The organism is Paenibacillus sp. NPDC056579, from assembly GCF_042793215.1.
In the GTDB taxonomy this organism is placed as follows: domain Bacteria; phylum Bacillota; class Bacilli; order Paenibacillales; family NBRC-103111; genus Paenibacillus_S.
On sequence record NZ_JBHTVD010000006.1, the window covers coordinates 115,344 to 173,014 of the forward strand.

At 46.7% G+C, this 57,671-nt stretch carries 34 protein-coding genes and 2 pseudogenes (2 of these 36 cut by a window edge); 30 read left to right on the forward strand and 6 right to left on the reverse strand.

The annotated features are described in order from the left end of the window. The 6 genes and pseudogenes from ACFQ88_RS22835 to ACFQ88_RS22860 form a co-directional block, all read left to right on the forward strand. A protein-coding gene (locus tag ACFQ88_RS22835; protein WP_379457937.1) for a golvesin C-terminal-like domain-containing protein crosses the window boundary here: on the forward strand, positions 1-264 show its 3' end. The gene continues 5,712 nt to the left of window position 1, outside the view; only the last 264 of its 5,976 coding nucleotides appear in the window; its start codon lies off the left edge, out of view; its stop codon occupies positions 262-264. Between the two features lie 94 nt (positions 265-358). Continuing rightward, positions 359-781: pseudogene (locus tag ACFQ88_RS22840) on the forward strand (SGNH/GDSL hydrolase family protein); the annotation flags it as partial. Positions 782-1,027: 246 nt separating this feature from the next. Next, a complete protein-coding gene (locus ACFQ88_RS22845; protein ID WP_379457077.1) occupies positions 1,028-1,984 on the forward strand; it encodes an ABC transporter permease in 957 nt (318 codons plus the stop codon). A 9-nt stretch (positions 1,985-1,993) separates the two neighbouring features. Then, positions 1,994-2,872 (forward strand): carbohydrate ABC transporter permease, encoded by an 879-nt coding sequence (locus ACFQ88_RS22850; protein ID WP_379457079.1) that lies wholly within the window; start codon positions 1,994-1,996, stop codon positions 2,870-2,872. Between the two features lie 57 nt (positions 2,873-2,929). Beyond that, on the forward strand, positions 2,930-4,489 hold the full coding sequence (locus ACFQ88_RS22855; RefSeq protein ID WP_379457081.1) for an extracellular solute-binding protein: 1,560 nt from the start codon (positions 2,930-2,932) through the stop codon (positions 4,487-4,489). Positions 4,490-4,547: 58 nt separating this feature from the next. Then, positions 4,548-6,413, forward strand: a complete 1,866-nt coding sequence (locus ACFQ88_RS22860) for a glycoside hydrolase family 97 protein (RefSeq protein ID WP_379457083.1) — start codon at positions 4,548-4,550, stop codon at positions 6,411-6,413. A gap of 100 nt (positions 6,414-6,513) precedes the next feature. Here the strand turns inward: ACFQ88_RS22860 and ACFQ88_RS22865 are convergent, their stop codons facing one another. Then, entirely contained in the window at positions 6,514-8,097 is a 1,584-nt protein-coding gene (locus ACFQ88_RS22865) for a response regulator transcription factor (RefSeq protein ID WP_379457085.1), read from the reverse strand. A 15-nt stretch (positions 8,098-8,112) separates the two neighbouring features. Then, positions 8,113-9,864, reverse strand: a complete 1,752-nt coding sequence (locus tag ACFQ88_RS22870) for a sensor histidine kinase (RefSeq protein WP_379457087.1) — start codon at positions 9,862-9,864, stop codon at positions 8,113-8,115. 179 nt (positions 9,865-10,043) lie between these two features. On the opposite strand from ACFQ88_RS22870, the gene ACFQ88_RS22875 reads away from it, so the two are divergent. The 11 genes from ACFQ88_RS22875 (at position 10,044) to ACFQ88_RS22925 (ending at position 29,492) form a co-directional block, all read left to right on the forward strand. Then, positions 10,044-11,522 carry a type 2 periplasmic-binding domain-containing protein gene (locus ACFQ88_RS22875; RefSeq protein ID WP_379457090.1) on the forward strand — a complete coding sequence of 493 codons (1,479 nt, stop codon included), beginning with the start codon at positions 10,044-10,046 and terminating at the stop codon, positions 11,520-11,522. A gap of 415 nt (positions 11,523-11,937) precedes the next feature. Next, entirely contained in the window at positions 11,938-13,680 is a 1,743-nt protein-coding gene (locus ACFQ88_RS22880; RefSeq protein WP_379457092.1) for a sensor histidine kinase, read from the forward strand. Between the two features lie 16 nt (positions 13,681-13,696). Continuing rightward, positions 13,697-15,346, forward strand: a complete 1,650-nt coding sequence (locus ACFQ88_RS22885) for a response regulator (protein ID WP_379457094.1) — start codon at positions 13,697-13,699, stop codon at positions 15,344-15,346. 115 nt (positions 15,347-15,461) lie between these two features. Further along, a complete protein-coding gene (locus ACFQ88_RS22890) occupies positions 15,462-17,177 on the forward strand; it encodes an extracellular solute-binding protein (RefSeq protein WP_379457096.1) in 1,716 nt (571 codons plus the stop codon). Positions 17,178-17,248: 71 nt separating this feature from the next. Beyond that, a complete protein-coding gene (locus ACFQ88_RS22895; RefSeq protein ID WP_379457098.1) occupies positions 17,249-18,196 on the forward strand; it encodes an ABC transporter permease in 948 nt (315 codons plus the stop codon). Positions 18,197-18,217: 21 nt separating this feature from the next. Continuing rightward, complete coding sequence (locus ACFQ88_RS22900; RefSeq protein WP_379457939.1) at positions 18,218-19,105, forward strand: carbohydrate ABC transporter permease; 888 nt, start codon at positions 18,218-18,220, stop codon at positions 19,103-19,105. A gap of 139 nt (positions 19,106-19,244) precedes the next feature. Beyond that, positions 19,245-19,604 (forward strand): glycoside hydrolase family 99-like domain-containing protein, encoded by a 360-nt coding sequence (locus ACFQ88_RS22905; protein WP_379457100.1) that lies wholly within the window; start codon positions 19,245-19,247, stop codon positions 19,602-19,604. Positions 19,605-20,076: 472 nt separating this feature from the next. Then, the gene (locus ACFQ88_RS22910) at positions 20,077-20,214 is read left to right on the forward strand and encodes a glycoside hydrolase family 99-like domain-containing protein (RefSeq protein WP_379457941.1); all 138 of its coding nucleotides are present in this window, start codon (positions 20,077-20,079) and stop codon (positions 20,212-20,214) included. Between the two features lie 741 nt (positions 20,215-20,955). Then, entirely contained in the window at positions 20,956-21,438 is a 483-nt protein-coding gene (locus ACFQ88_RS22915) for a hypothetical protein (protein ID WP_379457102.1), read from the forward strand. Continuing rightward, positions 21,435-22,157, forward strand: a complete 723-nt coding sequence (locus ACFQ88_RS22920) for a hypothetical protein (protein ID WP_379457104.1) — start codon at positions 21,435-21,437, stop codon at positions 22,155-22,157. The genes ACFQ88_RS22915 and ACFQ88_RS22920 overlap by 4 nt, the downstream gene beginning before the upstream one ends. Positions 22,158-22,862: 705 nt before the next feature. Continuing rightward, a complete protein-coding gene (locus ACFQ88_RS22925) occupies positions 22,863-29,492 on the forward strand; it encodes an OmpL47-type beta-barrel domain-containing protein (protein ID WP_379457106.1) in 6,630 nt (2,209 codons plus the stop codon). 181 nt (positions 29,493-29,673) lie between these two features. Here the strand turns inward: ACFQ88_RS22925 and ACFQ88_RS22930 are convergent, their stop codons facing one another. Then, the gene (locus ACFQ88_RS22930; protein WP_379457108.1) at positions 29,674-30,585 is read right to left on the reverse strand and encodes an AraC family transcriptional regulator; all 912 of its coding nucleotides are present in this window, start codon (positions 30,583-30,585) and stop codon (positions 29,674-29,676) included. 153 nt (positions 30,586-30,738) lie between these two features. Between ACFQ88_RS22930 and ACFQ88_RS22935 the strand changes: the two genes are divergently transcribed. Next, positions 30,739-33,936, forward strand: a complete 3,198-nt coding sequence (locus tag ACFQ88_RS22935) for a glycosyl hydrolase (protein WP_379457110.1) — start codon at positions 30,739-30,741, stop codon at positions 33,934-33,936. A 16-nt stretch (positions 33,937-33,952) separates the two neighbouring features. Here the strand turns inward: ACFQ88_RS22935 and ACFQ88_RS22940 are convergent, their stop codons facing one another. Beyond that, on the reverse strand, positions 33,953-34,798 hold the full coding sequence (locus tag ACFQ88_RS22940) for a helix-turn-helix domain-containing protein (protein ID WP_379457112.1): 846 nt from the start codon (positions 34,796-34,798) through the stop codon (positions 33,953-33,955). A gap of 168 nt (positions 34,799-34,966) precedes the next feature. On the opposite strand from ACFQ88_RS22940, the gene ACFQ88_RS22945 reads away from it, so the two are divergent. The 8 genes from ACFQ88_RS22945 to ACFQ88_RS22980 all read left to right on the forward strand — a co-directional run bounded on the left by ACFQ88_RS22945 (position 34,967) and on the right by ACFQ88_RS22980 (position 48,192). Then, the gene (locus ACFQ88_RS22945) at positions 34,967-36,112 is read left to right on the forward strand and encodes a glycoside hydrolase family 88 protein (protein ID WP_379457121.1); all 1,146 of its coding nucleotides are present in this window, start codon (positions 34,967-34,969) and stop codon (positions 36,110-36,112) included. Positions 36,113-36,396: 284 nt separating this feature from the next. Further along, positions 36,397-36,729 carry a hypothetical protein gene (locus ACFQ88_RS22950; RefSeq protein WP_379457123.1) on the forward strand — a complete coding sequence of 111 codons (333 nt, stop codon included), beginning with the start codon at positions 36,397-36,399 and terminating at the stop codon, positions 36,727-36,729. Between the two features lie 1,911 nt (positions 36,730-38,640). Further along, the gene (locus tag ACFQ88_RS22955) at positions 38,641-40,377 is read left to right on the forward strand and encodes a sensor histidine kinase (protein ID WP_379457125.1); all 1,737 of its coding nucleotides are present in this window, start codon (positions 38,641-38,643) and stop codon (positions 40,375-40,377) included. A 2-nt stretch (positions 40,378-40,379) separates the two neighbouring features. Beyond that, positions 40,380-41,918 carry a response regulator transcription factor gene (locus ACFQ88_RS22960; RefSeq protein ID WP_379457127.1) on the forward strand — a complete coding sequence of 513 codons (1,539 nt, stop codon included), beginning with the start codon at positions 40,380-40,382 and terminating at the stop codon, positions 41,916-41,918. A 96-nt stretch (positions 41,919-42,014) separates the two neighbouring features. After that, entirely contained in the window at positions 42,015-43,346 is a 1,332-nt protein-coding gene (locus ACFQ88_RS22965) for an ABC transporter substrate-binding protein (protein WP_379457129.1), read from the forward strand. A 71-nt stretch (positions 43,347-43,417) separates the two neighbouring features. Next, positions 43,418-44,296 carry a carbohydrate ABC transporter permease gene (locus tag ACFQ88_RS22970; RefSeq protein WP_379457131.1) on the forward strand — a complete coding sequence of 293 codons (879 nt, stop codon included), beginning with the start codon at positions 43,418-43,420 and terminating at the stop codon, positions 44,294-44,296. Then, a complete protein-coding gene (locus ACFQ88_RS22975) occupies positions 44,296-45,117 on the forward strand; it encodes a carbohydrate ABC transporter permease (RefSeq protein ID WP_379457133.1) in 822 nt (273 codons plus the stop codon). The genes ACFQ88_RS22970 and ACFQ88_RS22975 overlap by 1 nt, the downstream gene beginning before the upstream one ends. Before the next feature lie 384 nt (positions 45,118-45,501). Then, the gene (locus ACFQ88_RS22980) at positions 45,502-48,192 is read left to right on the forward strand and encodes an alpha-L-rhamnosidase (protein ID WP_379457135.1); all 2,691 of its coding nucleotides are present in this window, start codon (positions 45,502-45,504) and stop codon (positions 48,190-48,192) included. A gap of 328 nt (positions 48,193-48,520) precedes the next feature. Here ACFQ88_RS22980 and ACFQ88_RS22985 read toward each other — a convergent pair whose 3' ends face one another. Then, positions 48,521-48,625: a hypothetical protein gene (locus tag ACFQ88_RS22985; RefSeq protein WP_379457943.1), complete on the reverse strand. Its 105-nt coding sequence runs from the start codon at positions 48,623-48,625 to the stop codon at positions 48,521-48,523. A gap of 247 nt (positions 48,626-48,872) precedes the next feature. Next, positions 48,873-49,061: pseudogene (locus tag ACFQ88_RS22990) on the reverse strand (spore germination protein); the annotation flags it as partial. A 1,422-nt stretch (positions 49,062-50,483) separates the two neighbouring features. Here ACFQ88_RS22990 and ACFQ88_RS23000 point away from each other — a divergent pair. The 4 genes from ACFQ88_RS23000 to ACFQ88_RS23015 all read left to right on the forward strand — a co-directional run. After that, positions 50,484-51,590, forward strand: coding sequence for a glycosyltransferase WbsX family protein (locus tag ACFQ88_RS23000; protein ID WP_379457137.1), 1,107 nt, complete (start codon positions 50,484-50,486; stop codon positions 51,588-51,590). 191 nt (positions 51,591-51,781) lie between these two features. Beyond that, positions 51,782-52,960 (forward strand): DUF2264 domain-containing protein, encoded by a 1,179-nt coding sequence (locus ACFQ88_RS23005; RefSeq protein ID WP_379457139.1) that lies wholly within the window; start codon positions 51,782-51,784, stop codon positions 52,958-52,960. 532 nt (positions 52,961-53,492) lie between these two features. After that, positions 53,493-54,692: a glycoside hydrolase family 88 protein gene (locus ACFQ88_RS23010; RefSeq protein WP_379457142.1), complete on the forward strand. Its 1,200-nt coding sequence runs from the start codon at positions 53,493-53,495 to the stop codon at positions 54,690-54,692. A 944-nt stretch (positions 54,693-55,636) separates the two neighbouring features. After that, positions 55,637-57,671, forward strand: the 5' portion of a protein-coding gene (locus ACFQ88_RS23015; protein WP_379457144.1) for an OmpL47-type beta-barrel domain-containing protein. Its footprint extends 1,646 nt past the window's final position; 2,035 of the gene's 3,681 nt are visible here — the first part of the coding sequence; its start codon is at positions 55,637-55,639; its stop codon lies off the right edge, out of view.

Below are 57,671 nucleotides of genomic sequence, written 5' to 3' on the forward strand. Positions count from 1 at the left end.
GCGATCGACGGGGCAGGCAATGAATCCGTGCAGCGTCATGGGTTTATGGTACAGCTGCAGGTTCGGGACATCGGGGAAGCGCTGAACTACGCCTATGCCCAGGGCTGGATTCAAGACCAGGGCTTGTTGCAAAGCCTCCTTGCGAAGCAGGATCGGGTGCAGCCGCTCATGAACGAGCTTCGCGCGCAAAGAGGTAAGGCCATCCAAGCGGCATTCGCCGATCGGATGCTGCTTGATTTGAGCGCGATAGGTCAAGCTGAATGATTCTTAACCTACGACAAGAGTTACCTTATGCGGATGAACGGGTCCGCATGACGGGACACCTCCAGGTGCTGTACCTAGGGGTTCCGTCACAGTCGGTGCCAGCGCCTCCGATCATGAACGCTTCAGCTGGCGCGCGCTCACGGCTGCGGAACTATCGAAGCGCTATCCAGTGGCGAAGTGCACCTTCTATAACGGCGGAATTAGCGGGACCAATTCGACTTATTGCGTGTATCGCTTGGAGGCGCTGCTACAGCCGAACCCGCCGGACCTGGTCTTTATCGAATTCGCTGTGAACGATGCCGGGAAGCGGCAAGAGACCCTTAGAGCTGTGGAGGGGATGGTGCGCAAGCTGAGGCAGTCCGGGCCGGAGACGGGTATTGTCCTAGTGTACGGCGCCACAAGAGAGGGAGCGGTGCTGTACCGGCAGGGGGAGGTGCCGCCCAACATTCGGCATATGGAAGAGGTAGCGGACCATTACGGTTTGCCTTCCGTGAATTACGCATTGTCCGGTTCCTAACCAACCGCAGATAAGCATGGCCAAGGGCCTGAGGAGCTTGAACCTCAGGCCCTTGGTACGTTTTTTATGGATCCCAGAAAAGAGGATCGATACAGGTAGTACGTTGCAGCTCGCCAGTCTTGCAACTCCACGATATAGTGAAACATTTCGCCAGATTATGAACTTTTTTCTCCCCGTGGTCATGGTTTAATAAAGGTACGACAAGAGACCTACTCTAGGCAGCAGATATGAAAGGATGTGATAACGATGGAAATAACGGCCTCCTCAAAGGCTGCGAAGCAGGCTACAGCCGTTCCCCAGCGCAAATCTTTGTTCACCTACATGAGGCAGAATAAATGGCTGTATTTGTTTTTGATCCCGGGATTTACGTACCTCCTGGTCTTCAAATATATCCCTATGTTCGGCATTGTCATTGCTTTCAAAGATTTTAGCCTCGTGCAGGGCATCTGGGGCAGCAAGTGGATTGGCTTTGAGAACTTCGAGTATTTATTCCAATCGGCTGAGTTTTACAAGGTGCTTCGAAACTCGCTTGTGCTCAGCATGTACCAAATTTTATTCGGGTTTCCGGCACCCATTGTATTGGCAGTGATGCTGAATGAGGTTCGGCACATGTTATTCAAGCGAATCTCCCAGACCATTCTGTACCTGCCGCATTTTATTTCATGGGTCGTCCTGGCCGGCATGATCATGAACTTCCTGTCCCCCTCCATCGGGGCGGTGAACCATGTAATTAAGGAATTAGGCGGCGAGCCGATTAACTTCCTGCTTAAGCCGGAGTTTTTCCGAAGCATTATCGTCACCGCAGAGGTATGGAAGGGCGTCGGCTGGGGCACGATCATCTACCTGGCGGCCATGACCAGCATCGATCCTACGCTATACGAGTCCGCCAAAATGGACGGCGCCAACCGCTTTCAACAAATTCGGCATATTACCCTTCCCGGCATCACGGGTACGATTATCGTGCTGTTCATTCTGCAGCTAGGCAACATTCTCGACAATGGCTTCGAGCAAATCTTCCTCCTCTACAGTCCGATGACGTACGATGTGGCAGATGTGTTCGAAACGTATACATACCGAATCGGCTTAATTGACGGACGCATGTCGTTCGCTGCTGCGGTAGGGCTGTTCAAAGCGGCTGTTGGCTTCGTGCTGATCGTTGGGGCTAACCGCCTCTCCCGCCTGTTCGGCAAACAAATCTGGTAGGTGAAGCTCATGAGATGGAAACGAATCGAACTGTTCGACTTGATTAACTACGTGTTAATTGTACTCGCTTGTATTTGCATGCTGTATCCGTTCATTAATGTTGCAGCGGTTTCGCTGAGCTCCTATACGGCTTTTGTTGCGAACCCGATGCTGATCTGGCCGAAGGATTTCACCCTAGGGGCCTACGAGGAAATTTTAAGTCACCCCATTCTTTGGAAAAGCTATCTGAACACCATCATCGTCACGGTATCCGGGGTCATCATTGGCGCTTTCCTGTACTTGATCACGGCCTATCCGTTATCCAAAAGCCATCTGCGCGGCCGCAGGCTGTTCATGCTGCTGATTGTGTTCACGATGCTGTTCAACGGAGGGCTCATTCCGAACTTCTACCTGATGCGCTCCCTTGGACTGCTGGATACGCTGGCGGCATTGATTCTCCCGGCGTTATTTTCCGGTTTCAGCCTGATTCTGATGAAGAACTTCATGGAGAGTCTGCCCGAGGAGCTCGAAGAAGCGGCCCGGATCGACGGAGCTTCGGAGCCGTACATTTTGTTCCGCGTCGTGTTCCCGCTGTCGATGCCGATCGTAGCGACCTTAGGCTTGTTTGCCGCAGTAGGCTACTGGAACAATTTCTTCAACGGTGTGGTGTATATCCGAAGCGTGGAGAAATGGCCGCTGATGCTGTTCCTCCGGGAGATCATCGAAGGCTCGAAAATGATGGAGATTTCCACCGGAGGCAACGCAGCTGAGCTTGGGGCGGGCACCGTACCGACAGAGACGTTGAAATATGCAACACTCATGATCGTCATGCTGCCGATTCTGTGTGTATATCCGTTCCTGCAAAAATACTTCGTTAAGGGCTTGATGCTCGGTTCCGTGAAAGGGTAACCTGTAAGGGGGCCGATGCTTTACCTAAATCATCCTAACATCATTGGAGGAATGAAAATGAAAAACAAGTTCAGAGGGGTCTGGACCGTATCGGTCGCTGCGGCTTTGTTATTCACGTCCGCATGCGGAGGAGAAGGGGGGGAGTTGGGGAAAATGCCGGCATCGGACGGGAATGCGTCCGCGTCCAAGGAGCCGGTCAAGCTGAAGATGATGGCGAATCACGAGCAGGCCAACCTGTCCGAAACGGACAAGAAATTCGTGGAGATGCTGGAGAAGAAGACCAACACCAAGCTGGAATTCGAAATCCCGCCGACAACAGGATATAAGGAACGGCTGCAGCTGATGCTAGCCTCCGGCGAGTATCCGGACATCGTATTTTTCCCGTCAACAAGCGAACAGGCTTTCATCAATGCGGTGAAGGACGGCATCGTGATCCCGGTGAACGATTACTTGAGTTCGGCCAAGAACCTGACCAAATATTCATATCAAGCTTCCTGGGATGCGTTGAAGGTGAACCAGGATGGTAAGATCTACGGGATTCCCCGCACCTCTGTAACACGGAACGACGCCTTCTGGGTGCGTAAGGACTGGCTCAATAATGTGGGCATCACCATCCCAGCCGACAGCCAGGTCACCATCGATCAATTTACGGACATCCTGAGAAAGTTCACCCTGAATGATCCGGACAAGAACGGCAAGAACGATACCTACGGATATGCGGGCTTCGTAGACGGCAATAAGGCACTGCAGCCGATCTTGACCAGCCAATTCGGGCTCTTCCAATGGCAGAAGGCTCCGGCTGGCAGCAAATATGAGTATATGGATGCGACGTACGATCCTTCGGGTACCCCATTTAAGAAGGCGCTTACGTACACGGCGAATCTGCAGAAGGAAAAGCTCATTGACCCGGATTCGGCCATGAATGACGGCGTCAAGGCAAGGGAGCGTTTCTGGCGTGGGATCACGGGTGTATTCCCCGGGTTCGCAGGCCACTACACTTGGCATATGGAAGAAATGCGAAAGCTGAACCCGAACGTGGATCTGACGTACGTGTTTGTGAAGAATGAAGATGGTAAGGTAAGCGGCATCGGCTACGGAACGGGGCTGTGGGGCTTCTGGGGGATTACCAAGGCGAGCAAAAATCCGCAAAAGGCGGTCGAGCTGCTGGATGCGTGGCTCGCGGATGATATTTGGAAGACGGTTATCGAAGGCTTTGAGGGCATAGACTATAACAAGGTTAACGGAGAAATCGTGCCGATCATGGACGCTCCGAAAAGCCCAATCCGCCGCAACTCGATGCGTCGCAACGATGACCCTGAATTTTTCATTACAGTCGGAACCAAGAAAGAAATTCGAGATATGATTAAGCCCTGGATGGATCTGTCCTTCACCTCAGTAATCAATTCGAAGCATCTGGATTATGTCCCTGAAGCGGCCAAGAAGCCGAACTACATGGATTATCAGAAGGTGTGGAGCCAGACCATCATGAAAATCATCATGAACGAGCAGCCGGTATCCAAATTCGACGAGCTGCTTGCAGGTTGGTACAAGGCCGGAGGCGAGGACTTCGTCAAGCAAATGAACGATTACATTAAAAAAATGGAAAGCAGCAAGTAATTAAGCCGTGGGTGAAGAGCTGACCTTCTTCACCCACTTTTCATAGGAGATGAATGTCATGATCAATCCATCCATTCCGTTATCGCGTTACCAGCTGCAAAGTCCGGAAGGTACAGTAAGCGGAGATCTACTTATTAATGCACAGGGGCTGCTTCAATATGAGGTGAAGTTCCGGGGAACCCCCGTCGTGGGCTTGTCAGACCTTGGTGTCCTCGTAGACGGGCAGCATCTCGGCTACGGAGTAAAGGCGGAAGCACCTGTCTACTCAGAGGTAGACGAGACGTATCCGGTCCGGGGAGTCCACGCGGTGGCGGATAATCGCTGTCGTGTGATGCAAGTAGCCGTTACCCATAAAGGCTCGGGCATCAAGTATATGGTGGAAGCGCGTGCGTACGAGGATGGCTTTGCAATCCGTTATGTCCTGCCTGATCGGGGCACGGTAACGATCCAGGGGGAAGCCTCCTCTTGGAAGCTTCCAGCCCAGGCGGACGTGTGGTTCTTCGAGCGAAATAACGGCTGGAAGCTTAAAAGCTATGCTGGAGAATGGATTCGTGCCGGGGCTGGGGAGCTGCATACGGTCTCCTCTCAAGGACCCGTTCAGGGGAGTCCGTTGGTTGTCGAGCTTCCGGAGGAACGGGGATACGCCGTTATCTGTGAAGCGGCGCTGTACAATTACAGTGGTATGCGGCTCGAGGCGGTGGGTGACTGCACCGTGAAGGCCAACTTTACCGAAGGGCAGGAAGGCTTCCGGCTTACCGGGGAGGTAGTTACGCCATGGCGAGTCACCCTGCTCAGCCCAGACCTGAACGGGTTGGTGAACAGCGACCTGCTTACGAACCTCAATCCGCCGCCGGACCCGGCACTGTTCCCCGAGCAGAGCTACATTCGCTCCGGACGGTCCGTTTGGCGCTGGTGGAGCCGGGGAACAGGTAGCTTCGAGGAAGAGAAGGCGATGATCGATCATGCCGAAGCGTTAGGCTATGAATTTACTACGGTAGATGAAGGCTGGGAGCTGTGGGACCACAAGTGGGCCACGTTGAAGTTACTGACCGATTATGCGTCTTCGAAGGGAATCGGCGTGTTTGTCTGGAAGCGATCGAAGGAAATGAACGATCCCACTGATCAGTACCGGGTTATGCGCGACTTCATGGACCGAGTAAAAGCGGTAGGCGCGGCAGGGCTCAAGATCGATTTTATCGACTGCGAGGACTTCGTCTCGATTGCCTTCGAAACGGCGGCTCTCCGGATTGCAGCGGAGCGCAAGCTGATGGTCAACTTCCATGGCATTTCGAAGCCGACGGGAGAGTCCCGAACCTACCCGAACGAGATCAGCAGGGAAGGGATCCGGGGGCTGGAGCTGAACAAGATGAAGGAAGGACCGATTCCTGCATGGCACAATGCTGCGCTGCCGTTTACCCGGTTCTTGACGGGGCATGGGGATTATACACCGATCGGTTTCTCCAACCCGGGTGATACGACCTTCGCTCATCAGCTGGCGACGGGGATTCTTTTCACTTCCCCGCTGCAAGTCATTGCCGAGCATCCCGAGTATTTGCTTCATGAGCTGTCCTGTCGGCAAGCACTCGACCTTATCAAGGAGCTGCCTACGATTTGGGATGAGACGATAGTGCTGGACATGAGCCGGATCGGCGCACTGGCAGCGATGGCAAGAAGAAAGGGCGAGGTCTGGTACGTGGCGGTGCTGAACGGGATCGCCGAACCGGTCGAGATTGCATCGGAGGAGCTTTTGTTCTTGGTGTCGGATAAGAGTTATCGGGCGGTCATCCTATCGGATGCTGATCATGCCTCCCTCACGCGGGAGGAGACAGCGCTGGAGAGCGGTGCGCATCGCCTGAAGATCCGAATGCTGCCTAACGGGGGCTATGTCGCTGTGCTGCGGCCTGCAGGTGAGTTGAGCACATGATGGGGAAGGCCGAAGGAATCGGTTTACCATATAGCCGGGTAAAAACTATCGGCTGAGGAATAAATAACAAGGAGCAGCCTGAGCGCTGCTCCTTCTTGATCTATTTCCCGCCTCTAGCCTCATTTTTGAACTCGTTGGGCGTCATGCCGGTATACTTTTTGAACATCGTACAAAAGTAGGAGTAGCTGTTGAAGCCGATGCGGTCTACCAGCTCGTAGTTCCGGTACTGTCCGTCCAAGAGATACTTTTTGGCCAGCTCGATTCGCCGGGACAGGATGTAGTCGAATACCGTCATGCCGACCTCCTTCTTGAACATATGTCCGAGGTGGGACGGGCTGAACTGAATTTCCCTTGCAATGTCCTCCAAGGAAAGGTCATCCCCCAGATGCTGGTCGATATACTGCTTAGCAAGCGCCACCTCAGGACGCAGCCGTTTCTGCTGGTGCTTCCGATACTGCTCCTCACAGATCCGGCTAAGGCTGGCTACAGTTAGCGGGAAGGAAGGCTCCTCCAAAGCGGCTTCATACGGTTGAGCCATTCGGTCTGGAAGGTGCAGAAGCAGTTCCTTCAGGAACCCTCGTACCTCGGCTGGCTCCGGACGATATTCGCCGAATACCTGCTCCAGCTGCTGCAGCCATAGCTTAAAGGTCTGCGGGTCCTCACCTTGGGACAACGCCTCCTTAGGGAAGGACCCTGACAGCTGCTCCAGATAGTTCGGGGGCACCGGATGGAATGGAATTTCCTTCTCTACGAAGATCGGATTAGGATTCCCCTGATAATACCGGTAGCGCAGGTGATGCTCCGCACGGGAATACACCCTTCTTAGTAAATGTAACGCCTCGAAGGAAGGGCTGAGAGACATGCAGAGCCGCACCGACATCAACTGCTGCAAGGGCTTCTCCAGCTGTAGCAGCCGCTCCCGGAGAAGCTCCTCGCTTAGGGCAGGCTCCGAGGTGTTAATCAGAAGGGTAAATTGTCCGAATCGGTTCGGGAAGAGCTCGAAGCCGGCTGGTAGTTTCTCGACCAGCGTCTCCCTGACGATCTCTAACATGGAGAATTCGAGCAACGGCTTATCCTTCTCCGAATACCGGGCTGCATACCTAGCCAAATCGTCCACACGGCATACGATGAGCCGGTACGGCGGCATTTCGAGATCAATGTCAAGCTCGGCTCCGATCCGGACCATTTCCTGCCGCTCAGCCAGCACGCCCGAGATGATTTTATCAAAGTAATCCTTGCGTAGAGAGTATTGATAGTTCTGCACGATCTTGAGGCGGGCTCGCTTGTTGGTCTCCAGGTCCAGCTCCTTGTCTAGATCGGCTGAAGCTCGGTCCAGTGCGGAGCGGGTGGCCTCCATATCAATCGGCGATTTAAGGATGTATCCCATAGCTCCACTCTGGATGGCCTGCTGCGCAAAATCGAAATCCCGATGCGCCGTAAGCATAATGCACCGTACTGCCGGGTATCGGACTCTTATTTCTTTGAGCGTGCGAAGCCCGTCCATGACTGGCATGGTAATGTCCAACAGGGCGATGTGGGGCTGATGTCTGTCGATCATGCCAAGGCACTCCTCCCCGTTGCCGGCTTCTCCGACGATCTCATACCCCCAATCCTTCCAAGGGTAGGTATGGCGGATGTGTTTCAGCGCCAGGGGTTCATCATCGACCAGAAGTATTTTTTTCATTATCCTTACCTCCTCCTATTGTTGGGCGGGCATTCGAATGAGGATTCGGGTACCGAAGTCCGGGGAGGAATCGAGATTCAAGGAATAGGCAGGACCATACAGCATCCGCAGGCGGTAATGCACGTTCGCGAAGCCGATCCCTTCCTCTTCGTCTGCTTCTTCGACGGAGTCGCGCTTCAGAATGGCCCGCAGCTTCCCTATCACATCCTCCGGGATGCCGATACCGTTGTCCTCGATGAGCAACTCCCAATAATCGCCATCACGTGTGGACCCGATAAACAGCGTCCCAGAGCCCTGCATTGGCGTCAAGCCGTGGAAGATGCAATTTTCCGCGATCGGCTGCAGCGTGAACTTGGGAAGCTTGTAGCTGAGCGTGGCTGGATCGATATCGGTTTCATAGGCGAAACGACCTTCGTAGCGCACTTGCATTAGCTGCACGTAGTGATCCAATGCGTTCAATTCATCTTTTAGGCTAACATCCTCCATCGCATGCGTCAGGCTATAGTCAAGCTGCCGGGTGAGGGAGGAAATAAGCAGATCTACCTTTAACAGATCCCCCTCACGCGATTTCATACTGATCGCATTGAGCGTGTTAAAAAGAAAATGCGGCTTGATCTGCGCCTGCAGCATGCGGATTTCGAAGACCTTTTTCTTCGCCTCTGTCGTCTTCAGGTCCTCGATCAGCAGACCGATCTGCTTCGTCATCCGATTGAAATGGCGGGCCAAATTACCGATCTCATCTCGGCGGTTTACGGGGATCTTGGCGTTCAGATTGCCGGAGCTGATCTCATCGAGCGACAAGGCGAACTGCCGTATCGGCTGACTGATCATCTTGGACATAATCCAAGCAATCACCAGAGCCAAAATCAGAGAGGCGACGGCAAGTGCCACGGTGAAGCGAACCGTGGCCGCAAGCGGTCTCAGCAGTTCCGTCTTGTCCATCATCCACATGACCTGCCAGTTCATCACGTTATTGCTGCTGCGGGTTAGAAAATAATCGGTTTTATTCTCAGCCACCAGCTGCGATAAGGAATACTCATTCCAAGGGGTATCGAGGATCGCTTCAGGGAAGTTCATCCATTCCACTTGGTTGGTGTACACGTTATAGCGGGTATGTGAACCCTTGCCATAGATCGGGTGGTTCGCTGTATCCAGCAGGATCAGCTCTCCATGAAGAAGATCGGGCGCATCGGGGAGAAGAGCTTCATAGAGCTTCTCGAAGCCGATGTCGAGCGCCAACATCATCCGTGAATTTTCCTTGCCCGGAATGAGCATAAAAAAGGTAACTGTATATTGGGACGCCTCCGACCAATACGGCTCGGTCCAGTACAGCTTATTCGCATCCAGCACGCGGACGCGATTCCACTTAAAGGTTTCGTTGTTCATCAGCATCCAGCCGATGTTAGAGGTGCTGGCCGTTACGATGCCATCTTGAATATAATGGATATTATTTACCGTCGGTAGCAGATATAGTAGATTATCGTGAAACCAGCGGTTGATTTCGGTGGGACTGTCCTCGAGCAGCCGACTGTCCCCGACGATTGATGCGGCAAAATTGCGGATCGACCGGAGCTGTATCTCCAAGTTGTTATTGGTTTTGGCGTTCATATCAATCGCATACTTGGTCTGTGCGGAGACAAGGATTTTAGAAGAATAGTTGTAATACGAATAGCCGAGCAGCAGAATGATCACTTCCGTTAGCAGGAAGGCAAGCAAGAAGGTTTTGGTCGAGAGCTTCCAATTCATGTAATAATGCAATCGATGCATACTTCATCCTCCTTACAAGCGGCCCAGGTACCCTTATTGTACCAAAGTTGAATGCAGTCCTGATTAAAAGTAAGGGGAATTTTTATGGAAAAATTCGTGATATTGTTAAACTTCCTATCCATTCGTTGTACACTAATAGAATCCGAACGATATATTGACAGCAGAAGGGGACGAGCCTATTGGAGCCAGCATTGAACCGCAGAGTGTATAGCCCGATTGCATTGCTTTTGGCCGCTGCCTGTTTGACCGTATCCTGCAGCAAGGAAGAGGAACCGAAGCCGGTGCAGGAACGAGTAAAGATTACGGTCCATATGATCGGTACAAGACCTCTTCCCGATCCGAAGGAGGATCCCATCAAGCAAGAGCTTGACAAAAAACTGGGTATAGATTTGATCATCCGCACGTTTCTTCCCGAGGATTATGAGAACCAGCTGAAGATGGGGATGGCGACGGGCTCCAATGCAGATTTGTTCAGTATCGGAAACCGCCAAGATTTCGTTCACTATAGCAACCAACAGTTACTTCTTGACCTGTCGCCGTATTTGGATTTACTTGAACCTTCCTTACAGATGGTCGGAAAGGAGAGGTTGCGACTTGTGGAGGTCGTAGGAGGTGTCTACGGCTTGCCCATAACGGAAACCGCTTATCAATACAGCTATTGGATCCGGCAAGATTGGCTGGAGAAGCTGAAGCTGAATGTTCCCCGAACGACAGAGGAGTTTCTTACCGTGGTCCGGGCGATGGCAGAGAAGGACCCCGACGGTAACGGGAAAAAGGATACGTACGGGTTCAGCGGAAGGCCGAATCAGGCGCTTGGGCCGCTGTTCGGCGCTTTTGGCACGACGTATCCGGGCTCATTCTATAAAAAAGACAACAAGCTGATTAATTCGCTGTATGATCCGGCAACGCCCAAGGCGCTTTCTTACATCCACTCGATATTCGAGACGCAGGGGGTGGATCCCGGCATTGTCTCGAATACGGGCCTGCAGCACAAGGAGAAAGCGTTACAGGGGCAGCTCGGACTGTTCTATTTCAATTGGCCGAACTGGCAGCTGGATGAGTATCGGACAATGAATGCGAACGCCCACTGGATTCCGATTGATCCCCCGCAGGGGCCAGACGGCGACAAGTATGCATATGCAAAGGACGTATCCGAAAGTATCCTTGTTATTCCCAAATCCGTTAGCAATGACAAGGTGAAGCTGAACAAGATTATTCAGCTCCTGAATTATATCTCCACCCCAGAGGGGAACAAACTTGTGATGTACGGTCTGCCGGGCAAGCACTATAATGAGACGAACGGAAAGATTGTCGTGAACGAGAATTTGAAGGAAATGCAGGGGTACGCCTATCAGTTGACTGGACGGGACGAGATGAGCTATCTCAGAACCAAGTTCCCGGATCGTGAAAAGGATTTTACGATGGCGGCGAGGCAGCCGTTCATACCCATCTATGACGGCTTGGTCCAGCCTCCGGACGGATTTCGATTGGACGACGCCAAGCGGTATATCGAGCAAGAGCTGTGGAAATTCGTCTACGGTCAGCGTCCGTTGGAGAGCTATAATCGGTTCTTAATGGAGCTGGAAGAGCAGTTCCACTATGAAAGCATGTATGTCGCTTCGGCCAAGCAGCAGATTAGCTTGGGTGACGGGCAATAGTGATCAAGATTCCAGCGCACTCTCGGGTTTAACTAATATGATGAATGGCTGTAGCTAGTAAAGGGCTGTTGACTAACAGAATATACAAAGGTTTTTGAGGAGCTGCGTAGAATATAATTTTACGCAGTTTTCTTTCGTGGGGATTCAGGTGATAATGGGGATTAACGGAGATAGGCAGTTGTTCGTGGTAGTTATTCGATAGCGGAAAGAGATTGCATACACAGGAAGCTATTTTGCCTCTGTGGGAGCAGCGAACAAACCGGCAGGAGAAGGATGCTCGTCGAACAGGTGTGCCATCCCTCAGGTGGCTCCGACAAACTGATCGTCTTGTCGGTAAGTCGGACGCGGGCGATCCAGAATAGAGGAGAGTATGCTAAATACAAGAATATCTAATCTATTAGAAGGTGTTAAAGCCATGCTCCGACTCGAGCTGAATTTATGGAAAAAGTCAATCTTTACCCGCTTGATCATCATTTTCCTTGTCATGATTATCCCTAATTATTTCATAGGCATCATGGTTTACAACTGGGGTGCTAATACGATTAGAGAAGGGATCCTGAATGCCAAATCAGCACAAATTTCGGACTTCCAAAAAAATTTGGACAAAGAAATTCAAGGAATCAAGCTTCAGCAATCGGATACGTTATTTAGCAGCGATCTTAATGTTCTTGCAAACGGGGCGGAGTATTTAGGCGACTATGAGAAAGGCAGCTATATTTCAAAGCTGCAGCAGCGTATGGCCGCCATTAAAAATAGTAGTCGATATATTGAAAGCGTTGATGCTGTAATTCCCTCTATTAACAAAAAGATTCATCACGGAACTGGTTTTGACGAAGTCACCGAAAAGGACCTCAATCTTATGGCTGTTCACGATAATTCAACCTTTTCGCAGCTTACCCGGTTGGAAGACCATCTTTATTTGAACGCCTTTTTCCCATTAAAATATTCGGAGTCGGATCCGCCTTTATATAATGTGATAGTGAAGCTATCGAATGAAGAACTTCGAAACGCTTTGAATCTATTTAATAACGACGGCGGCGGCTCTTTCATTTATGATTCGGGGGCAATCCCGTTCATCGTTTCTGAAGGTGGGGATCCGAACACTTTAGCACAAATCGTGAGCATGGTTGTTCACGATAAAGCTTTGTCTGGCCAAGGAGAACATGCCATCACAGTTGGTGACCATAAATATCTTTTAATATCCCAGACATCTTCGTATACCGGCTTCACTTTATTTCATTATATTTTTGAGAACTCGATATTCGAATCTTTGAATAAAAATAGAATATGGTTCTGGATATTATCAGCGGCATCGTTATTTATCATCGTTATTTTCACCTATTTCCTCTACCGTTACATTCGCCAGCCGATGAAGAAGCTCATACAAGCATTCAAAAGGCTGGAGATGGGGGATATGAGTTTTACGATTAAACATCAAACGGCAGATGAGTTCGGTTACTTGTATGACAGGTTCAACGCTATGATCGGTGAGCTGAATATTATGATTGATCAATCCTATAAGCAGAAAATACTGATACAGCGCGCCGAATTGAAACAGATGCAGGCTCAAATCAATCCGCATTTTTTATATAACAGCTTTTTTATTTTGTATACGATGACCAAGAGGAGAGATTACGAATATTTGCTGGAATTCCAGATGCTGCTCGGAGAATACTTTCAATTTTTGACCCGGAACGATGCCGATGAAGTGATATTGGAACAGGAAGTGAGGCATGCCCGAACTTACTGCGACATCCAGCGAAAACGGTTCGGGGATCGGATCCGCACCCGGTTCAGAGAATTACCTTCCGCGTTCTCTCAGCTCAAAGTGCCGCGGCTCATCCTTCAACCGATTTTGGAGAACGCTTTCGAACATGGCTTGGAGCGCAAAGAAAAGAATGGAAAGCTGGAAGTCGAATTCCAGATGGGCGACACCGATTTGCGGATTATCGTTGACGACAATGGGGAATACTTGACCGACGAAAAGCTGGAGTATATTAGAAGTAAGCTCGAATCGGAAGTGCAAACGGAAGAAATTACAGGAATCGTGAACATTCATCGCCGGATTCGTCTATATTTTGGCCAACAAAGCGGAATCCGGGTACACCGCAGCGAGTTGGGCGGATTACGGGTTACGATCGAACTTTTCATCCATTAAACAAGGAGGTAAGTGTATGATAAGACTTTTGATTGCAGATGACGAACCGGTCATTGCTGATGGGTTATATGATGAATTTATCGAATTGGGTGATCCGGAGCTTGACGTCATACGTGTTTATTCTGGCAAAGAAGCTGTTCGGTGCCTTGAGAAAACCAAATTTGACATCGTAATTTCCGATATTCGAATGCCGGGGGTGGATGGTCTAGAGTTAGCCCGACTTATTCATAACGACTGGCCCGAATGCAAGATCATTTTTTTGACGGGATATCGCGATTTTGAATATGCCTACGAAGCAATCCAACAAGGCGCCGTGAATTACGTTCTTAAGACGGAGGGCTACGACAAAGTAGTGGAAGCGGTTCGTCTCGCAATCGCCGGCATTGAAGCAAAACGGCAAGACATGCAAATCGTGACACAGGCAAAGAAGCAGCTCAAGACCATGTCTTCCATCCTGCGCAGGAATTTTCTTATCCATCTGCTTGGGGGCGCGAAATACGAGCTGCCGGCGCTGGAGGATGAGTTCGTACAGCTTGAGATGAATATGAGGGCACACGACGATTGTCTTTTGTTCATGGCGAGAGTCGACACCTTGCCATACGGTCTCTCTTATTTGGATCAAAATCAATATTATTACTCGATTGAGCATATTGCAGAGCAATATTTATCTCCGAGACTGCATCTATTGCCATCGGAAGACAGCCATGGCAACATGTTATGGGTGGCCCAACCCAGACATGATTATGAGGGGGAAGCTTCTGAAGAGAAAGCTGCGGTTTTCCTTAAGGGAACTTTGGAATCCATTCAACGAGCATGCAGGGAATCGCTCAATACGACGGTTTCGTTCGTCATGCTCACCTTTCGAATTCGATGGAATCAATTACCTGAAGGTTATAACCAACTTCGGTATTTAATGGATTTCCGAATCGGCTCGGGTATCGAAATGCTCTTAACGGACGAGAGCGTACCTGCTTCCGAAATCGCGAAAACGGCTGTACCGGCCAAATATTTCCCCTTCGGCAAGCATATGTCATTAGAATCGCTGCTTGAAAAAGGGGAAAGGGATTCATTTATGAAGGAAATGGACGATATCGCAAGCCAACTCCATCCCGATGCCAGCATCCTTGATCCCATCGTACAAGAAATATTTTTTTCGGTGTCGACCCTTTTGTTTTCCCATATGAACCGCTGGAATTTGCTTCCTCGCCTCTCTTTGCAAACCGGATATTACCGATTATTCCGCGTGGACGAATTCTCGACCTTCGCCGAAGCGTGGACGTTTGTCAAGCAACTTGCAGGCCATATTATTGATGTACAGGATATCGAAAGGAACAAAAGGGCGTCGGATACCGTTTCATTCGTATGTCAGTACATTCAGGATCATATTGAAGATGAACTTACCTTAGTCAAGCTATCGGAGCGGGTTCATTTCAATCCGGCGTATTTGTCCCGATTGTTCAAGCAAGAAACAGGGAGCACCCTTACCGATTATATCCAAGAGAAAAAAATCGCAAGGGCCAAGCAGTTGCTTGAGAATACCGACATCAATGTCCATGAGATCGGGGAAATGCTCGGATACGGGTACGGCTCCAATTTCGCCCGCACATTCAAGAAATTAACCGGCATGAGTCCCAAAGAACACCGGGAATCGTTCAATAAGTATTAAAATGATTCGAATGTCATCAAATGATCGTATGAAAGCGTTTCAACCCCTTTTATACTAGTAATCAAGAGAGGCGCCTCTTCCATTATACGATAATTCGAAAGGGGGTCAGGTTTCTTTGAACAAACGTATGAAGCTTGTTACTACGGTTGTACTATCTATTCCATTGATCCTGGTATCGGCTTGTTCGAAATCTGCCAATGAGCCCGAAAGCTCAGCTAATGAAGGCATTAAACCCACTAATCCCTCAGCTGTTGAAAGCCCTGCACCTGCCGATCCCATGGCGAAATACGCGACCTCGATCACAGTGACATCCGTCAAGGCCATCGAGGACGATGTCCAAAAGATGATAAACAAGCAAGCCGATGTGCTGACGAACAACATTTGGTCTAGAGCTTACGAAAATGAACTGGGGATCAAAGTGAAATACAACTGGAGTGTACCTGCAGCACAAATGGAGGAAAAGCTGAACGTGGCCATTTCCTCCAACGACCTGCCTGACATCATTCCAGCGAACGCCAGACAATTCAAAATGCTGGTCGATTCGGGGGTCGCCATGGATTTGACCCAACTCTTCGAACAATATGCGACTCCTTTCACCAAACAAATGTGGGAAGAGGATCGCGGGATTGCGCGCAGCCAAGCGACGGTTAACGGTAAGCTCATGGCCTTGCCTAAACTAGGCGGAGCGATTGATGCTGCGCCAATACTGTGGATTCGCTATGATTGGTTGACCAAAGCTGGCTTGCAGCCGCCGAAAACGATGGATGATGTGCTCAAAATCGCCGAAACCTTCACGAAGAGCGACCCTGATGGCAACGGTCAAAACGATACTTACGGACTCGCCTTTACGAAGAAGCTTTATGAACGCGATTTAGCTGACTTGTCAGGTTTTTTTGGGGGATACCATGCTTATCCAAACGGATGGATAAAAGGGGATTCCGGCCAGCTGGTATACGGTGGCATACAGCCGCAGGTGAAAACGGCTTTGTCCAAGCTAGCGGAAATGTACAAAAACGGTTATATCGACAAAGAGTTTTCCGTTAAGGATGGAACGAAGGTAGCGGAGTCGCTTGTATCTGGCAAAATCGGCATGTTTTTTGGTCCGCACTACGTTCCGTTCTATCCGCTGCAGGACGGTAAAAATAAAGACCCGAAAGCGGATTGGAGGGCTTACCCACTCGTCTCGGCAGACGATAAACCGGCTGTGCCGATGATTCACGGTTCTGTCCCAACCACAGGTGTCTACTTCGTTGTCAACAAAAATATGAAAAATCCGGAAGCGGTCATTAAGCTCTACAACTATCATTACGCCAAAGAAATTCCGATGAGCAAGGATTTCGATCCCAAATTTCACGGGATAAACGGCGAGCAAGAAACGCACCCGGATCAGCATTATAAGTGGTCGGTTTTGGGCGGTTCGTACCCGGCCCAGAACATTTTGATTCATGATGGTGTGAAAAAATATTTCGACACGAAAGACGAGTCGTTGCTGAACAATTTCTGGATCAAAGATAACATGACGCAAATCCAGAAGTACATGGACGGAGATAATAAACTGTGGAGTGCTTACGTCTGGTCCGGTCCGAAAGACAGCGCGTTCAGTGTGATCAGCGGATATTACGCCTCTAATAATTTTATCGTAAATGGATATATCAAAGCCGATACGGATTCAATGACGAAAAAAGGTGCAACGTTGAAGCAAATGCAGGATGAAACGTTTACGAAAATCATCATGGGATCTAATCCGGCAGACGAGTTCGACCAGTTCGTCGCAAAGTGGAAAAAACTCGGCGGCGACGATATTACTAAAGAAGTGAATGCAGTGAAATAAATCCGATAGAGATGAAAGGAATAGGAGAGCTCCTCGTCTTATTCCTTTCAATATGGAAGAGGGTGCAGAGCATGCAAAATGAAGTTATGACCATCAGTCAGGCCCAAACAAAGCCGAAAAATACAAAGCTCAAGTTCAGGCAGCAGCTCCCGATGTACGCGATGATTTTACCCAGCATCGCCATCCTGGCGATTTTCAGTTATTATCCGATGATCGGAATTATGATGGCCTTCCAGGATTATAACCCGACCAAAGGTTTTTTCGGTTCGGAGCTTGTAGGATGGGAAAATTTTCAATACGTCTATGAAATGCCGGATACGATACGTGTGCTGTGGAACACCATTTACATAGCTATTATGAAAATAGTTGCAGGGCTGGCGATTCCGATTCTGTTCGCCGTTCTGCTGGATCTAGTCCGCAATAGCGCGATAAAACGAACGGTCCAAACCGTCATTTATATGCCGCACTTTCTATCATGGGTCATTTTGTCCGGTATTCTGATCGATGTTTTGTCACCTACGGACGGGATTGTCAGCGTACTGATGAAATCGTTCGGACTCGAGCCGGTGTTCTTCCTGGCGAACGAAGACTGGTTTCCTTACTTGCTTGTTATTTCGAATACATGGAAAGAATTCGGCTATGGCACGATCATCTATTTGGCTGCCATCACTTCCATCGACAGCTCTCTTTACGAAGCTGCGGTTATGGACGGCGCCAACCGCTTTAAACAAATTTTGCATATAACACTTCCAGGAATGGCGCCCATTATTATCGTGATGGGGACACTCAGCCTGGGGAATGTCCTCAATGCGGGTTTTGATCAGGTGTTTAACCTGTACAGTCCGGTCGTCTATTCGACGGGCGATATTCTAGATACGTACGTTTATCGGATCGGATTATTAAACAGCCAATATGGAGTAGCGACGGCAGCCGGGTTGTTTAAATCCGTAGTTTCATTCATTTTCATCGCCATCGGATATAAGGCAGCAATGAAATATGCGGGTTATCGCGTGTTTTGAGAGGAGGGGTCACAGATGAACATGAAAAGGACATTCGGCGAAAAAATCTTCGACTACTTTAATTATGTATTCCTTGTCTTCATCGCGATTCTCTGCATCGCTCCGATTATGAACGTACTTGCTATTTCGTTCAGCTCCAGTACGGCAGCGACAGCCGGAGTAGTGAAGATGTGGCCGGTCGGGTTCAACCTGGAATCCTATAAATTCGCGCTCACCAAGCCCGAATTTATAAATTCATTTCTCATTACGCTGAAAAGAGTTTGTCTTGGCGTCGTTTTAGAGATGCTGCTGACCATCTTGGCTGCTTATCCGCTGTCCAAAGAACGACAAGAACTGATGGGCCGCAACGCACTGGCGTTTTATTTTTTCATCACGATGATCTTCAACGGCGGGTTGATCCCTTGGTACATGACGATCAAGCAGCTGCATTTGATCGATTCCATATGGGCTTTAGTTTTGCCTGGAGCCGTGGCGGTATTCAGCGTCATCGTGCTGATGAACTTTTTCCGGCAGCTGCCGAAGGAAATCAGCGAGTCGGCCATTATGGACGGAGCGGGGCATTGGACCATTTTATGGAAAATGTATGTGCCGCTGTCGACTCCCGCGCTTGCGACGTTGACGTTGTTCTCTTGCGTGCATCATTGGAATTCCTGGTTTGACGGGATGATTCTGATGAATTCGCCGGAGCATTATCCGCTGCAAACCTATTTGCGCTCTATCATCGTGTCCCGAGACTTGTCTACCTTTATGAATGCTTCGGCAGATGAGTTAAAGCTGCTGGCTATCATTTCGGACAGAACATTAAGAGCGTCCCAAGTCTTTATTGCCGCTCTGCCAATCTTATTCGTCTATCCTTTTCTGCAAAAGTATTTTATGAAAGGCTTGGTCATGGGAAGCGTTAAAGGGTAACTGATATTAAGTGAATTCACCATTAGAGTGAGCGATTATGGATGACTAAAAAATATGATGTTGCTGCTTACATTTGGCCGGAGTGAATCGGAGAATGGCAGACCGTAAAACATGCGGCTGCAAAGTTCGGAGGTCACGATTGGCCGAGAAAGCCTTTATGGGGTTCGTCAACGAAGCAGACCCGCATGTCATTGAAATGCAGATTGATGCTGCGGCAGATCATGGCGTAACTGTATTTATTTATGACTGGTACTGGTATGATAAGCATCCTTTCCTTGAAAACTGCCTGAATGACGGCTATCTGAGAGTGAGAAATAACGATCGAGTAAAGTTTTATCTGATGTGGGCTAAACATAATGTAAGCTACACATGGGATATCCGTCTTTCCCATTTACGGGACAGCCTGATTTGGGATGCGGCGGTTGATCGTAATGATTTTGAAAAACTTGCGAAAAGACTATTGAAAAGTACTTCCACCAACCCACTTACTACACTATAGATGGGAAACCCGTTTTCATGATTTACGACATTGCCAACCTGATGAAAGGATTATGGGGGATTTAACACTACCAAGGATGCTTTCGAATGGTTCAGAGCTGAAGCCATTAAAGGCGGATTGTCTTGACTTCATCTGTAGTTGACCTTGTGGGAGGAACAGAATTTTAATTTAAGTAGCGTGGATGGTGGAGTTAAGGTTACTTCAAGCGAATTGGTTCAACTTTTAGGATTTGACAGTATTTTTCACTATTAGTACTGTCACTTTACAGATATCGACAGAGATTACAAGGATATTATGAATGACGTGGTAAAAAATTTGGCTCGAATTGAAAAGACTTATCCCATCCCTTACTTTCCCCATGTTTCGGTAGGCTGGGACAATAATCCAAGATTTAAGGAGTTCGACTCAGGATTGTAAAGAAATATCATGCCTGAGAAGGTGCAAGCGGCCTTTGAGAAAGCCAAGGAATACGTTGGATGCTCACCCGGCTCAGCCACCTCTTATTACGATAAAGAGCTGGAACGAATGGACGGAAACAAGTTACCTACAACCGGACGACTTGTATGGTTGTAGGTATCTGGAAGAGTTGAAAAAGGTATTTTGTGAGTAAGGGACATCGCATCGAACAGAACTGGCTCTAACTGGAGCCGGTTCTTTTAAATTAAAAAGGAAAGTATGGGCTAATGACCCGTACTTCACAGCAAGGAGCAGCCATTCCACTTACACTGCCTCCTTCATTTCAGAGAGGAATGAATAACCAATGGGGAATTATGAAACGTATGCGCCCGTTAACTAGCTAAGAATCCCACCCTTTCAAGGGAGTGGAGGTTCAGGTAAGTATATTTTGGTAAGATCGATAGGAGGTCTGCACGTGTTCTGTCGTATAGATTTCGTGCAAATGTCAGCAGCTTGCTGCTCATGCATTTGTACCAACTATTCAAAGGTTTAAAGCAATACCGGGAATCGTTCCAAGTAAAAGAATGATTCGAATGTCATCAAATGATTGTATGAAAGCGCTTCAATCCATTTTATACTATTAATCAAGAGAGGCGCCTCTTATTTCATACGGCAATTTCGAAAGGGGGAAATTTTTGAAATAACACGAAGCTTGTTACTTCAGAGTACTACCCATTGCATATCCTGTATCGCCTTCTTCGAAATCTTCCGCGGAAACCCGAAAGCTCCACTAAAGCAAGCAAAAAAACGATAATACTTCAGCTGGAGGCGGTTAGATTCCGTACGGATTCGGTATCCGTTGTGTCCAAACAGATCATGACTGTTCAAGTACGGATCTAGTTAACAATGTAATCGGTTACAACGCATCGACGATTCAAAAGGAGGGGTCATTCCAATGAATAAAACGACTTTACTGCTGTTATTAATGGTCATGATCGTGATGTTAACCGCTTGCAGTAGGACGATGGAGGGCGACGCCCCCCAGGTTAAACCGGGTGATGTTAAACCGAAAGAGCCGGTAACGATCCGAATTGCCTGGCTACGAACTCCGGAAGATGCGAAGAAGGTGACGGAGCATCCTTACATCAAGGAGAAGTTCCCGTATGTCACGTTCGAATATATGACAGCCAACCCGGATGCGATCCAAAAAGAGATTGCCGGCGGAATTTCGCCAGATTTGATTGAATTGGTCGCCTCTACCATTCCTCCCTACAACGAAATGGGTCTAATGACAGACAATATGGATCTCGTTAGAAAATTTAAGGTGAATCTGGGGAAGTACATCCCTGGCGATTTGGAAACGATTAAAGCCTACAACTTGAATGGGGAGCTTTACGGATTACCCGCAGTCGTACCGCAAATCCGAAGGACGGCATGACCTGGGACGAAGTGATCAGTTTGGCCAAAGGATTCAGCAGAAGCGAAGGAGGGGTTGAATACCATGGGCTTGATATTCAATGGCCATGGCGATACTTGCCGTTTGCCTATGGATTACCCTTCACCGACACGGAAGGCAAAGTGGATCTTGCAAATCCGGGCTGGGCGGAGGTGCTGAGACTTTACAAGCGTGCTTACGATGAGCAAAATAATTATGCAAATAACGATTTTATTGTGCAGCATTTCTTGAAAACCAGGGATGTGGCGATGTATGCGGGTAATGCGAGCGCTATTATTGAGGACCACGACAACAAGTTCGGCGAATTTAATTGGGACATGGTCACATTTCCTAAATATAGCGGCCGCGAGCTGATATGGCCTGCGAATCCGTTCATGTTTGCCCCTACAAAGTCAAGCAAGCACAGGGAGCTGGCATTTGAGCTGACATTGGCCTTCCAGTCCGAGCCGATGCTGGAAACGGATCGGGCCAAGGAACAAGAGATGAAAAACCGGCTGCAGTCCGCGAATAAAAATATAGAGGCGATCTATGCCATGAAGCCAGTTAAATACGTGGCCAGCAAATATGACGCCACCGCCAATACGACATTGCAGAAAAAGATGGCCGAGTTGCAAATAGGAAAAGATATCAATACCGTGCTGCGCGAATGGAAGGAAGAGACGGAAAAGCAAGTCGAATCGCAGAAGGTGGGAAGTAAATAACTTTATGCGCGAGACTAAATTGAGTCACCGAATGAAAAAAGCATGATATCCATAAACACTGGGATAGAAGACTGTTTTATTGGCTGAAAGCGATTGCTTAAAATCGCTCATCCTGTGCTATCCGCATTATCCGAAAGAAGCTGAGAGCGATGATGCCCGTTGAAGCCAAGAACCAGCAGGCATCCCGGTTTACCCATCTGGAAGCGATGGGAAGGCGTGCTCGCTTACGAAAGCACAAGGCGGTCGAAGCGCTTGGAATTTCAATGATGCGCTGTCAGTCTTGTGCTTTCCCCAGAGGCGGAACCGATGCAAGCGTTAACAGGGGCATTGCTTGGCGAGTGTAGTTCTGAATTTATTCGGCTGGCGTGGAAATACGTGCTGCAAAATCATCCACATGATAACATCTGAGGGTGCAGCGCCGACGAAGTGCATGATGAGATGGAAAACCAGTTCAGCAAGGCGAAGCAAATCGGCGGCAGCTGATTTTGGATTCGATGAATAAGCTTGCAGAGTGCTGAGTCTGATGTCTGAACGACCGAAATATGGCATTGTCCTTTGTCTGCGCCCTTCCGATGATTGTACTATTCTGTATTTCCACTCAAAACTATTTGTTAAAAGGACCTGTGGTATGTTCTGTAAAGGGATAGCTGTAATAGTATCAGAAAATTCTGAATTTAAAATCAGAATATGGGAGGTTATATTACCGTGAAATTGCGAAGAACAACCAAAGTTGGTTTTGTAGTCTTATTAATTACAACCCTTTTGTCAGGGATGTTTACTTTCTCCTTCTTTCCAACAGTTGCGAAAGCAGAAATAAATAATACAACGAATCCGAGTTTGCAACCTATGATTTGGGACTTTTACATGAATAGTACGATCCCTCATTCTCCAGGCCTTCCGGATTACAATTTCGAAGGGTGGAATTCATTCGAAAATCTTTCGGTCAGCACTTCTGATCGTGCATTGCAACTAAATGTTACAGGGGCCAATGGTTCTTTTCTAAGCGAAGACAACCTGAGCCTGGACGCTTTAAATTATAAATCGTTTAAAATTAAATTGAAAAACAACACCGCTGCAAATGAGATGCTGGTTTATTTTATGACGGATGCAGATCCCAATTGGCAAGCTGTTAATGTCGCCAATGTGACTCTGCAACCCAACGATGCTATATATAGAGAGTATGTTGTTGATTTTAGCTCTTATGAATCATGGACAGGACATATTAAGCAATTTAAAATCTATCCGGCCAACAATGCTTCCACTGGAACCATATCCATTGATCAAATGGGTGTTTATCCCGACTCGGCTCCTTCCGATATCCTATTCAAATTTTCGAATGATGCACAAGGATTCAATGACTTTACGAACAGCACAAACCGTTTGTTTGATTCTAGTGTAACGACAAGTCTAAATGCAACGAGCTCTTTGGTAAATTCGGCGCTGAATGTAGCAGTTACAGGAATTGATCCGAGTTTTAAATCACCGGATAACCTGGCACTTGCAACAGCTTATTTTAAATATATAAAAATAAAAATGAGAAATGGCACATCAGCCTCAACTGCTAAAATTTATTTTACTACTACCGCTGACACAACGTGGAATGCTTCGAAAAGTGCTTCATTTACCATTATTCCGAATGACCCCAATTTGACGGAATACCTTGTTGATATGAGTGCTGTATCTTTGTGGATAGGTTCTATTAAACAGCTCCAGTTTAATCTCACCACAGAAGCATCGTATGGAACACTTGCCATTGAATCCATTGGCATTTATACAGGAGAGTTGCTTCCAGATATAGCCTATGATTTTGGTAACGGTAACGATGGTTGGACAGCGTCTTATCAAAGTACAATAAGTGCTTCAAATGGAATATTGACAGAGTCTAATACAGGCGGGGATCCACAAATATTGTCTCCTGATGGACTACAAATACATGCTGCTAAGTACAAATACATAAAAATTAGGATGAAAAATAACACGAAATCCAGTTTCGGAACCATGTATTGGACAACAACAACAGATACGAGCTGGGACGAAAAGAAGAGCCAAAATTTTATAATCATACCGAACAGCAGTGGCTACATGGAATATATGATAGGACTTAGCCAAAACCAATACTGGAAAGACACCATAAAGCAAATACGCTTGGATCCTTCTAATCATGCTCCTTCAGGCAGCTCTAACATCGATTATTTCGTTCTGACTCCATCGGCGAATGTTACATCGCAAAATCGTTACATGGATGAGGGGGTTGTCGATGAAACCGGGCCCTACATTAGCGGGTGGGAAATCAATGAGAATGGAGGTTATGTCGCCAACAGCTATGATGAGAAGGGCAAGACGCCTTATACCGAGTATAAGAAGGGTCCTTCCCTGGATGCAAAAGATGATTTTAATACGGGATTCAACGATTGGCATGCTTATAACAACAGCGTAGTTAGTGTGACGTATGGCATTCTCACAGCGCATGTTACGGATTCGGTCTATATGCAAATCGAAAAACAAGGGAATTGGTCCTCAAATCGATTTATGAAAATCAGATTAAAAAACAACACCTCAGATGTTTCAGCAGCCGTCTATTTTACCGATCTCAATAACCCGAGTTATTCTGAGAATAACAGAGTGAATTTTACGATTACCCCAAACGATGCCACTTTTAAAGAATACATCATTGATATGAAAGCGAATTCACAATGGGGAAATGCGAATGTATTATCAATAAGACTTGATCTTGCACGCAATGCGAATAATGGCACGGTTGATATTGATTATATTTCTCTATCTGCTAATAATTCCCCTGGCAATCAATCCTTTAGTCAGTTTGATGAACAAGGTGTCTGGTCAGGGGATGGAGAATTTATCAATGATGGAACAGGCAAGGCCGTTGAAGCGTGGAAAGTTATTCCTGAACAAAACGCTGGCACCCTGAAGTGGAATTTCAGGTTCGCTTTGAATAATTCTTCGATCAATGATGTTACATGGAAACTAACAAACAATAGCAGTAGACAGGATGTTATAAAGTTTATTACAAAGAACGGAAGTTTGAATTATGTTAAACCTGATGCCTCTTTATCTTCCATATCCAGTCTTCAAGCTTTTCAGTGGTATAATGTTCAAGTTGTTATGAATATGACGAATTACACGTATAGTGTGTGGGTGAATGGATCGCAGGTAGCCTCTTCAGTTGCGTTTATAACGAATTCCAGTATCGATAAGGTGTTTGTGGGGACGACAGGTTCTAGTTCTGTTCGCATGCTTTTTGGGCATCGAATTTATAAAGTTGCAGAAGTTCACGAGGACTTTATCGGGGATTCTGTCGGTTCCTCACCCATCGGAGTCACGTTTTCAGGTACGGGAAGCGCCAACATTCAAACTTTACGGACGGGTTCCATGGACGAACATTATGTAGATCTCAAAGATACTTCCTCCACTCAACAAGCTAGCATTACCAAATCTTTTTCTACTTCGTCTAATCTTATTGAATCTGTGATCAATTTTGCAGTTCCTGTAAAAATGGACAATATCCAAATCAAATTAAGTCAGAATACAAACGATGCCATCATTGTAACGACGAATGGAGGCAACCTGAATTATTTGGATTCGAACGGGGCAAGTCATGTGTTATGGACTAATTATAAAGCTAATGTATGGTATACCTTGAAAGTAAGGGCTTACATCGGGGAGGGAACAGCAAGTTATTCGATTAACGGTACTACAATTGCACAGTCTATTCCCTTTCATCATCCAGTTTCCGATTTGAATCAACTTAAGGTTTCTACCGGAGCGAGTGAAACCGGGAATGTAGTGATTAAGGACATAACGGTTAGAGATTATCAGCCATCTACTGTGCCATATATCGATTCAGTCAATAATCCTGATGGGTTGATAGGTGTTCAAAACTGGAGTGCATTAGGGACTGAGGCTAATGATAGAACTTATGGGAAAGTCAAATCATCGGATAAGCTCTCCTATTTAGGATATTCAACAGAGGAAAATAATAAAGATGCGGTTGACTGGCAAATAAAGTGGATGGCTGAAAACGGAATAGATTTCTCAAGTATGTTTTATTATAGGAAAGGCAAGATTAATGACCCGTTGGTTTCTGGAGGTCATCGTATTCTGGACTCTTATCTTGATGAAGCTGAACATCAGTCGAAAGTGAAATTCGCTATTACAATTTCATTTGAGGGTATGCGATATCAGGGTCAGACTGATTTTATGAATAATGTTTTGCCCTTCATTACGGAAAGATACTTAAGAAATCCAAATTATGTAAAAGTAGATAATCAGCCTGTTATTATGATATATGGGACTGCTGCACAACTGAACGCTGCCTTTAACAACAATGTGAGCAGTGTGTTAGCGGCTATAGAAAGCCAGTTGCAACAGGATGGTTTTGACGGAGCTATATTTATAGCCAATTGCTCTTCTACAGCAGAAGCTCAGCAAATGAAAGCAATGGGAATCGATTATGCTTATGCTTACTGGGGACGAACTGATATTAGCACTTTAAGCGACTGGAAGAATAAAATGACTGCGGGAGGGCTTGACGGCATTGCTTCTCCCGGTCCAGGCCAAGATCCACGTTATTGGTGGCCGTTAGAATTGAATCCTAGTTTTATCAGCAGTAGAACACCTTCTCAATTTTATAATTTCTTGCAGTATACCAAGAACACATATATGGCTTCCTATCCTGCAAATTCACTTGCCAATAAAATGGTTTTAATGGAAAACTGGGGAGAGTACGCAGAGGGTCACAGTATTGCTCCTTCAAATTTGTATGGCTTCGGTTATGTGAACGCCATTCGAAAAACGTTTACGGCAGCTAATGATAACCTTATGAATGTCAGGCCGCAAGCACCCTTGGATGCCAGATATTCTAAAGGCTGGAAACAAGAGTTGCTCCAAAATGGTGATTTTGAAAAAGGTACAGCGTTTTGGTCGCCTACTTTCTCGGGATCTGTAGCAAGTGTTGCTTCTTCTGATTTTTGGAATGATAATTTCGCGGCCAAAGTATTTAACAGGACTAGTCCGTATACTGGAATAGCTCAGGATGTAACGGATCAAGTGTTGCAGAATGGAAATGGCGCCACCTATGAGTTATCTGCTTATATAAAGGAAATGCCGGGAAGTTCCAGCGTTGTATCTGGAGCCAAGTATACCATAACTAATGCTAGTAACAGTGGATACCTTACACCTCCATTATATAGTACGATCAACGGCGATCCCCTGGGACAATTAGCTTCTCTTGGAAGGACGTTGCAAAACTGGACTTTCATCGATGCAGGCGGAGGGTATTACAAAATAAAAAACGAAAGGACTGGAAAATTAGTCTCCATTGATAGTACAAACGGAGCCAGGGTTGTTCAATGGGATGATATTGTAGGTTCCGACCCTGTGAATGGGGACAATGAACTTTGGCGATTAGTAAAAGCTCAGCCTTTATTGTCGCAAGGAGAGACGGCAAGCGCGAGCTCAAGTCAAACAGGCAACGAAGCGTCAAAGGGCAATGACGGTAGTACTGCTACCAGATGGGGGGCAAGCGACGGTACCTATCCACAATGGTGGAAGGTGGATTTGGGCTTATCCCAAAACCTGAGCAAAGTGGATATTAATTGGTTTAATAGCAGCAGCAGTAGCAGGGCGTACAAATACAAAATTGAAACTAGCAACGACGACATTACTTATACCGTTCAGGTTGACAAGACAAATAATTCGACATACGAATTAACCAGCGATGCCTTGAGTAACGTTACGGCAAGATATGTGAGAGTAACGGTTACGGGGTCCACATTAAGCTGGGCCTCTGCGTCTGCTACAGAAATTAATGTATATGGGGTAGGAGAGGGCAGCAGTTATGAAATAATAAATAAACGCAATGGCAAAGCGCTTACAGTTCCCAATAGCAATTCAGTGTGGAACCTTAATCAAATCACGACTCCAAATCAAGCGATTGTGTATGTACAAACGAAAGATGACACAGGCGTACATTACTTCACTGTGAATGGAAAGGCTGATAATGTTTCTTATAGAAATTTACATGGTTCTGTCAAAATAACATGGACAGGGAAATTACAGTATGCTGTATTCCAAGTCCGTGGAAATGGAGATAATACAAATGAGTTTTATGTGGATGAAGCTAGTATGAGGTATGATAACGCAAGTGTTGTGATCGATAAGACACCGATGCCGACGCCGAAGACGACGGCCGCCTTGACACCGCGGCAGCCTGACGGCTTGAACGGCTGGTATGTCCATCCGGTAACGGTTTCCTTTAGCGTGTACGATAGTGTATACGACAACAACTCAGGCTTTGCCAAGACCGAGTACAGTCTCGATGGCGGTCATACATGGCAAAACTATGCGACTCCGGTCACTTTTGATCAAGACGCCAAGTATACAGTGAGCTATCGCTCTACAGACAAGGCCGGGAAAGTGGAGGAAGTTCAGAGCCTTAGCTTGAATCTCGACAAGACAGCGCCTGAGGTTGTTCTGACCCAGTCGGGCCACAGCGTCGGCGATGTAGAGGCTGATGCGTCCTTGACCTTTGAGCTGTCGAGCACGGACAGCCTTTCCGGCGTAGCGGAGCAATCGCTTACACTCGACGGTGCCGTGATCGCGAGCGGTCAGGCAATTCCCGCTGGAACCCTGGCGCCGGGTACGCATACGGTGTCTTATCGCGTAATGGATGCCGCGGGCCATACGACAGAAGCCTCGATCTCATTCCAGGTGAAGAATCCGCCTGTCGTGGACACAAGCGCGCCGGGTATGCCGGAGCTTTCGTCGAACAGCGGGCATGCGAATGGTCTGCAGGACGGCAACTATATCGTTACGATGAATATGTGGTGGGGCCAGAACGGATCGCAGTTTAAGTTGTATGAAAACGGCGTGCTTATCAGCACGATGAATTTGACGAAAGCGACGCCGGCTGCGCAAACCGCCACCTGGATGGCCGAAGGCAAGGCCAACGGCACGTATACGTACGTAGGCGAGCTGATTAATTCGGTTGGTAAGACGACCAGTCAGCCGCTGGTGGTGAAAGTAACGGATGCGAGGCCGGGCAAGGCGGTGCTGGCAGCAGACAACTGGGATGGCGACGGGAACTTTATGGTGTCCATGAACCTGTGGTGGGGGACGAATGCGACCGAGTATCGTCTCTACGAAAACGGTGCGCTCATCGACTCCAAGAGCCTGACGGCGGCAACGCCAAACGCACAAACCGCTGCGACCGTGATCAGCGGCAAGGCAGTCGGTGTGTACGAATACCGCTGCGAACTTGTGAATGCGGCGGGCGCAACGTCGAGCGATAAGCTGACGGTGACCGTGTCGCATTAAGAAGTGAATCAATGTCGATACTGATTATGATCTTGATGAGAGCCTTGCTCAATCGGGGCTCACGTCTTGAAAATGACAGACATGGAGGAACTACGTGTTGACGGTGTGTTGTGATGTAATATAACAGCATAATAATTGTCAGAAATTTGGGATGCCCTTTGGTTTAGGTGAAAGCCGTTCGCTATTCGCGAACGGCTTTTTCGTCCGCTTCGGACTGCCCGTAGATTCTATACTGCGAAGGAGAGAGACCGGTCCTCTCTTTGAAGTTACGAGAGAAGTAATGGATGCTTCCATAGCCGAGCCGATCGACGATATCCGTTATTTTGGCTCCTGATAATAAAAGCTGTTTCGCCTTCTGGGTGCGGGCGAGCATCAAATACGTTTTCGGAGTTTGGCCGATCAGATTGCGGAATACTTCGGAGAAATAGACCGGATGATAACCACACAGACTTGCAAGCTCGGCGACCGACCAAGAGCGTTCCGGCGCCGACGCGATTGCCTCCAGCGCGGGGGTGATAGGACCGCGTTCGGATGGAATTCGCGCAAGTTGCAGCCGAGCAAAGGCAATCAACAGCGTCGTCAGGTGAGCCCGAAGCTGAAGCTCGAAGCCCGGTTCTTGCTCGCGGTACTCCTTCACGATCGGGATGAACAGGCTTTCCAAGGAAGAAGCCCGGGAGACATGTGGGAGGGGTACGCTTCCCCGTTCCACAACATCCACTGTATAAGCGATCGGTTCGGCGGCTGGCTCATCATTATCGTAAACACGAATGCCCAAAATCGGATGCGCTGGTGTCATCGTTTGTCTGTGCCAGTCGAAATGAATGCTGCAAAACGATGTGTCCGGCGATTTCGAGACAAGCTTATGAGGACTGTCCGGTCCATAATAAGCGCAATCCCCGGGCAGCAAGATGTAGGTTCGGCCGCCGAGCTGGAGCTCCATCTGTCCACTTAGGACGTAGAGTAACTGGCAGTCGGGAATTGTCCGCCATCCCCAGGAATACATGCCTCGACGGGAATATTCGGCGAAGTGTACGACGGGAAGCAGACGGCTAAGCTGGCCAAGATGATGGACGAGGTTCGTGGATTGATTCATTTGTCAGCCCCCTATCTCCTCTATTATAGAACAAATATGAAACAAAAATCTTGGAAAAGTGCAAGTCGGTTTGAGGCAAAACTTCAAATACATCAGAACGTTCTTATGTTATTTTGGAGAAGAATTAATTATGAGTTGTGGAGGATGCCGGAGATGAAAGAGACGAAAGAGAGTAACTTTCGCGATAAATTTGTCAAACCGACTTCGGATTATAAGCCTGCCCCCCTTTGGGTATGGAACGACGACATGCAGCCTGACCGCATTCTTCTTCAACTGAAGCAGATGGCGGATAAAGGATTTGGCGGAGCGTTCGTGCACCCGAGACCGGGCCTTGTCACGCCCTACTTGTCCGAGGAATGGTTCTCTTTGTGGACCACGGCGTTGGAAGAGGCGGAAAGACTCGGTCTGAAGCTGTACATTTACGACGAGAATTCCTATCCTTCCGGATTCGCCGGCGGTCACGTGCCTTCGGAATTGCCGGACTGTCTCGCTAACTGCGTCATTTTCAAGGAATACGGCGCAGAGGATTTGAAGAAGCTCGCTCAGGCATCTTCTCCGATGCTGAACCGTCCCGGCCAGCCGATCCGCGCGTTCGCGATGCGCCATACCTCCGAGGTGTGGGAAATCGCCGAGGATGTAACGCTGCTACCTGTTTCGGAATGGGCGAGACACGGGGATAGCTATTGGGTGTTCGAGCTCGGTACGCCGGAGACGAACACCTGGCTTGGAGGCTTTGCCTATACGGACTTGCTTCGTCCTGAAGTGACCGAACATTTTCTCAAGACGACGCATGAACAATACCGGAGCCGCTTCGGCGACAGGTTCGGCACCGCGATTCCTGCGTTGTTCACGGACGAGCCGGAAATATCGCCAGGAAATCTCTTCCAAGAGGGGGCGAACTTCCTTCCCTTCAGCTATTGGTTCGCTTCTGAATTCGCCAAACGAAACGGCTACGATCTGCTCGATTATTTGCCATTCTTGTTTCGAGATGCCGTATGTGCGAAGTCGGAGAGGGATGCGGGACAAGTCCGGTACGATTTTTATGCTACTATCCATCAGCTATGGGTAGATAATTCGGTTCGACCGATTTCCGAATGGTGCGAACGCAACGGGATCGCCTATACAGGTCATTACTTAGAGCACAATTGGCCCCATCCGTTCAATCGGAGTTCTCCGGCCCTCATGTCCTTGTACGAGTACATGCACTGGCCGGCGATCGATATGTTGATGACCTATTTGTTTCGCGATACCGGTTCGGCTTGGGGCTTCATGCCTCAGCCGAACCACCTCATGATCGGAATCAGGGAAGCCCATAGCGCCGCCAACCAATTCGACCGCCCTCGCGTGCTTTGTGAAGCGTTTGGCGCGGGAGGCTGGGACGCTTCCTTCGAGGATTTCAAAAGGATCGGCGATTGGCTCTACGCCAACGGAATCAACTTTCTGAACCCACATTTGACTTATTCGACAATCGTCGGGGCGCGCAAACGGGATCACCCGCAATCATTCGATTGGCGGCAGCCGTGGTGGAACGAGCTGGGCAGCCTTAACGATTATTTCTCGAGGCTTTCCTTCGTGCTGTCCGAAGGCAAGACGCTCAACCGGATTCTCGTGCTTAATCCGACGACGTCCTCGTTCTTGTTCGCTCCTAAGGACCTGGAGGATAACGAAAGCTATAAGCTCGGTCTCGATCAAACCCGGGTGCTTGCCGGGCGCTTGTGCGACGCGGGGTGGGATTACGACTGGGGCGACGAATATATTCTGGCGCGGCACGGTTCGGTTTCGGGGGCGAAAATCAAAGTCGCAAACCGGGAGTATGACGCCGTGATCGTGCCGCCCGCCATGATGAACGCGAAGAGCGAGACGACGGAATTGTTGTGCGGATTCATGGCTGGGGGCGGTCGGGTCATCGCTTGGAACGACTGTTTGGCGAGAAAAGACGGGCGATGCTGGCAGGTATCAGAGCTAATAGGTATGCAAGGCTGGACAATCGTCGATGGCTACGAGCAAGTGGATGCCGCGCTGCGGAAGACGCTTCGACCGCGATCCGAATGGCAGTCCGGTCGCCTGGAACGTGCGGGAGTGACGCAATTGTTGCGCGAGTTGGAAGACGGAAGCACGTTTTATTTTATAGTCAACAGCTTTGAGGATGCGTTCGAAGACAGACTCGTCGTGCCGGGACACTATGGGGAGATTTGGGATCCTCTTACCGGATCGGTAACCCCATTGCCCGAATCGGATCAGGATAGGCTCTCGATTCCGGTTGCACTGGCCGGTTCCGGTTCGCTTCTGGTCCGCATCTACCCGGAAAGAATCGCGTGTGCTCCGGCAAGCGTCGGCGGCAGAAGGTCGCCCGGAGGCGCAAGAAAGGCAAGAAAGGCAAGAAAGCGTATCGCGACTGAGGATTCCGTCGTTACGCCTGAGCAACCCAATATATTCCCGATCTTCTATTGCGATCTCGTTCTGGGCTCAAAAACCTACTCAGGGATATACACGGCGCAAGCAAGCCGACTTGCCTATGAGTATCACGGCTTTCCGACGAACCCTTGGGACAATGCGGTCCAATTCAAGCAAAGGCTGCTCGATCGGGAGTCGTCATTCGATGAGAAGACGGGCTTCGCGGTACAGTATCGTTTTCGTCTAGGCAGCGAAGGGATCCCTTCGGAAATCGGGTTGATAGTTGAACGTCCGGAATTGTACGTCATCAGCGTAAACGGCGTCAAGGTAGATCTGCATCCTGGCACCAGTTGGCTGGACCACCATATGGGGCAAGGTTCTATTCGCGAAGCCGTTCGGGAGGGAGAAAACGTTATTTTGCTTGAAGCGAAGCCGTTCTCAATCTTCATGGAGATCGAAGCCGTTTATTTGACGGGGGACTTCTCAGCGACGGATTGTGGAGGAGAGTGGGTAATCGGCAAGCACAGGCGACTGCCAGTCGTCGGCTCTTGGAAGGAGCAGGGCTATCCGTTTTACGGATCGGCATTCGTTTACCACAAGCAGGTACGTGTTCCGGATAACGCTAGTGAAGTCTGGGTAGCGTTGCCTGATTGGCGAGGTACGATTACAAGCGTTCAAGTGAACGGCGAGTACGCCGGCATGATCGGCTTCGACTGCGAGGAAAGCCTGAATATCACGGAATTCGCGCAGCCCGGAGAAATCATCGAAATCGCTGTCCGCGTATCCGGATCGTTTAAAAACTTAATGGGCCCACATTTCGATCCGTCGAAGCCTCGCAACATTGCTTGGCCGGGTAACTGGAAAAGCTCGCCGATGTTCGGCCCTCCTCCTGCTGAGGAATTCGATCTGATCGAATACGGCTTGTTCGCGGAATTCGACTTGGAAGTTTCAGAGTAAGTCAAGGTGTATACCTTCAGGACTTATACCGCGAAGGAGAGAGCCCGGTCATTTTCTTGAATGCTTTGTAGAAATTCGAATAATCATCGAAACCCGTCATTTGGGCGGCCTCGGCAGGAGGAACCGAAAGTTTAAGTAGTTCTGCGGCTTTTGATAACCTTTTATTGATTACGTACTGTTTATAGGATACTCCCGTTATTTTTTTGAATAGATGGGAGAAATAGTATTTATTCACATGAAAGGTCAGTTCAATTTCATGGAGCGAAATGTTTCGGTTCAGGTTCTCGTTTACATATTGAATGATTTGCTCGAGCTTCTCGTGATATTCAAATTTCAAATCAAACGTATTTGGATTCGCGGATAAAATCTCATTGATGTAGACGAGCATTTGAATGAAGGTTAGCTCGATTAAAAGCGGGTTCTGTGGCAAGTCGCGGCTGCTGAGCACTTCCATATCCTTAAAATATTTTAGTAAGCGCGACTTGTCCGTCAACTCGCAGGGAATCCGATTGAATTTGCCAGGCTTTTTGCGTTCGAAAAGGTGAAGAAGGTCGTAATCCGGACTGCAGTATGGCCGGCACAGCTCAGGTTTGAAGAAAAGCAAGATCCGCTCATAGCTATCCTCCGATCGAAAGAAGGGTCTATGCACTTCTTTATTATTTAGTATCAGAAGGTCTCCGGGATTGAGATGATAGGACTCGCCTTCTACCTGATAATTGATGCTTCCAGAAATAAGATAATAAATTTCATAGTAATCGAGCATATAGGAACGGTGCTGCTGGTCGTTCGGTCTGTTCGTAATGAAATGAGTGTAAGACAAGGCGCCGTTTCGTAACTGAAATGACGACAAAGTAGTCAGCAATTCTGAATCACTTCCCTAACTTGTATCATGTTGTTATTTTACCATAATGACGACCGTATTGTAGCAAGAAAAACTATGTATAGGACAATTCAGACCATATGGTTTCCCATATTCGATCGTATATACTGAAAGCGTCAATCAAAGGTTCTATTGAATGGAGGAGAGATCATGCAAGCATTGCTGCAGAATCATGAGTCGTTTATATCAGGGGTTTGGGATAATATAGAGAAAAAGGCGGAAACGATAGCCAATCGCATCAAAGACGGTATGCCATTTACGACCGTGAACGGCGTATACGACGATTGGCAGGATAACGCTTCCTGGTGGACGAATACGTTTTGGACGGGGACCTTATGGTTGCTTTTTAAGGAAACTGGCATAGAATCTTACAAGCAATACGCGCAAAGCATTGAGAAAAAAATGGATGCAGTGCTTCATGATTACGACGAATTGCACCATGACGTCGGCTTTATGTGGCTGCTTTCCAGTGTCTTAAATTATGAACTCACCGGCGATAAGGAAGCCAGAAGTCGCGCCATGTTGGCGGCAAGCGTTTTGTCTTCCCGATTCAATATGGCTGGAGGCTTCATCCGCGCCTGGAACGGAGACTATGCAGGATGGGCGATTATCGATTGTATGATGAACGTGCCTCTGCTTTATTGGGCTAGCGTTCAGTGCAAGGATGATCGGTTCAAGTATATAGGCATGATGCACGCCGACAAGACGATGAAAGACTTCATCAGAGCCGACGGGTCGGTGAATCACATTGTCGTATTCGATGAAAACAACGGGGAAATTCTCGACATTCCACGCGGACAAGGCTATGAAAGCGGCTCTTCCTGGTCGCGTGGCCAAAGCTGGGCGGTATACGGATTTGCTCAGTCCTATCACTGGACGGGTAAAACCGAGTATCTCGACGCGGCGAAGCGAGTTGCTCATTATGCATTGACATGCTTGTCACAAACCGGCTATGTTCCGCTTTGCGATTACCGCCAGCCAGCTGATTCCGATTTGTTGGACAGCAGTGCGGGAGCGATCACGGCCTGCGGACTGATTGAAATCGCGAAAGCGGTGCCGGAAGCCGAGAAGTCACTTTATTTACAAGGTGCATTATCGATTATCAAAGCGCTTGATGCGAGCTGCGCTATTTGGGACAATTCCGATGAAGCGTTCTTGACGAACGGGACGTCAGCATTCCATCTAAGCAATCCCAAACATCGGTCTGAAGTGAGGAACGGCGCTTTGGTGTATGGGGATTATTACTTTATTGAAGCAATTTGCAAACTGAAAGAGCTTTTGAAATTATCGGCATGATCCGCTAAAAGAAAGTAACGATGCTAAGGTACAACAGGTTTCACTCCCTTAAGTTAAACTGAGTTAAGATGAATATATCTTCACGCTTTCACTATCAGTTTGCTCTCATCGTCAGCGGCACTCGTGGAGAGGGTTTCTATGCACCGACGTTTACACCTTATGCTGACACTTTTAGGAGCAGATGCAACGGAAGAAGAATTAGCGTATATGTCTCTGGAAAAACACGTAACCCTACATACTCCTCCGGTTTTTTTATGGCACCGCAACCGATAGAGAAGCGCCCGTTGAAAAACAGCACTCTCTTTGCAAATGCATGCAAAGAACGTGGGGTATCCTTTGAACTTCATGTGTTTACTAAAGGTCCTCATGGAATGTCGCTGGCCAACAATGAGTGGGCTTCGAGAGGTTATGGTGGTGATTATACGTTGCAGTACTTGGTCGATCAACAGCAAGAACTACCGGCTCCGTATAACAAGTATGGCCCTATTCCTGAAGGTATGAGCTTTAAGGAGGTCTTTAGGCAAGCCTTTAAACAGTTTCCAGAATCGCAACCAGACGAAGGGGTCGCGCTTTGGCCAGAAATAGCCCATCATTGGTTAAAAAGAACTTTTCTATGAAAAGATTCGCTAACCAATTTGCACTTGTATCTTGAGTCGATCTATCCCGTAAACGGCGATGCCCCGAATAGTAGTAGGATCATAGACCAATACAACCATTCAAGAGATCAAAGCCAGCCAAAGAGACAACTAAACGCCCACCGGCTAATGCCGAGACCACTGAAAAAATTCCTGTGATGTAAAAAAGGCACAGTTACTCAAGAAATTTGAGGAAACTTTGCCTTTTCTCTGTATAATTAAAGCATCCTAGGGGAGCAGGTGAGTACAGTGATTCACCAGCAACTAAAAGCTTATCTTAACCCGTATATTGAACTGTAGAATTTGCTTGTTCCCAAGGATAATATATTTCGGCAGATAAACGAGCTGGTTGACTTCTCGTTTATTTATGCTGAACAAAACGGCGATTACGGCTGTTTTACCCGGGGCTTTGTCGACATAACAGAAACTTGGCACTTTCTTGTCCAAAAAAAACGGCTTTTATGATTACTGGGATTTTCTTGTCGCTAATGGGTTAGTTTCTTGTCGTTATACTATAAAGCTTTATTATGTTGATGAGATTAAAAAGCATCATAAAGCTGAGCTTGATCGAAACAAAATTGAAGAACGTGATCGCTCTTGATCGTTGGAGATCCTACCACCGCAATTAGCGCTTAAATTCTTCTAGTAAACAGCGGATGTCCATATGATGGGAACGGCCGCTTGTTTTGGTCAACGAAGTTTCCGACATTTTCGTAAGGGACTCTCAACTATAGGGGGATCCCTCATGGATGGAAGTAGCTCAATTTATTTAGAGAGAGTCAGTGTTGAGCTTTGGGCGATTGAAGCAAAGAAAAGGTAAAATATAAACATTCCCCTTATAGTTTGAAAGCGATATCTTCTTCTTAAGACAATAATACAACAAATGTGAATGGGTGAATGCAAAAACGAACAGAGTTAGCCGAATTGCTCCTGATATTCGACTTTACTTAATTATCATAAACCCTCTTTTTAATTTATTCCTGTCATTCCAACGTACCTGTTCCCCGAAGATGATTCCGACTAACCCGCTAGATATGGAAGTACTATCCGATATAATTGGTTTTTATTCTTAAAGATTGAGGTATTTAGTATTAAACCATGTGTACGGGTTAACGGCGTTATGCATAAATGTAACCTAAAGCTAAGCTCTATCCTTGTTAATATAAATGTATGGAATCAGACTAGAGGAGAGATATGAGCGCACGATATATGATATGGTTATCTTAAAGTATTTCGTAAGGGATAAGGACTTTTTACTTTATCCATAGTGCTGTGCTGAGGAGAGTGTAAACCGTGAAGATTATTTTATTGTTTCTATGTTTATCTTTCATGTTATCAGGAGTTCTCAGCGAAAAGGAAAACACGTTGAGAGATCAAACGAAATCGGTCAGTTTTCACATAATTCCTAACAGCAACTACACAGAATACATCGTAGATATGTCCTCTATCGTTTTTTGGATGGGTTCGTTAAACGTTTGAAAATTGATCCGATGGATCCTGCAGGAAGTTCAAGTGTAACAATGAATGTCGATTATGTTCGGGTTACCAATTAATTTCTTTGTAATTAGGATAAAATATAGAAATATAAATTATAACCAAATTAAATCAGTACAAATTTAAATAAGCAATATTTTATGAGGATGTAGATCAAGAGAACCCCCAGATGGCATTCAAAACCTTCAAGGTTTTGCTTTTGCAATCTGGTTTTATTATTTCCAGTAACTATCGTTTATATGAGTAACATGCTGCCGGAAACATTTGTAATTTTTCGATTCGTTAATGCGTGAGCGCCTAAATTTAAGAAGATGGTACCGGGGGTTAAAATGTAGTACAACATACAGTAGACAAACTTTTGACCAGTCATTTTATCATCTATTGTGAGGAGACTGAGGCATGGATAATTTTATTTCACATATTCTTAATTCGATCCGTTCAAAGCTTTTCTACAAAATGCTTATCATTTACTCACTGCTCACGTTAGTTCCTCTGATTGTCGTCAGCACAACCTTCTATTATCGTTCTAGCCAATTGATTGGCAAGAAAGCAACAGAAGATGCTCAGCAGACTCTCGGCAAGGCGGCAACAGCGATGGATGCGCAGCTTCTAACTATTAAGAAGCGGATGATAGAAGTTGGTGAGCGAGATACAATCCAATCTTATTTAAAGTTGTATCCGCTAACTGACGCTAGTGCGATTAATGATGATTATCGGTTTCACTTATTGCAGAGTGTAAAGGATACACTGCAAGTGGAACTGGTAGAACTAAGGCGAACTGTTGGTCCTTTAGTGGACAACATGTATTTAGTCACGCCAGACGATCAGGTTATTAGTATTGACGGGAGCCGGCCATTGCAATATGCTTCTGCATTTCGCTTGCTGCCCTTTGAGTTAAATAGAGTGCCGGAATGGGCATTTTTCACTGACGATAAGCGGATGGCGTGTGATATGAAAATTTACGGGACTGATAAGGTATTCGAGACCAATAAGCTACTTGGTCAACTTGTTGTCACGCTACACCCCTCCAGCCTGCAAACCATGTATACCAGTTTTGAATCAGACACTTTTTATATAACTAGTTCAAATAACATTATTCTCTCTGCTTCAAATCCAATGGAAATCGGAAATGTACTGGATGTGAGGAAGTCAAAAACGCAGCTGAAAATACAGCAGAAATCGCAGCACGCAGATTACCATTATATTTGGTTAGCGACACCTGGCACAGATAAAATTGTTGAAAAACAAGCGTTTTTTTCTGCTGCGCTAACACTTTTCGCGTGGCTAACCGTTCTCTTTGTAACTTATTTCATACTTAAACGCGTTACCGATCCAATCCAACATCTTACAAGGTTGATGCGTCAGGCGGAGAAGGAAGAATATCAACTCATTCAGGATATTGGAACAAGGGATGAGATTGCTATATTATGTTATGGCTATAACCGACTCGTACTGAGGACAAAAGACTTGATAGAGAAGAACTATAAAAGCGAGCTTGTTGCAAGAGAAGCTGAATTAAAATCGATCCGCATGTACATTAATCCTCACTTTCTTTATAACACGCTAGAATATATAAGCATTATGTCGCAAAACCCCAATAAAGCCTGGTATATACCAGATATTGTTCACAAACTATCGAGCATTTTCAGGTTCTCTATAATGCCCGGGGGGAAGTTTGTATCGCTGGAAACGGAATTTGCTTTCGCAGAAAAGTATTTGCAAATTCATAAGTACCGCTTCGGAGATCGGATGCATTTTAATCTTGTTCTCCCTGAAATGCTGCGTAAGGTTGCGATGCCAAAGCTACTACTGCAGCCTCTCGTTGAGAATGCCGTCATCCACGGCATCGACCGCTTAAATGATGGCGGCAGTATAGAGATCGAAGCAAAAGAAGAAAACTATTCGCTTGTGATAGAAATTCGAAACCCAGCTCCGATGACTGAGTCGAACCGTGGCCGCAGTACCGGTAATCCGCATAAGAAAGGATTAGGTTCAGGTTTGGATAATGTCAATATGAGGATTCACCATTACTTTGGCAATGAATACGGAACCACACTCACCTGTGATGCAAAAGGAATTGTGACCGTAAAGCTACAGATACCGATCCAACTATGGGAACAGACAGGAGAGGAATAAATATGCGCATACTTATTGTAGACGACGAGTCTGAAATCCGTGATTATTTGGCGGGATTATCGCAATGGGAGCAGGCAGGGTGTACGGTTGTCGGGACAGCTGCTAATGGGGAAGAGGCGTTGGGAATGATTGAGAGAACCAACCCCGATTTATTGCTGACAGACATTCGAATGCCGGTAATGGACGGTATTGCGCTGGCTGAGGTGATCCGCTCAACACGTCCTTATTTGCCGATTATTTTCTTAACTGCATATCATGAATTTGAGTATGCAAGACAAGCCGTTCGCCTTGGCGCCTCTGATTTTATTACCAAGCCGTTTCTGCCAGAGGACATCATACGCGCGGTGGAAAAGCAGCGGGATAAAGAACGCGAGGAGTGGGTAGAGAGGGATTCATTTTTTACCATAATGGGGGACGAAATGATTTCATCGGAACAAAAAATCGAGTGGCTTCAGTGCCGCGGGATGAATGATAGGGAATTTGTTTTGCTTTATACAGAACTGGATCATGTATACGGTTTGCAACATTCGCGGAATCCATTTGCGCTGAAGCAAGTTCGAAAGGCACTTGAGGCTGTTACGAAAAGTGAGGGAATGACGGCATGGATGTCAGAAGCATCCAGCGGAGTTTACGCGCTGTTGCCGTGTAAGGAGTATTTGGAAACGGATAATTCTCAAATCATTGCACTCGCTAAACTAATGATCGAAGCATGTGAGACGCAGGAAAGTTTGAGTGTATCTGTCGGTATCAGTCGGACAATGGCATCCTATTGTGAGCTTCCGGAAGCGATTAGACAAACCGGCGTATGCATGGATTACCGGATGCTGCTAGGTAAAAAGTCTGTGCTTGCCTTCGATGCAATCGAGATGATTGTTAGCGAGAAGGAGAAGGAATCACTTCTGTCAGTTAACAGAGTAGCCGATCTCTTGCGAACTGGTGAAACGAATGGCATTCGTGATTCTATTTCAGGTGTCTATCATCGCATGTTGTCTGTTGGTGCGAGTCGGAAAGATATTCAGCATTTTTGTATCGGAATGATTGAACGTTCAGAGGATGTACTTCTTGAATTCGGCATCGAGCCGGATGCTCGAGCAGCGGTTGAAATTCGGGAATTCATGCTATCCAGTTTAATCCTGACCGATATGATGAAAGCGCTGGAACGGTATTTGCTTGATAAATCAAAAGAAATTCGTCGCCTTTTATCACAATCGCCTAAGCGAATTGTTGCAGAAACCATGCAGATCATTGACAGTGAGTACATGTCCGAACTAACACTGCAAATAGTAGCGAAAAGGCTAAATGTGAATTATTCGTATTTGAGCCGTTTGATCAAAAAAGAAATGGGTAAGAACTTTACGGACATTTTGTGGGAATGTCGCATAGAGGCTGCTAAAGTTAAGTTATTAAAAGAAGACTTAAAGGCTTACGAAATTGCGTATGCAGTCGGCTTCAAGGATTCAGCGCATTTCAGCATCCTCTTTAAGAAGACTACAGGCTACACACCAAGCGAATACAAGCGTTTGGAGGGAGGTAAATTGTAAAAAAGAAAAACCAAAACTCAGCCATCGAACAATCTATGTAAACAAGCTAACATAATGATTGAAAGTAATTAGCAAATTAAGAAGGGGTGTACTGGATTGAAGAAAAAGCTTATGACACCGTTGCTTGTCGCACTTGGGGCAATGCTTGTACTTGCAGCATGTGGAAATGAGAGTTCAAAAGGTGCTGTGGGAGAATCATCAAAGAGTGGAGATGCTGCAAAAGACAAGGAATTTACAATCCGTGTGGGATCTTGGTTTATTGACAACCGTCCTTACCAACAGGAATTTAAAAAGTCGATCGAAGAGGGTTACAAAAAACTCTATCCAAATGCAAAAATTCAATGGGACACTACCCTTGGCTCATCTTACTTTGACAAGTTGAAAGCACAGTTCGCATCCGACTCTGCTCCGGATGTTGTTTTTTTTCAAAAGAAAGATTGGTTTAAGGCCGGGAATTTTATGGATGTTTCCAATGAGCCTTGGGTAAACCGCTTGACTGACGTCGGAAAAAAGAATCCGGCAGTATACTATGACGGAAAATTATACGGTGCTCCACTGGGAAGTACCCCAAATGGGGGTGTATGGTACAATGCGGACCTGTTTAATGAACTCGGATTGAAGGCACCGACTACGCTCCAGGAATTTATTGATGTTTGTGAGAAGTTGAAAGCGGCAGGTAAAACACCAATTGCCCTCGGATTCAAAGATAATTGGACAGTAACCATGTTCTTGTCATTGTGGCTAGAATCATACGGTTTCGCTAACGACCCTCAATTTGGCAAGAAGTTATATAATGGTGAAATTAAATTGGACGACCCAGCATTTCAAACAGTATATAAAAATGTTCAGAAATTCAAAGAATCGGGATATTTCAATAAGAACGCTCTTAGCATCGACTGGCCTGCATCAGGACAATTATTTGCATCCGGCGACGCAGCGATGATTATTCAGGGGCCATGGATGCCAGGGACAAACAAGGATAATATTAAAAAGGGAGGCTTCAAATCGTTCAAGATTGGATATTTCCCACTTATGGATGAAAAAGGGAAAAGCGCTATTCCACTTGGTACCAATGCAAGTCTTGCAATCAACTCTAAGACAAAGCTTGTTGAAGAATCTAAAGCGTTAATCAATTTGATTACAACGCAAGACATTCTGGCACCATGGCTTGCTGGTGAAGGTTCACTGTCTTACATCAAGGATATTCAAGTTAAGTTCGACGATCCGGCAATGGACGAAATGAAAAGTTATGTTGATAAATCCTCTTACCCTTACAGAGTGGATGATTTTATTCCCGCAAGTGCGATGAGCGCATTGGCCGATCTGACAACAAAGGTCGTATCCGGCGCACCATTCAATGCTTCTGATTTAAAGCCTGCGAAGGATGCATTGGATAGAGATAAAGCGACCGTATTACTGCCTGAATAATAGATTGACGGTAATTCGCATCCTGGCATTCTAGGCTGGACGCGTTTCATCTATAGAAAGGAGCCGCTACCATGAATTTCGAACGCAGGCAATACTGGACAGGCGTACTGTTTCTAGTACCGGCGCTGGCCGTATTCCTACTCTTTTTCTTTTATCCGTTCCTTCAGAGCATCTATTATTCGTTTACACTTTGGAATGGAAGCGGCAGCCCGGAATTCATCGGTTTGACCAATTATATAAACCTGTTTAGTGATCCACACATGACGAATGGTTTGGAAAATTCACTTAAGATGGCCATCTTTGGAGTCCTTGTACAGAACCCTCTTGCATTGCTAGTTGCGGTGCTGATCAATAAGAAATTCCGGACGGGTGCATTTATACGCACAGCGATTTATCTCCCTGTCATTATTAGCCTTGTCGTTTCCTCCGTTGTGTGGGGACAATTATTACAGCAAGATGGTTTCTTTAACGAAATTTTAAATCGTATTGGACTCGAAACCTGGGCTGTAGATTGGCTTGGTACGATCAAGACATCTTTTCCGACAATTATCCTACTTACGCAATGGCAGTCAATAGGGTTCTGCGCAATCATCTATTTAGCAGGTTTACAATCGATTCCAATGGATATGTACGAGGCTGCAGAACTTGACGGTGCAAGAGGCATTACTTTATTTTGGAATATTACGCTACCAATGCTGATGCCTACGGTGACGATTGTAATGTTCCTCACGGTTGTTGGAGCGTTGAAGTTGTTCGATTTACCGTACATTTTGACAAATGGCGGTCCAGGAACTTCTTCCTATACACTTTTCCTTGCTGTCTATAATGCCGCTTTTAAGGAAAATAATTTTGGATACGCCACAGCAGGCGGTATTGTGCTTGCAGTTGCCATCATGATTGTCGCTCTCGTTCAGTTATCGATTACCCGAAAACGTGAGGTGGAACTCTGATGGAACGCAAACAGGCATCCTTATTTACCGAATTTGTACTAATCATTGTAGGAATCCTATTCTTATTTCCGGTTCTCTATCTACTCCTAATGTCTGTCAAGCAACCGGGTATTTTTTACAAGCCCTTGGTGTTGCCGGATCGTTTATATCTCGACTACTACAGTCAAGCGCTTAATGTTGAATTTTTTCGCAGCTTAGCTAATTCAGCATTTGTTACGGTCGGCGGACTTGGCTTGACCATCCTTTTAGCTTCCATGGCAGGATACACACTTGCCCGGCGGAATGGGAGATTATTCCGCTTCGTGTTCCTTTTGTTCATGACGGGCATGATTATCCCTACCGTCGGATCACTTATTCCCTTGTTTAAATTAGTGAATTCCTTACATCTCGGAAATACTCGCACCATTCTTGTTATACTATACACGGCTGGGCACATTCCTTTGGCTACGTTTTTATACTCAGCGTTCACGAAATCAATTCCGCGAGAGTTAGAGGAATCTTCAAGCATGGATGGATGCGGTTCCTTCAGAATGTACTGGACGATCATCTTTCCTTTGTTACTACCGGCGACAGGCACATTCATTCTTACGAATGTATTCGGTATATGGAACGACTTTGTGACACCGCTTATTTTTCTAAACTCACCAGAGAAAATGACATTAATGCCAATGATCGTTCAGTTTATGTACAACCAGCAATCAGTTAATTTAGGCCCTGTATTTGCACTTTGCGTTCTAGCCATGATTCCATTGCTTGTCCTGTTTGTCTTCACGCAGCGATATATGCTAAAAGGGTTAGTAGTGGGGTCCGTAAAAGGCTAGCAAGATTACACAAGCAGCTGACTTTCAATCAATGTAATCACGCTTATTTGTCTATATGATGAATAAGCGTGATCTACTATATTTGGGTTATTATATGAGTCTTCCTGTTTCTCTTCTTTTATTTGTCACCAGAGGACCCATGAAGGGGCTTTGGAGGAAGTTCTAGATTGACGTTATGTACATCAATGATCTCCCTTTACACCGATTTTTACTGGGAACTCGTCTGAAGGAATTCAGAATTGCTCTCCACAGGTAAAAAAGTTGGTAGTTGTAAATTCTAATAGAGTTACTTTGAATAAAAGAAAACTAGTGATATGTGGGTACATTACGAGTAAGCTAGAAGTTCTTAGAGGTAATTTTTTTAGCCAAGGGGGTTCTAAGGAAATGAATACTGATTTTAAAATGGTACATTTACGCTGTGAATATCAGGATAATCCTATTGGGTTAGGTACAGAGAGGCCACGCTTTAGCTGGAAGTTACAATCTGACCGGCCTCATGTCCTTCAGACGGCATATCATATTCAATTGGCGGATTCGCCAGATACACTGAGTAATGGACCATGGCTTTGGGATACGGGTCAGACCCAGTCTAGTCAATCAATTCTAGTGGAATACGATGGTGCCCAGCTTCAATCCGACCGGCATTACTATTATCGTGTCCGAGCATGGGATAATTATGGGCGCCTAACGGATTGGAGCGATATCGCGCATTTTCAGACCGGCTTGCTTAATATTACAGATTGGGAGGCAGAATGGATTACACCGAATGGAGTATCAATAAGATCTGATGCCGAGGAGATTTTCTTACTGCGCAAGGAGTTTCAGGTTGAAGCCGCGATTAAGCAGGCGACTATTTATGCCACAAGTCTAGGCTTGTATGAGCTTGAACTAAACGGAAAACGAGTCGGTGATATGGTATATACGCCAGGTTGGACCAGCTACAAGTACCGATTGCAAGTTCAGTCTTACGATATAACAGAGGAATTGACCGTAGGCGGAGTGAACGTTCTCGGGGCCTCTTTGGCTAATGGATGGTACATGGGATATTTAGCGTGGGAGAACAAACATCACCATTACGGTAACCGAAGAGCTCTGATCTGCCAGATTCATATTGTATATGAGAACGGTACAAAAGCATTGATCGTGACAGACTCTTCCTGGCGAGCGTCAACTGGGCCAGTGCTAATGTCTGAAATATACCATGGTGAAAGATATGATGCCCGATTGGAAAAGCTCGGTTGGAGTTGCAGTGACTATGCGGCCGAGGACTGGTCGACGGTAGAAGTGCTTCCTTTTTCAAAGAGCGGCTTGATAATGCAGGAGAATGAACCGGTTAGAATCATTCAGAAACTTGAGCCAAGCTCGGTTATTGCAACTCCAGATGGGGACAAGGTAATCGATATGGGCCAAAATATGGTTGGGCGGGTGCAGTTGAACCTTGACCTACCGAGAGGTACTTCACTGAAGTTGGAGCACGCAGAGGTACTAGATGCGAAAGGGAACTTTTATATCGGCAACCTTCGAAATGCGAAGCAGACTGTTGAGTATGTCTGCCGAGGTGGCGGGGAAATCTGGGAGCCAAGTTTCACTTTTCAGGGATTTCGATATGTCCGAGTTACCGGATGGCCGGAAACGGTGCCATTTACCCTCGATAGTTTCACCGGGCATGTCATACATTCGGATATGTTGCCATCAGGTGAATTTGAATGTTCACACCCATTAGTTAACCAATTACAGAGCAATATCGTATGGGGACAGCGTGGTAATTTCCTCGATGTACCGACGGATTGTCCACAGCGCGATGAAAGGCTTGGATGGACCGGGGACGCACATGTATTTATCAGAACGGCAGCGTTTAACTATGATGTTGCCCTTTTCTTTAGGAAATGGCTTCATGATCTCAAAGTGGACCAGCGTGAGGATGGTGCTGTACCTTTTGTTGTTCCGAACGTTCTCAATGACGAATCTTTCGCATCTGCAGCTTGGGGAGATGCGGCAGTTATTTGCCCGTGGGTTATCTATATGGTTTATGCCGATAAACGCGTATTGGAGGAGCAGTATGAAAGTATGAGAAGTTGGGTTGATTACATCCGCCGGCAAGGTTTGGATGAGCACCTATGGAATACTGGCTTTCACTTTGGAGATTGGCTGGGCCTTGACGCGAAGGAAGGAAGCTATTTCGGGGCTACACCTAATGATTTAATTGCTACCTGCTTTTATGCTTATTCGACGAAACTATTTGTAAAAACAGCAGAAATACTAGGACGGACAGAAGATGTTGTGTCGTATGGTAATTTGTATGAGCAGATTGTCAGTGCGTTTTCGAGGGAGTTCATTACCCCAAGGGGGCGGCTAGCTGCTCATACTCAAACAGGACATGTGCTGCCGCTTATATTTAATCTTGTAGACGGATCTGTACGAGAGCGATTGGCACGGACACTAGCTGAATATGTAGTGGAGGAGGGAAATCATTTGACGACAGGGTTTGTTGGCACACCATATTTGTGTCAAGTCTTGACAGAGACTGGTTACCATGATCTCGCCGTTAAGCTCTTACAACAGGAGGAATATCCATCTTGGCTGTATTCAGTCCGGCAAGGTGCTACAACAATCTGGGAGCACTGGGATGGGATTAAGCCTGATGGTTCTTTCTGGAACGACGATATGAATTCTTATAACCATTATGCTTATGGTGCAGTCGGTGACTGGCTTTATCGCACGGTGGCTGGGCTTGATCAGGATTTCTCAGAGCCAGGGTACAAACGAATTTTATTCCATCCCCGCCCAGATTCGAATATGAATTACGCGAGGGCTACTTATGAATCTGTTTATGGAACTATTCGTAGTGAATGGCATAAAGAGGAGAACGGCACCGTCACTTATCTTTTCCAAGTACCGGTAAATACAACAGCAAAAGCTATACTACGCGGTGCAAACCTTGAAACGACAGTGTTGAATGGAAAACAAGTGGTAAATGGTGAGTTGGGTATCTTGGCAGTTACTGAAATAGACGGGGCCTTGTTGCTCGAGATCGGATCAGGTTTCTACACTTTTCTGGTGACAGGAGTAACTTAAAGTAGAAGCTGAGAAAGAGTTATCTTATTTAAATACTATCTGCTAGCTGAAGAACGCCGGATAACTAAATGTTGTGCTGATTTTTTAGCAAGAGCAAATGTTTGGAACGATGAAACCGTAGCTACTGGGTATAATTCCGGATGGTTGTGCCGCGTACCTGCTGAATATTGAATATTTTGGTCATCCATGCTATTGAATGAATGAAGAAGGTTTGTACGTTTCCTTTTACCAGCTGGTGCTGCTGGTGAAAAATTTCGGAAGCGTGGAAGCAATCCGCACAGGTCTTGACTATTTTCGAGACCGCTTTCGCATAGTCAGTTTGGGAGGGCTATATCTGAGCGCCGTCATGGGCGGGGAAAGAAATTTCTTCACGGGATTTGGTTATGCTTAACGCTAATGTGGTGGGGAGTATCTCCTGATGATAGGTCAGAATAGCAAAGTAGGCGGATGGAGCAACTTAGGCGATCGTTACGAATAGAAAGCGCAGCCAACGAATGCAGTTCTGTTATTAATGTTTGAGGAAAAGGAGAGAATGGGTGATCTTCGATGAGTTCTACGATATAACCCCTCTCCGGATTCAGTCTAGAATATCGTCCTACTGTTATTGTAAGCAAGAGACTTTTAAGTAAAAGAGCCGTATTCACGGTCAGCATTTCTGTGAAACCTTCTCGGGGCCATCGAATAACCGATTCAGCCTGAGGCTCTTCAATTCCACGGTACTTCCATTTGGCCAGGCCCAAGGAAATTCCCTGACTCTCACCATCTATTAGGATTAGCGCCATGTAATATCTCATGGACAGCATCCGAAAAATGAGGATTTTTGTGATATTCGTGACCGGAAGAATTTCTACTATGGAGTTGATTGTCATGTTTTCTTTGAACTTCAACCCATGGAGCAACTGGTAAAAAGGGAGTTTAGAGTACTTATTGCTTCCTATCGCATCCGATACTAGGTAGGTGATATACCCTCGAATTTTTTGAATATTTTGCTGAAATACAGCGGATCGTCGTATCCGACCTGTTCCGCAATATTTCGGATATCCGGCAGGCTCTCCAGCAGCAGGTACTTTGCGCTTTGAATTCGCAACTGCTGGATATAATTCCGGATAGTTAAGCCTGCGTATTTGCTGAATATTTGACCTATATATTTTATTTGCGTTCAAGGTGAGCTTCAATAAAGCCGGTAATACACTCTGTCGTGTAGTTTCATGCAGCAAGGATAGCAGTTTGCGATATGTAATAAACGATGGTGGAATAACGGATTGGGAATTGAGCTGGTTCGGCTGTTCGAAATTTTGAAGCAAATCGAAACGTTGCACAGGCGCAAAGCGCCGCGGGACGATCAAGACCTTTCCCTCGCAAGCGACTGTGGTTGGTAATTGCTCGGGATAAACATGGAGTGTTTTTAGTTCGGAGACGAATTCGTTCCATGTAGAATAATGTCGAAAAGTGGGCTCGGCATGGAATTGGACCCCCCAAAGCCGTTCAATTTCAGACGATTTATACCAACCGGCATGTTCCTCCACGGTTTAAGCAGCAAACATTCCCCTGCGTTTAAAATCAGGGGTTACCCGCCGGTTTCCATATGAATCGGGCTGTCCGTCACCATGATTAGTTCTTTAAAAGGATTGGAATGTGGGCGATAAAAATCCGGACCGCGCCCGCATACTTGACTTCAAAGAGCGAAGCGCCCAAAAAAGTAAAATATGACATCGTGCATCACCTCCAGATCCTATTGTACTTCTATATTCATTTTATTAGGAGAATTAATCTTAAACGGTGCAATGTAATCGCTTTGCTAAGGTTGCTATACTTTTGCATAGAGTCTCAAAAAAGAATTTTCTGGAGGAGTGACATAGCTATTTTCTCAATGTGACGATGGGGTGGGATCCGAGTCCGCGGACAGTTTAATCCAGTGCCTATGATCTGCTCGGGTATCCGTACTCAGAAATTCTAGAAGGGAATACGCCAAAGGAGTTTGAGAAGACGCTTCGCGCCGTCAAGCAATTTTTGGAGGAAGGAAGGAATGAAACGAAATCTATAACAATAATGAGTGGAACGAATGGACCGAAGGCAGTTTTTTGGAGACGGTTATCAACAATGGTATGGATATTTGGAAACGATCCGCAATGTGTTCGGGAACTAGGAATATATAAGGAAAAGAAAATATTTAGGGATTACACAAGATGAGTTTTACTGGTGGATAATCTCATCTTAAGAGCTACATTGATCCTAAATATTCCCTGAGACTTATCAATTTAATATATGCATCTAAAAAGGAGCGATTGTGGATGACTAAAAAATATGATGTTGCCGCTTATATTTGGCCTGCCTATACAGGTGAGGACAAAAGATCAAGGATGTTTTGGCCGGAGGGAATTGGAGAATGGCAATCCGTCAAAAATTCGGTTGCAAAGTTTGAAGGTCACAATTGGCCGAGAAAGCCTTTATGGGGGTATGTCAATGAAGCAGACCCGTATGTCATGGAAATGCAGATTAATGCTGCGGCAGATCATGGCGTAAATGTATTTATTTATGACTGGTACTGGTATGATAAACATCCTTTTCTTGAAAACTGCCTGAATGACGGTTATCTGAAAGCAAAAAATAATGACAGAGTAAAGTTTTATCTGATGTGGGCTAACCATAATGTGAACTACACGTGGGATATTCGTCTTTCCCATATAAAGGATGCCCTGATTTGGGATGCTGCAGTAGACCGTAACGAATTTGAAAAATTGGCGAAAAGACTGATTGAAAAATACTTTCATCATCCTTCGTATTACACCATCGACGGGAAACCCGTATTCATGATCTACGACCTTGCCAGTCTGATGAAAGGCTTAGGGGGGGCTGCTGCTACAAAAGATGCATTCGAATGGTTCAGAGCAGAAGTAGTGAGAGCTGGATTGCCAGGACTTCACCTGCAGATGACCATGTGGGGAGAAATGAACTATAATTTAAGCGGCGTAGATGACGGAATAACGGTTACCTCCAACGAATTGGTTCAACTTCTAGGCTTTGATAGTATGTCACATTATCAGTATGTTCACTTTACCGATATCGACAGGGACTACGAAGAAATTATGACCGACGTGGTAAAAGAATGGACTCGAATAGAACAGACTTATTCTATCCCCTACTTTCCCCATGTCTCCGTAGGCTGGGATAACAATCCAAGATATAAGGAATTTAGACCAGGGATTGTAAAGAACAATACGCCTGAGAAAGTGCAAGCAGCCTTTGAAAAAGCTAAGGAGTATGTGGATGCCCATCCGGCCCAGCCGCCTCTTATTACGGTGAACAGCTGGAACGAATGGACAGAGACAAGTTATCTGCAACCAGACAACCTGTACGGATACGGCTATTTGGAAGCTTTGAAAAAGGTGTTTAAGTGAGTAAGGGAATGGGGTACTAGATACATCGATTGAAAGTACTCAACCATGACCCGCCACTGAACCCAAATGTAACGATTTGTATCTGTGGTAAGCGGTTCAATGGAAGGTCGTAGCAAGCGTTTTGCTGCATAATCAGAAAGGTTTCTATTTTGATTTGCGAACGATTACAATTCGAAAGGGGTTCAAGATAAATGACACTATCAAGCAATGACAGGTTGTACTGGCTTCAAACAATGGAACGCATCGCCGGTCCCGTCTTAAAGGCGCTATCCGAGCGGCAACTGAAAGCGACTATGCCGGTCGCGGTGAAAAGGGACGAAACTCTTCTTTCCCGGCATGGGGAGCCGGATCGGCTGCCTTATATGAATTTAGAGGCGCTTGGCCGGACATTGGCTGGCCTCGCTTCGTGGCTGGAATCTGGTCCGAGGGACGGGGAAGAAGGACGTCTTCGGGAACGCTTCGCCGATATGGCTCGAACCGCTATCGATGCGGGGACGGACCCTGCTTCGCCGGACGCTTGCAATTTTTCGGTGGGGCTTCAGCCGCTTGTCGACGCGGCTTTTTTGGCACATGCCGTGCTGAGGGCACCGATCGAGCTCGGGGAGAAGCTGGAGCCCCGTGTACGCAGACAGCTTGTCGCCTCGCTAAAAGCGACGCGTACTCGAAAGCCCGCTGCATGCAACTGGCTGTTGTTCTCCGCCATGATCGAAACGGCGCTGCGCCAGTTGGGCGAACCGGATTGGGATCGTATGCGGATCGATTATGCTCTCAAGCAGCATCAGCAGTGGTACAAGGGTGACGGCGTTTACGGCGACGGACCAGATTTCCACTGGGATTATTATAACAGCTTCGTCATTCAGCCGATGATGTTGGATATCGTGGAGGCTGTAAGCGGGGAGGAGTCGGATTGGGCCAGCCTCGCCGAGCCGCTACGTAATCGGGCTGTCCGATTTGCCGAGGTGCAGGAGCGGCTCATTTCGCCGGAGGGAACGTTCCCGCCGATCGGCCGGTCCATCGTGTACCGGTTCGGAGCGTTCCAGCACCTGGCGCAGATGGCGCTGCGCCGCGATTTGCCATTCGGCGTCGAGCCGGCGCAGGTGCGCGGGGCGCTCAGTGCCGTCATCCGCCGGACAATGGAGCAGCCGGGTACGTTTGACGCGAATGGCTGGCTGACGATCGGTCTTTGCGGCCATCAGCCGGACCTCGGTGAAGTATACATTTCAACCGGCAGCCTGTACCTATGCTGCACGGTGTTTCTGCCACTCGGTCTGCAGGCGAACGATCCGTTCTGGATGGGCGAGGCCGATTGGACGTCCAAGAAGGCGTGGTCGGGCGTCAACCTCCCGGCCGATAAGTCGATTTACGTATGAACCGTGAAGACTGGCAATGGCAGATTATCATGATGTGCGCCGGAACGTCACAACGTTTATATCGTTCCCGGCATGGGGAAACGGTAGCCATGCAATTGGCTAAATCGTTGTAGGAAGAGCCCTTGAAAAGTGAAAGTGTAGAAATCTGAGGGGCGGGACGCGCCTTGCTTTACTTCAACAGGTTGTTTCGCAAGCGAGAGGGTCTGCCGCCCAGGGAGTATCGACTATTGGTATCTATTTATTAGCTTGCTCGTAGAATCGCAATTAAATGGTATTCAAAGAAACAAGAGAGGTATGGATTAACGGCTTGGAAAAAGAAATGAACGTTTAAGCTGTTCACGGCTGAGTTTCATTACCTAGGAAATGGCAGATGCCTGCTTTGTCTGATTGGCTCGACGCGATATCGCATCCATTAGAACGGAGCTTTTGTCCATCCCGGCGCACGCTCAGCATGGATTTGCACGGGTTGAGAGAAGAGTAGTTAAAGGGATTCAGCCATATACTGTATTGCCATAAAAAAGGAGGAAATCGAATGAGAAATGAACAAAACCTAATAAACTCGCTAAGCGAACGAATCAAGAACAATTGCAGCAAATATGCCGGCTGCATCCCTAATGCGGTTGCGAATAGGGAGGGGTGCTACGAATGCCAGACGGGCGGGCACTGGACCGACGGATTCTGGCCTGGTTTGCTTCTTCTTGCAAATGTCTGCAAGAAAGAGGATTTTTACATGCAGGAGTTTGAAAAGTACGTTCCATTTTTAGAAGAGAGGGTAGCGAACGATCCAGTGGTCAATGCGAGAAATGGCTATCTTGGACTTGATCATGACGTAGGCTTTATTTTTCATTTGACGGCAGTGTTTCATTTCCGGTTGACGGGGTCGTCGGTATCGGGGAAAATCGGCCTGCGGGCGGCGGATGCTCTTGCGGCCCGGTTTCAGGAACGTGGAGCGTTTATCCGGGCTTGGAACGATTGGGAGCACGACACGCCGGAATTTCGAGAGCTTAAGAAGGGGAAAGCAATTATTGACAGTCTGATGAATCTCCCACTTCTGTATTGGGCTTCCCGTCATACGGGAGAGGCGCGGTACGCTGAGTTCGCCTCCCGTCATGCCAATACGCTTATGCGAAATATCGTCCGGAAGGATGGATCGACTTATCACACCTTTCAATTTGATCCTGCCACGGGAGATCCGAAGGGAGGAAAAACCGCACAAGGCTATGCGGACGATTCTTGCTGGAGCCGTGGACAGGCATGGGCATTGTACGGATTTGCCTTGGATTACCGCCATTCATCAGACGAGAAGATGCTTGCAACGGCACTACGCTGTGCGGAATATTGGAAGCGTTCCCTGTTGCCGGACGGCGACGCGCCTTGGGATTTCGCCGCACCGCGAACGGAACGACTACCGATTGATACATCAGCGATGGCTATCGCTGCCTGCGGATTATTGGAACTCTTCAACTGGCTGCCGGAGCGAAGCGATCTGCTGCAACTAGCAAGGGCAACTGTAAGCCGATTAATCGACGCGCACCTCGCCCCCGATTCGCTGGAGCCGAATGCTTTCCTCTTGCACGGCTGCGTCGGACCGTCATACTTCAAGGGAAGCCGGGAGGAAGCCACCGGAGAATACGGATACGGAACCGATCAGCCGTTGATCTACGGCGATTACTTTTTTTACGAAGCTCTACTGCGGCTAAGTAACAGTTCAGTGGAGTTGCCTTGGTTTTAATTAACTGATATACCATTAATGAATGCTAGTGCAAGTAAAGGATGGCCTCCTGCCTGCCGATTCTTTTTTCATCCATATTTCAATCGGTACTGACGGGGAGTCATCCCTTAGAACGCAAACAAGCCTCTATTAACCGAAACTATTCTTATTCTTGTGGGACTCTTGTTCTATTTCCAATTCACTATTTATTACAAATGTCGGTCAAGCCTCCAGGCATTTTTTACAAGCCTCTGGTGTTTCCAGATTGTTTGTATCTCGACTATTACAGTAAAGCAGTCAATGCAAAATTTTTCATCAGCTTGGCTAATTCTGATTTGTTACAGTCGGTAACCTTGGAATGACGATCCTGTTGGCTTCCATGGCTGGGTACACGCTTGCTCGTCACGGCAGATTGTTTCGTTTCGTGTTTCTTTTATTTACGGCCGGCATCCTTGCATCTCGTAACACGTGTACAATTCCCGATTTTTCTGTACACGGCTGGCACAATTATGGTCCCGTTTTTGCACTTGCTAGCGATGATTCCTCTGCTTGTCCTGTTTGTCTTCACGCAGCGGAGACATGCTAAAGGGGTTAGTGGTGGGATCTGAAAAAGGGTAACAAGTACTTTTCATGCAGACTTTCTGACTACCAGAATCACGCTTATTCGCCATTTATGTGAATAAGCGTTCTCTTGTCTCTAACAAGTTGAATTATTACATGAGTTCGAACTTAGTTTTAGGGATAATGTTTTTTCTGAATAATTTTTTAAAAAAGTCGAATCTAGCATATATGAAGTAAACTGCAACAATTGTAGTAACTTCAAAATATTTTATGATTATGAATGTAAGCGATTTCTAACGTTTAGGGGGTAATGTGAAGAAACATTAAAAAGAGGGCATGCCTGAGTCTGGGGAGTTCTGGATTTCCTGAAGGAGAAAACCAACATCAAAAATAAGGAGGAAGCTATGAAAATGTTAAAAAAAATAGTAGTTTTACTTTTTGTGTTGGTTAATATTTTATACACGACCAACGGATTGATGGCATCAGCTGCAACACAATCACCTGAATTGATTGTGAACCGGGGATTTGAGAACGGCATTGCAAGTTGGAGTGGGCAATTGGCGACATTAACAATTGACACTTCAAATTTTAATTCTGGCGATTCTGCATTGAAAATTTCGAACAGAAGCCAGGATTGGAGTACAGCCATGCAAAATGTGGGTGAGGGGCTAAGAAGCTACGGGGCTGGGAACTACAAACTAAGCGCTTATGTGAAACTCGCAGCACCGCTAGCAAGTGGTTCATGTAGCCCGATGATTGTAATCAAATATAACGATGGGGCGGATCACTATGCCAGTACGAGCCGTGTAGCCATAAACGATCAGAACTTTGTCAAATTGGAGGGGAGCTTGAATCTCTCTTGGAGTGGAACGTTGAAGTCTGCACAGATGTATGTTCAAACCGGAGCAGGTGGAAAAGAATGTCTTTCAGATTTATATGTTGATGATTTCAGCCTTGTAAATACTGATCGCTCAACTCCAATTAATCAATCTCCTGAACTAGTAGTCAATACAGGCTTTGAAAGTGGGGTGTCAAGTTGGAATGGGCAGTTTGCGACATTGACGGTTGATAGTTTAAATGCGAATTCAGGAGCATCTGCTCTAAAGATTTCGAACCGAAGTCAGGACTGGGGTACAGCATATCAAAATGTCGGCGATGTATTAAATAGCTATGGACCTGGGAATTACAAGTTAAGTGCGTATGCTAAGCTTGCAACGCCATTAGCAAGCGGTTCTTGCAGCCCAATGGTTGTTATCAAATATAACGACGGTTCGGATCATTATGTTAGTACGAGTCGGATTGCTATCAACGACCAGAATTATACTAAATTAGAGGGGAGCCTGAATCTCTCTTGGGTCGGATTATTAAGTTCTGCACAGATGTATGTACAGACCGGGACAGGGGGGAAAGATTGTCTATCAGATATATACGTTGACGATTTCAGTTTGGTAAATACAGATCGCGCGACACCGTTACCTCCTTATCTTGGGGACTCAAGTGTCAATCTTGCTGCAAATAAGGGAGTAACCGCTTCAAATACATTAGACAGTTCGTTTAGTACCTCTTATCTAACAGATGGTGACATAAGCAATATAAATGGACATGAATGGGCAGCGGACGTTTCGCAAAGCTCACAATGGGTTACCGTTGATTTACAAAACAGTGTGAAATTTAATCGTATTGAGTTTTATACGAGCCACGGCAAAGAGCTGCAAGATTATCAAATACAATACTGGACATCAACTGGATGGCTTAACATATTCCCAGGAGTGACGGGGAATGCTGCCGATCATAACACTTATGTCTTTGAACCGTTAATCTCTTCTAAAATTCGCGTGAGTGTGACCAAAGGTGATTCGGATAACATAGCACGATTGGTGGAGATTGGTGTTTATCTCGACCCTAATTTAGCATTAGGCAAGAGCGTAATTGCTTCTAGTGTACAGACGGGATACAATGCGTCCTACATAAATGACGGCAACAAAGTGACATCGGGCTGGAAGCACTGGGCGGCGGATGTATCCAACGGACCTCAGTGGGTAGAAATTGATCTGGGAACTATGACTACTTTCCAGAGGGTAGAATTTTATACGCCCTCAAGCTATGAGCAACGTGAGTATACGATTCAATATTGGGACGGTAGTCAGTGGATCGAAGCCTTTCCGACAGTAACCGGTAATAATGCAGAACGCAAATCACATTCATTCAATCCTGTCACAGCTTCGAAACTTCGTGTATATGTGACGGAAGGTAATATTCAGCAGCATGGCCAGAACGGCGGAGAGAATGTAGCACGAATTGTGGAACTCGAGGTCTATAGCACAGGCGGACAATTTGTCGACAATAACGTTGTACCTGATCCAATTCCCCAAACGATTGATCAGAGACAAAGCAAGACTGCTGTAGGGGCAATTCGGTGGGATATGTGGGGAGGTACAG

Coding starts and splice junctions, on each gene's coding strand:
- ACFQ88_RS22865 (WP_379457085.1), bottom strand. CDS start 8,097: ATGAAAAAAATACTTCTGGTCGATGATGAACCCCTGGCGCTGAAACAC.
- ACFQ88_RS22920 (WP_379457104.1), top strand. CDS start 21,435: ATGACCTGGGACGAAGTGATCAGTTTGGCCAAAGGATTCAGCAGAAGC.
- ACFQ88_RS22850 (WP_379457079.1), top strand. CDS start 1,994: ATGAGATGGAAACGAATCGAACTGTTCGACTTGATTAACTACGTGTTA.
- ACFQ88_RS22975 (WP_379457133.1), top strand. CDS start 44,296: ATGGAACGCAAACAGGCATCCTTATTTACCGAATTTGTACTAATCATT.
- ACFQ88_RS22885 (WP_379457094.1), top strand. CDS start 13,697: ATGATAAGACTTTTGATTGCAGATGACGAACCGGTCATTGCTGATGGG.
- ACFQ88_RS22960 (WP_379457127.1), top strand. CDS start 40,380: ATGCGCATACTTATTGTAGACGACGAGTCTGAAATCCGTGATTATTTG.
- ACFQ88_RS23005 (WP_379457139.1), top strand. CDS start 51,782: ATGACACTATCAAGCAATGACAGGTTGTACTGGCTTCAAACAATGGAA.
- ACFQ88_RS23000 (WP_379457137.1), top strand. CDS start 50,484: ATGACTAAAAAATATGATGTTGCCGCTTATATTTGGCCTGCCTATACA.
- ACFQ88_RS22970 (WP_379457131.1), top strand. CDS start 43,418: ATGAATTTCGAACGCAGGCAATACTGGACAGGCGTACTGTTTCTAGTA.
- ACFQ88_RS22980 (WP_379457135.1), top strand. CDS start 45,502: ATGAATACTGATTTTAAAATGGTACATTTACGCTGTGAATATCAGGAT.
- ACFQ88_RS22935 (WP_379457110.1), top strand. CDS start 30,739: ATGAAAGAGACGAAAGAGAGTAACTTTCGCGATAAATTTGTCAAACCG.
- ACFQ88_RS22855 (WP_379457081.1), top strand. CDS start 2,930: ATGAAAAACAAGTTCAGAGGGGTCTGGACCGTATCGGTCGCTGCGGCT.
- ACFQ88_RS22930 (WP_379457108.1), bottom strand. CDS start 30,585: ATGAATCAATCCACGAACCTCGTCCATCATCTTGGCCAGCTTAGCCGT.
- ACFQ88_RS22955 (WP_379457125.1), top strand. CDS start 38,641: ATGGATAATTTTATTTCACATATTCTTAATTCGATCCGTTCAAAGCTT.
- ACFQ88_RS22870 (WP_379457087.1), bottom strand. CDS start 9,864: ATGCATCGATTGCATTATTACATGAATTGGAAGCTCTCGACCAAAACC.
- ACFQ88_RS22945 (WP_379457121.1), top strand. CDS start 34,967: ATGCAAGCATTGCTGCAGAATCATGAGTCGTTTATATCAGGGGTTTGG.
- ACFQ88_RS22880 (WP_379457092.1), top strand. CDS start 11,938: ATGCTCCGACTCGAGCTGAATTTATGGAAAAAGTCAATCTTTACCCGC.
- ACFQ88_RS23010 (WP_379457142.1), top strand. CDS start 53,493: ATGAGAAATGAACAAAACCTAATAAACTCGCTAAGCGAACGAATCAAG.
- ACFQ88_RS22860 (WP_379457083.1), top strand. CDS start 4,548: ATGATCAATCCATCCATTCCGTTATCGCGTTACCAGCTGCAAAGTCCG.
- ACFQ88_RS22895 (WP_379457098.1), top strand. CDS start 17,249: ATGCAAAATGAAGTTATGACCATCAGTCAGGCCCAAACAAAGCCGAAA.
- ACFQ88_RS22915 (WP_379457102.1), top strand. CDS start 20,956: ATGAATAAAACGACTTTACTGCTGTTATTAATGGTCATGATCGTGATG.
- ACFQ88_RS22900 (WP_379457939.1), top strand. CDS start 18,218: ATGAAAAGGACATTCGGCGAAAAAATCTTCGACTACTTTAATTATGTA.
- ACFQ88_RS22845 (WP_379457077.1), top strand. CDS start 1,028: ATGGAAATAACGGCCTCCTCAAAGGCTGCGAAGCAGGCTACAGCCGTT.